49 protein-coding genes, 1 tRNA gene and 1 pseudogene (1 of these 51 cut by a window edge) are annotated in these 57,671 nt (G+C 64.4%); 24 read left to right on the forward strand and 27 right to left on the reverse strand.

The annotated features are described in order from the left end of the window. Nucleotides 1-26 precede the first annotated feature (26 nt). The gene (locus tag G5S35_RS09290; RefSeq protein WP_065061151.1) at nt 27-929 is read left to right on the forward strand and encodes a LysR substrate-binding domain-containing protein; all 903 of its coding nucleotides are present in this window, start codon (nt 27-29) and stop codon (nt 927-929) included. Between the two features lie 82 nt (nt 930-1,011). Here the strand turns inward: G5S35_RS09290 and G5S35_RS09295 are convergent, their stop codons facing one another. From G5S35_RS09295 to G5S35_RS09310, 4 genes are all read right to left on the reverse strand, one after another. After that, nucleotides 1,012-2,169, reverse strand: a complete 1,158-nt coding sequence (locus G5S35_RS09295; RefSeq protein WP_065061150.1) for an acyl-CoA dehydrogenase family protein — start codon at nt 2,167-2,169, stop codon at nt 1,012-1,014. Nucleotides 2,170-2,224: 55 nt separating this feature from the next. Further along, a complete protein-coding gene (locus tag G5S35_RS09300) occupies nt 2,225-3,754 on the reverse strand; it encodes a class I adenylate-forming enzyme family protein (protein WP_080180559.1) in 1,530 nt (509 codons plus the stop codon). A gap of 149 nt (nt 3,755-3,903) precedes the next feature. Next, nucleotides 3,904-5,265 carry an MFS transporter gene (locus G5S35_RS09305; protein WP_065061149.1) on the reverse strand — a complete coding sequence of 454 codons (1,362 nt, stop codon included), beginning with the start codon at nt 5,263-5,265 and terminating at the stop codon, nt 3,904-3,906. An 80-nt stretch (nt 5,266-5,345) separates the two neighbouring features. Beyond that, the gene (locus tag G5S35_RS09310; protein WP_183038236.1) at nt 5,346-7,709 is read right to left on the reverse strand and encodes a cytochrome P450/oxidoreductase; all 2,364 of its coding nucleotides are present in this window, start codon (nt 7,707-7,709) and stop codon (nt 5,346-5,348) included. Nucleotides 7,710-7,853: 144 nt separating this feature from the next. On the opposite strand from G5S35_RS09310, the gene G5S35_RS09315 reads away from it, so the two are divergent. Continuing rightward, nucleotides 7,854-8,801: an IclR family transcriptional regulator gene (locus G5S35_RS09315; protein ID WP_237181276.1), complete on the forward strand. Its 948-nt coding sequence runs from the start codon at nt 7,854-7,856 to the stop codon at nt 8,799-8,801. 77 nt (nt 8,802-8,878) lie between these two features. Here G5S35_RS09315 and G5S35_RS09320 read toward each other — a convergent pair whose 3' ends face one another. After that, nucleotides 8,879-10,222 carry a cytochrome-c peroxidase gene (locus G5S35_RS09320; RefSeq protein ID WP_183038237.1) on the reverse strand — a complete coding sequence of 448 codons (1,344 nt, stop codon included), beginning with the start codon at nt 10,220-10,222 and terminating at the stop codon, nt 8,879-8,881. A gap of 4 nt (nt 10,223-10,226) precedes the next feature. Then, complete coding sequence (locus tag G5S35_RS09325; RefSeq protein ID WP_074986381.1) at nt 10,227-11,522, reverse strand: alkaline phosphatase family protein; 1,296 nt, start codon at nt 11,520-11,522, stop codon at nt 10,227-10,229. 353 nt (nt 11,523-11,875) lie between these two features. Between G5S35_RS09325 and G5S35_RS09330 the strand changes: the two genes are divergently transcribed. Beyond that, nucleotides 11,876-13,339 carry an NYN domain-containing protein gene (locus G5S35_RS09330; protein ID WP_183038238.1) on the forward strand — a complete coding sequence of 488 codons (1,464 nt, stop codon included), beginning with the start codon at nt 11,876-11,878 and terminating at the stop codon, nt 13,337-13,339. Nucleotides 13,340-13,603: 264 nt separating this feature from the next. Here the strand turns inward: G5S35_RS09330 and G5S35_RS09335 are convergent. The 9 genes and pseudogenes from G5S35_RS09335 to G5S35_RS09375 all read right to left on the reverse strand — a co-directional run. Continuing rightward, nucleotides 13,604-13,837 (reverse strand): annotated as a pseudogene (locus G5S35_RS09335) (hypothetical protein); the annotation flags it as partial. A 105-nt stretch (nt 13,838-13,942) separates the two neighbouring features. Continuing rightward, the gene (locus G5S35_RS09340) at nt 13,943-14,776 is read right to left on the reverse strand and encodes a bestrophin-like domain (protein ID WP_065061145.1); all 834 of its coding nucleotides are present in this window, start codon (nt 14,774-14,776) and stop codon (nt 13,943-13,945) included. Continuing rightward, nucleotides 14,773-17,040 (reverse strand): cation:proton antiporter, encoded by a 2,268-nt coding sequence (locus G5S35_RS09345; RefSeq protein ID WP_110329307.1) that lies wholly within the window; start codon nt 17,038-17,040, stop codon nt 14,773-14,775. Before G5S35_RS09345 ends, G5S35_RS09340 begins: the two co-directional genes overlap by 4 nt. 70 nt (nt 17,041-17,110) lie before the next feature. After that, nucleotides 17,111-17,698 (reverse strand): LutC/YkgG family protein, encoded by a 588-nt coding sequence (locus tag G5S35_RS09350; RefSeq protein WP_110329308.1) that lies wholly within the window; start codon nt 17,696-17,698, stop codon nt 17,111-17,113. Next, on the reverse strand, nt 17,685-19,166 hold the full coding sequence (locus G5S35_RS09355) for a lactate utilization protein B (RefSeq protein ID WP_080180562.1): 1,482 nt from the start codon (nt 19,164-19,166) through the stop codon (nt 17,685-17,687). Before G5S35_RS09355 ends, G5S35_RS09350 begins: the two co-directional genes overlap by 14 nt. Next, nucleotides 19,163-19,906, reverse strand: coding sequence for a (Fe-S)-binding protein (locus G5S35_RS09360; protein WP_074986392.1), 744 nt, complete (start codon nt 19,904-19,906; stop codon nt 19,163-19,165). The genes G5S35_RS09355 and G5S35_RS09360 overlap by 4 nt, the downstream gene beginning before the upstream one ends. 158 nt (nt 19,907-20,064) lie before the next feature. Continuing rightward, a complete protein-coding gene (locus G5S35_RS09365; RefSeq protein WP_080180563.1) occupies nt 20,065-21,279 on the reverse strand; it encodes a porin in 1,215 nt (404 codons plus the stop codon). Between the two features lie 177 nt (nt 21,280-21,456). Then, the gene (locus G5S35_RS09370; protein ID WP_074986393.1) at nt 21,457-22,914 is read right to left on the reverse strand and encodes an APC family permease; all 1,458 of its coding nucleotides are present in this window, start codon (nt 22,912-22,914) and stop codon (nt 21,457-21,459) included. 334 nt (nt 22,915-23,248) lie between these two features. Further along, on the reverse strand, nt 23,249-24,253 hold the full coding sequence (locus tag G5S35_RS09375) for an AraC family transcriptional regulator (RefSeq protein WP_065061141.1): 1,005 nt from the start codon (nt 24,251-24,253) through the stop codon (nt 23,249-23,251). A 227-nt stretch (nt 24,254-24,480) separates the two neighbouring features. Here G5S35_RS09375 and G5S35_RS09380 point away from each other — a divergent pair, with 227 nt between their 5' ends. From G5S35_RS09380 to crcB, 5 genes are all read left to right on the forward strand, one after another. After that, entirely contained in the window at nt 24,481-26,460 is a 1,980-nt protein-coding gene (locus G5S35_RS09380) for a primary-amine oxidase (RefSeq protein ID WP_110329312.1), read from the forward strand. 37 nt (nt 26,461-26,497) lie between these two features. Further along, nucleotides 26,498-27,475 (forward strand): hypothetical protein, encoded by a 978-nt coding sequence (locus tag G5S35_RS09385; protein ID WP_183038239.1) that lies wholly within the window; start codon nt 26,498-26,500, stop codon nt 27,473-27,475. A 26-nt stretch (nt 27,476-27,501) separates the two neighbouring features. Then, nucleotides 27,502-28,980 carry a phenylacetaldehyde dehydrogenase StyD gene (styD, locus tag G5S35_RS09390; protein ID WP_183038240.1) on the forward strand — a complete coding sequence of 493 codons (1,479 nt, stop codon included), beginning with the start codon at nt 27,502-27,504 and terminating at the stop codon, nt 28,978-28,980. A gap of 181 nt (nt 28,981-29,161) precedes the next feature. After that, on the forward strand, nt 29,162-29,923 hold the full coding sequence (locus G5S35_RS09395) for an SDR family oxidoreductase (protein WP_065061137.1): 762 nt from the start codon (nt 29,162-29,164) through the stop codon (nt 29,921-29,923). Between the two features lie 170 nt (nt 29,924-30,093). Then, entirely contained in the window at nt 30,094-30,474 is a 381-nt protein-coding gene (gene crcB, locus G5S35_RS09400) for a fluoride efflux transporter CrcB (RefSeq protein WP_065061136.1), read from the forward strand. A gap of 112 nt (nt 30,475-30,586) precedes the next feature. On the opposite strand, the gene cfa is transcribed toward crcB, so the two are convergent. Continuing rightward, nucleotides 30,587-31,765, reverse strand: coding sequence for a cyclopropane fatty acyl phospholipid synthase (gene cfa / locus G5S35_RS09405; RefSeq protein ID WP_110329315.1), 1,179 nt, complete (start codon nt 31,763-31,765; stop codon nt 30,587-30,589). Between the two features lie 255 nt (nt 31,766-32,020). On the opposite strand from cfa, the gene G5S35_RS09410 reads away from it, so the two are divergent. Continuing rightward, complete coding sequence (locus G5S35_RS09410) at nt 32,021-32,437, forward strand: HIT family protein (protein ID WP_065061134.1); 417 nt, start codon at nt 32,021-32,023, stop codon at nt 32,435-32,437. A gap of 70 nt (nt 32,438-32,507) precedes the next feature. Here the strand turns inward: G5S35_RS09410 and G5S35_RS09415 are convergent, their stop codons facing one another. Then, on the reverse strand, nt 32,508-33,179 hold the full coding sequence (locus tag G5S35_RS09415) for a nitroreductase (RefSeq protein ID WP_074986400.1): 672 nt from the start codon (nt 33,177-33,179) through the stop codon (nt 32,508-32,510). A gap of 429 nt (nt 33,180-33,608) precedes the next feature. On the opposite strand from G5S35_RS09415, the gene G5S35_RS09420 reads away from it, so the two are divergent. Further along, nucleotides 33,609-33,699, forward strand: a tRNA-Ser gene (locus tag G5S35_RS09420). Between the two features lie 137 nt (nt 33,700-33,836). Next, the gene (locus G5S35_RS09425) at nt 33,837-34,346 is read left to right on the forward strand and encodes a hypothetical protein (protein ID WP_183038241.1); all 510 of its coding nucleotides are present in this window, start codon (nt 33,837-33,839) and stop codon (nt 34,344-34,346) included. Between the two features lie 40 nt (nt 34,347-34,386). On the opposite strand, the gene G5S35_RS09430 is transcribed toward G5S35_RS09425, so the two are convergent. The 3 genes from G5S35_RS09430 to acs all read right to left on the reverse strand — a co-directional run bounded on the left by G5S35_RS09430 (nt 34,387) and on the right by acs (nt 38,850). Beyond that, complete coding sequence (locus tag G5S35_RS09430; protein ID WP_065061390.1) at nt 34,387-36,405, reverse strand: sodium:solute symporter family protein; 2,019 nt, start codon at nt 36,403-36,405, stop codon at nt 34,387-34,389. Next, the gene (locus G5S35_RS09435) at nt 36,402-36,767 is read right to left on the reverse strand and encodes a DUF4212 domain-containing protein (RefSeq protein WP_065061389.1); all 366 of its coding nucleotides are present in this window, start codon (nt 36,765-36,767) and stop codon (nt 36,402-36,404) included. The genes G5S35_RS09430 and G5S35_RS09435 overlap by 4 nt, the downstream gene beginning before the upstream one ends. A gap of 100 nt (nt 36,768-36,867) precedes the next feature. Next, nucleotides 36,868-38,850, reverse strand: coding sequence for an acetate--CoA ligase (gene acs, locus G5S35_RS09440; RefSeq protein ID WP_074986402.1), 1,983 nt, complete (start codon nt 38,848-38,850; stop codon nt 36,868-36,870). 412 nt (nt 38,851-39,262) lie between these two features. Between acs and G5S35_RS09445 the strand changes: the two genes are divergently transcribed. The 9 genes from G5S35_RS09445 (at nt 39,263) to G5S35_RS09485 (ending at nt 47,206) form a co-directional block, all read left to right on the forward strand. Continuing rightward, nucleotides 39,263-40,156, forward strand: coding sequence for a DMT family transporter (locus G5S35_RS09445; RefSeq protein WP_110328372.1), 894 nt, complete (start codon nt 39,263-39,265; stop codon nt 40,154-40,156). 298 nt (nt 40,157-40,454) lie between these two features. Beyond that, nucleotides 40,455-41,060 carry a TIGR00645 family protein gene (locus G5S35_RS09450; protein ID WP_074986405.1) on the forward strand — a complete coding sequence of 202 codons (606 nt, stop codon included), beginning with the start codon at nt 40,455-40,457 and terminating at the stop codon, nt 41,058-41,060. Nucleotides 41,061-41,114: 54 nt separating this feature from the next. After that, complete coding sequence (locus tag G5S35_RS09455) at nt 41,115-42,638, forward strand: fumarate hydratase (RefSeq protein WP_065061385.1); 1,524 nt, start codon at nt 41,115-41,117, stop codon at nt 42,636-42,638. Nucleotides 42,639-42,846: 208 nt separating this feature from the next. Beyond that, nucleotides 42,847-43,326, forward strand: coding sequence for a bacterioferritin (gene bfr, locus G5S35_RS09460; protein WP_065061384.1), 480 nt, complete (start codon nt 42,847-42,849; stop codon nt 43,324-43,326). Between the two features lie 121 nt (nt 43,327-43,447). Continuing rightward, on the forward strand, nt 43,448-44,308 hold the full coding sequence (gene murI / locus G5S35_RS09465) for a glutamate racemase (RefSeq protein WP_065061383.1): 861 nt from the start codon (nt 43,448-43,450) through the stop codon (nt 44,306-44,308). Nucleotides 44,309-44,709: 401 nt separating this feature from the next. Then, nucleotides 44,710-44,961 carry a (2Fe-2S)-binding protein gene (locus G5S35_RS09470; RefSeq protein WP_065061382.1) on the forward strand — a complete coding sequence of 84 codons (252 nt, stop codon included), beginning with the start codon at nt 44,710-44,712 and terminating at the stop codon, nt 44,959-44,961. A gap of 265 nt (nt 44,962-45,226) precedes the next feature. Further along, nucleotides 45,227-45,961 carry an energy transducer TonB gene (locus tag G5S35_RS09475; RefSeq protein ID WP_065061381.1) on the forward strand — a complete coding sequence of 245 codons (735 nt, stop codon included), beginning with the start codon at nt 45,227-45,229 and terminating at the stop codon, nt 45,959-45,961. A 78-nt stretch (nt 45,962-46,039) separates the two neighbouring features. Next, nucleotides 46,040-46,768, forward strand: coding sequence for a MotA/TolQ/ExbB proton channel family protein (locus tag G5S35_RS09480; RefSeq protein WP_074986410.1), 729 nt, complete (start codon nt 46,040-46,042; stop codon nt 46,766-46,768). Nucleotides 46,769-46,786: 18 nt separating this feature from the next. After that, the gene (locus G5S35_RS09485) at nt 46,787-47,206 is read left to right on the forward strand and encodes an ExbD/TolR family protein (RefSeq protein ID WP_065061379.1); all 420 of its coding nucleotides are present in this window, start codon (nt 46,787-46,789) and stop codon (nt 47,204-47,206) included. Between the two features lie 452 nt (nt 47,207-47,658). Here G5S35_RS09485 and G5S35_RS09490 read toward each other — a convergent pair whose 3' ends face one another. Further along, nucleotides 47,659-48,717 (reverse strand): LysR family transcriptional regulator, encoded by a 1,059-nt coding sequence (locus tag G5S35_RS09490; protein WP_065061378.1) that lies wholly within the window; start codon nt 48,715-48,717, stop codon nt 47,659-47,661. Between the two features lie 122 nt (nt 48,718-48,839). Between G5S35_RS09490 and G5S35_RS09495 the strand changes: the two genes are divergently transcribed. From G5S35_RS09495 to hemP, 4 genes are all read left to right on the forward strand, one after another. Beyond that, entirely contained in the window at nt 48,840-49,721 is an 882-nt protein-coding gene (locus G5S35_RS09495; RefSeq protein WP_065061377.1) for a pirin family protein, read from the forward strand. 170 nt (nt 49,722-49,891) lie between these two features. Beyond that, a complete protein-coding gene (locus G5S35_RS09500) occupies nt 49,892-50,290 on the forward strand; it encodes an OsmC family protein (protein ID WP_065061376.1) in 399 nt (132 codons plus the stop codon). A 45-nt stretch (nt 50,291-50,335) separates the two neighbouring features. Beyond that, entirely contained in the window at nt 50,336-50,824 is a 489-nt protein-coding gene (locus G5S35_RS09505) for an SRPBCC family protein (protein ID WP_065061375.1), read from the forward strand. 194 nt (nt 50,825-51,018) lie between these two features. Beyond that, nucleotides 51,019-51,282, forward strand: coding sequence for a hemin uptake protein HemP (gene hemP / locus G5S35_RS09510; RefSeq protein ID WP_074986415.1), 264 nt, complete (start codon nt 51,019-51,021; stop codon nt 51,280-51,282). A gap of 471 nt (nt 51,283-51,753) precedes the next feature. On the opposite strand, the gene G5S35_RS09515 is transcribed toward hemP, so the two are convergent. The 6 genes from G5S35_RS09515 to uvrB form a co-directional block, all read right to left on the reverse strand. Beyond that, a complete protein-coding gene (locus tag G5S35_RS09515; RefSeq protein WP_065061373.1) occupies nt 51,754-52,161 on the reverse strand; it encodes a GlcG/HbpS family heme-binding protein in 408 nt (135 codons plus the stop codon). 140 nt (nt 52,162-52,301) lie between these two features. Further along, nucleotides 52,302-53,720, reverse strand: coding sequence for a 4Fe-4S binding protein (locus G5S35_RS09520; RefSeq protein WP_065061372.1), 1,419 nt, complete (start codon nt 53,718-53,720; stop codon nt 52,302-52,304). A gap of 10 nt (nt 53,721-53,730) precedes the next feature. Continuing rightward, nucleotides 53,731-54,576, reverse strand: a complete 846-nt coding sequence (locus G5S35_RS09525) for an FTR1 family iron permease (protein WP_065061414.1) — start codon at nt 54,574-54,576, stop codon at nt 53,731-53,733. An 82-nt stretch (nt 54,577-54,658) separates the two neighbouring features. Then, complete coding sequence (locus G5S35_RS09530) at nt 54,659-55,012, reverse strand: cupredoxin domain-containing protein (protein ID WP_065061371.1); 354 nt, start codon at nt 55,010-55,012, stop codon at nt 54,659-54,661. Nucleotides 55,013-55,129: 117 nt separating this feature from the next. Next, nucleotides 55,130-55,678: an iron transporter gene (locus G5S35_RS09535; RefSeq protein ID WP_065061370.1), complete on the reverse strand. Its 549-nt coding sequence runs from the start codon at nt 55,676-55,678 to the stop codon at nt 55,130-55,132. Nucleotides 55,679-56,037: 359 nt separating this feature from the next. After that, a protein-coding gene (gene uvrB, locus G5S35_RS09540) for an excinuclease ABC subunit UvrB (protein WP_074986421.1) crosses the window boundary here: on the reverse strand, nt 56,038-57,671 show its 3' portion. It continues 448 nt past the right edge of the window; 1,634 of the gene's 2,082 nt are visible here — the last part of the coding sequence; its start codon lies beyond the right edge, outside the window — the gene reads right to left on this strand; it ends in the stop codon at nt 56,038-56,040.

Here is a 57,671-nt window from a genome sequence, read left to right on the forward strand (position 1 = left end):
CGCACAGTCACCACCCAGGCGGAGCAATGCATTTCGATCTAGTCGACCTGAAGCTCTTTACGCACGTCGCGGAAGCCAGCAGCCTCACGCGCGGCGCAGAACGCGCGCATCTGTCGCTGCCGGCGGCCAGCACGCGCATCAAGAATCTCGAAGAACAGGTCGGCGTCAAGCTGCTGTCGCGCACGAGTCAGGGCGTGACGCTCACCGCGCCCGGCGAAACGCTGCTCGCGCATGCGCGGCGCGTGCTCAAGCAACTCGAACAATTGAGCGGCGATCTGCAGGAATATTCACAGGGCGTGAAAGGCCACGTGCGCGTTTTCGCCAACACCACGGCAATGAGCGAGTTTCTGCCCGCGGTGCTGCGCACTTACCTGATCAATCATCCCGATGTCTACGTGGATATTCACGAACGTTTGAGCCCGGATATCGTGCGCGCGGTGCAGGACGGCACCATCGATATCGGCATCGTGGCGGGCGAAATCCGCACCGAGGGATTGCAGGCGATGCCGTATCGGCGCGATCGGCTCGTGCTCGTGACCGCGCTTTCGCATCCGCTCGCGCAGGCCAGCGAAACGGCATTTGCGAGCACGCTCGATTACGATTTCGTGGGTCCGCCCGACGAAAGCGCGATCTTCGCGTTTTTGAAGCGCGCCTCGTCGGATTTGCAGCGCACCATTCGCTGGCGCATTCAAGTGGGCAATTTCGAAGCCGCTTGCCGCATGATCGAAGCGAATATCGGCATTGGCGTCTTGCCCGAAGGCAGCGCGCGCCGCCATGCGCAAACCATGGCGCTCAAGATCGTGCCCCTCACCGACGAATGGGCCGTGCGCAAACTGCAAATCTGTGTGAACGATCGCGATGCGTTGCCGCTGTTCGCACGCAAACTCGTCGATCTGCTCGTGGCCGATGGCATCGGCCGGCTCGAATAATTCACGCTTTAAAAAAAAGAACGGCGGCGCATTGAAATTGCGCCGCCGTTTCTTTTCATTCAAATCAAAGCGATTCAATCTATTAACGCGCACCCGCCTCGCGCATCATATTGCGCGCGATGACGATCTGCTGAATCTGGCTCGTGCCTTCATAAATACGGAACAGGCGCACGTCGCGATAGAAACGCTCGATGCCGTATTCCGCCATATAACCCGCACCGCCAAAAATCTGCACCGCGCGATCGGCCACGCGCCCACACATTTCCGACGCGAAGAGTTTCGCGCAGGCCGCCTCGGTACTCACGTTCTTGCCTTCGTCGCGACGGCGCGCGGCGTCGAGCACCATGCAGCGCGCGGCGTAAAGCTCGGCCTGGCTATCGGCCAGCATGGCCTGCACAAGCTGGAATTCGCCGATCGCCTGACCGAACTGCTCGCGCTCCATCGCATAGCGCAGCGCGTCGTCGAGCATGCGCTGCGCCACCGCCACGCAGATCGCGGCAATATGAATGCGGCCCTTGTCGAGCACTTTCATCGCCGTCTTGAAGCCCACGCCTTCCTTGCCGCCGATGATGTTTTGCGCGGGCACTTTCACGTCTTCGAAAATCACGTCGCAAGTATGTGCACCCTTCTGGCCCATCTTGCGATCGCGGCGGCCGAAGCTGATGCCCGGCGTTTTTGCATCGACGATAAACGCCGTAATGCCGCCCGCGCGCGGTTCGTCGGGATTGGTGCGCGCCATCAGCGTGAACATGCCCGCTTGCGGCGCGTTCGTGATGAAACGCTTGGTGCCGTTCACCACGTAATAATCGCCGCGGCGTTCGGCGCGCGTCTTGAGCGACGCCGCATCCGAACCCGAGCCCGGTTCGGTGAGCGCGAAACTCGCGATCACTTCGCCGGTGGCGAGCTTCGGCAGCCACGTGGCCTTCTGCTCCTCGGTGCCGTCGATCACGATACCCTGCGAGCCGATACCCACCGTCGTACCGATGATCGAGCGGAACGCGGGCGAGGTCTTGCCGAGTTCGAACATCACCAGCACTTCCTCTTCCATCGTGAGGTCAAGGCCGCCGTAGACTTCCGGAATCGTCAGGCCGAACAGGCCCATCGTTTTCATGTCGTTGACGATATCGGCGGGAATTTCATCGGTTTCCGCCACGCGTTCCTCGTTCGGCACGAGACGCTCGCGCACGAAGCGCGCGACGTTATCGAGCAGAACGTTCATCGTTTCCTGGTCGCGAATCATTATTGTCGGTCCTGAGTTGGCGTACTTGAATGGATTGGACAGAACAGGCGCGCGTTCAGCGACGCCGCGCCGCAAGCTCGCGCAAGGGCTGCTTTTGCAGCTTGCCGCTCGCCGTGGTGGGAATCATGTCGATGGGCACGATCTGCGCGGGCCGCTTGTATGGCGAAAGCCGCTCGCCGATATAGCGTTGCAGCGCGTCGATATCGAGCGTCGCGCCCTCTTTCGGTTCGACGAAGGCCACGACTTCCTCGTTGCCCTCGGCGTCGGTGCGGCCCACGACCGCGCACAAACGCACCGCGTCATAGGTGTTGATCACCGATTCGACTTCGATCGGATACACGTTGAAGCCCGAGCGGATGATGAGATCCTTCGATCTGCCGACGATAAAGAGCGCGCCGTCGGCTTCGAGTCGGCCGAGGTCGCCGGTCTTGAGCCAGCCGTCGGCGTCGATCGCTTCTTCGGTCAAACGCGGTTCGCGATAGTAGCCGCGCATCACGCCCGGTCCGCGCACCCACAGTTCACCCGCTTCGCCGCGCGCGACTTCGTGGCCATCGGGGCCCACCACGCGCAGTTCCGCGCCCTCGACGATCTGCCCCGACGACACGTCCTTGCGCGGCCGGTCCATGCGTGTGATGAACAGCGAGCCCGCATATTCCGTCATGCCGTAGCCGTGATGCAGCGGCATGCCGAACAGCGTTTCGACCTGCTGTTTCAGCGTGGGGTCGAGCGGTCCGCCGCCCGTGTAAAGATAGCGCAGACGCGGCGCGTTCACGGCGCCGCCGTGTTCGCGCACGTAAGCGACGATGCGCGTGAACATCGTCGGCACGCCTTGAAGGATGGAGATTTCGGCGGCCGTGAGCGCACGCACGACTTCTTCCGCAGAAAAGCGCGCGGCCAGATGCAGGCTCGCGCCCGCCTCGAAGGTGGCGAGCAGCAGCGTGGCGAGGCCGAAGATGTGCGACATCGGCATGACCGCATAGGCGCAGTCGGCGGGACTCATCTCACGCGAGGTCGCGGACACGCGCGCGAAATGCAGCAGCCCGCGATGCGTGGCCATCACACCCTTGGGCTGGCCCGTCGTGCCCGAGGTGTAGATCAGCAGCGCGACTTCATGCGCGAGCGCCTCGGGCTCGCGCGTGGCGGCGGGATCGGCGTCGGCCATCATGAGCGGGCCGAGGCCTTCGGGCGCGATTTCCTTCGCGCGATGACGCACGCCATGACGCAGCGCGTCGGGCGACGCGGCGTGCGTGAACAGCACGAGACGCGGCCCGCAGTGCGCGCGGATGGTTTCGATTTCGCGCTCGGACAGCCGCGCGTTGACGATGGCCGGCCACGCACCGATCTCCGAGAGCGCGAACAGCAGCGCGATCACGGCGGAACAGTTTTCGGCGACCACCATCACGCGGTCGCCCGTGCCCACGCCCTGTTCGCGCAGGAAGCGTTGCGCCGCCTCCACGTTCTGCCAGAGCTGGCCGAAGCCGGTTTCCCGGCCCTCTTCGCGTATCGCCGTGGCATCGGGCGTTGTTTGCGCCCAGTGCCGCGCGATGTCGCTGATCTTGCGCGCCGCTCGCCTCTCCACCGTCACCTCCTCTCTATGCCTTGTTTTCTGCGCGCGGCGTTATCTCGCACCGCGTCGCGACAGGCACCAGTTTGGTGGAGCAGCGCACGACCAACAATTCGTTTTCGAAGAAGCCGGCATTCGTCAGGCCGGAAGTCGGCATTCGCCCGGAGTGGCTACGGAGAAACCCGTATTTCGGTGCGCGTTTGTGCGGCGTTCGCGCGATGGATCGCCATGATGCCGAGGAGCGAGATGCACGCCGGCACGGCCGCCGCCACGAACAGCGCCGACGACGACCAGTTCAGATGCAGCAGCGCGCCGCCGAGCACCGGGCCGACCACGGACCCGATGCGTCCCACGCCGAGGCTCCAGCCGATGCCTGTCGAGCGCAGCGACGTCGGATAGTAGGTCGCGGCGAGCGCGTTGAGCGCGGGCTGCCCGCCGATGATCGAGAAGCCCGTGAGGAAAATCGCCACGAACATCGCGACCACCGAAACCATCACCGCCGGATTGCCGATGGCCGCCGTCGACACGATGGCGATCAGGAACGTGCTGGCCAGCACGCGCGTAAACCCCGCCATGTCGATGATGCGCCCGAGCAGCAGCGTGCCGATCACGCCGCCGCCCCACAGCGCGGTGCCCGCGAGCACGGCGGTCTGGGTCGAATAGCCGGCGTCGCGGATCACGGTCGGCAGCCAGTTCGAGAGGAAATACATATCGAGCAGATTCGCGAAGTTCACGATCCACAGCAGCACCGTCACGCGTGCGCGGCCTTCCTTGAACAGCTCGACGAACGGCAGGCCGCGCGAGCGCGTTTCGGCACTCGTGAGCACGACGTCATCAGGCAACGCGAGCGTGGGCGCGATACGCGCAAGTTGCCGGCGCACGCGCGCCGCGCCGCGTGCGCTGCCCTGCTGGCGAAACAGCAGGAACTGGATCGATTCCGGCAACGCGAGCCACATCAGCACGCCCATCGCAAGCGGAATGGCGCCGCCGACGAAGAACACCGCGCGCCAGCCAAACGCCGGAATCAGCACAGCGGTGATGAGGCCGCCCACCACGCCGCCGAGCGTGAAACCGCAGGACACGATCATCATCAGCGTGACGCGGATCCGGCGCGGGCTGTATTCGCCCGCGAGCGCCATCGCGTTCGGCATGATGCAGCCGAGACCGAGACCGGCGAGAAAACGCCAGACGATCAGTTGCTCGATCGTCTGCGCAAAACCGGTGGCGATCATGCACGCCGAGAAAAACAGCGTCGCGCCGATCAGCACGGGACGGCGGCCGATCTTGTCGGCGAGCGCACTGAACGTGAGCGAACCGATGAGCATGCCGAACAACCCCGCACCGAACACCGGCGCAAGCGTTTCCCTCGCAATGCCCCATTCGCGGATCACGACCGGCGCAACGTAGCCCATTGCCTGGACGTCGAAGCCGTCCATCACGAGGCACAGCGCGCACAGCGCCACCACCAGCAATTGATACGGGCCGAACCGGCTCGCGTCGACGACGCCCGTCACCTCCACGGTCTTGCTCATCCTTGTGTCTCCAAACGATATCTTTTTAGTCTTGATGGTGTCTTGATGCGGTCTCGCTCGCGCGGCAGTCTTCGGCGACGCTAGAGTTCGAGCACGATGCGCTGTCCTTTCGCACGCGAACAGCAAGCCATCATGCGCGTCTGCGTGTCGCGTTCGGCGCGCGTAAGCACGACATCGCGATGATCGATCTCGCCCGCCAGCACGCGCACTTCGCACGATCCGCACAGGCCTTCTTCGCAGTCGCTCTGCACGTCGATATTCGCGCGGCGCAGTGCGTCCAGCACGGTCTGATCGGCGGCAACCGGCAGCACGAGTCCCGAATCCTTGAGTTCGACCTCGAAGGCATGTTCGTCAGCCGGATCGAGCTTGCCCACGCTCGCCGCGAAATGCTCCACGCGCAACGCGTCTTCGGGCCACGCCGCGCTCGCGGCTTCGAGCGCTTCCAGCATGCGCGCCGGACCGCACGCATAGACGCGCGTCAGCGCATCCACGCGCAGCGCGCCGAAGTCGTTGCGCGTGCCTTCCTCCGACACATGCACGCAAAGCCGCTCGCCATGCAACTGCGTGAGTTCGTCGATCAGCGCCATATTTGCGCGCGCACGGCCGCTGTAATGCAGTTCGTAGTCGATGCCGAGTTCGCGCGCGCGGCGCGCCATCGCACTGACCGGCGTGATGCCGATGCCGCCCGCGATGAAAATCGCGCGGCGTCCTTCTTCATCGAGCCGGAAATGATTGCGCGGGCCGCGAATCTTCAGACGCATGCCTTCGCGCAGCGTGTCGTGCACCCACACGGAACCGCCGCGACTTTCAGTTTCGCGCAGCACCGCGATCTCGAACGCGTGCGTGTCGGCCGGATCGCCGCACAGCGAGTACTGACGCGAGACGCCGCTCTCGCCGCATTCGACGTCGATATGCGCGCCCGGCGCCCAGCGCGGCAGCACGCCGCCATCGGGCGCGACCAGACGCAGGCGCACGATGTCCTGCGCCACGCGCTCCACGCGCTCGACCACCACCGGGCGGCTCAACGCATGCGCCGACGGCTCGCCGATACGCACCGGCACCTCGGCATCCAGCAGCGCGCGGTTCGCGCGTTCGGGATTCTGCTTCGGGTCCCACTCGACCCAGACATGCTCCGGACCCCGGAACGACGTGTTCGGCACATAAGAGAATTGCTGCTCGGCGAGCCGCATATGCGGCAGGCGGCGCGTGAACTCCTCGAGGAAAATCTGCATCTCCATGCGCGCGAGATTCTTGCCCATGCACTGATGCGAGCCATAGCCGAAGGTCACGTGATCGCTGGCGTTGTCGCGGCGAATATCGAACAGATCGGCGTCGGCGAAATGACGTTCGTCGTGATTCGCCGACGACGTCACGATCAACAACTTCGCGCCCGCCGCAATCTCGATGCCGCCAATCCGCACGTCTTTCGTGACGAGCCGACGCCACGCAGCCACCGAACCGTTGTGGCGCAAACACTCCTCCACCGCGTTCGGAATCAGGCTCGGGTCCTCGCAGATCTCGCGCCACGCGCGCGGATGCTGCAACAGCAGCTTCATCGCATTGGCCGTGGCGTTCGCGGTGGTTTCGTGGGCGGCCACGATACCCGCCATCATCATCGAATGCAGATACGAGTCGGTGACGACGTCCGGCTGTTCCTGCTGTTTGCGAATGCCGTATTGCATCCAGCCAGGACCGTCGGGCTGCTGGCGCATCTTGTCGAGCACCTTGCCCGCGAACTGCCAGAAGTTGCCCACCGCGTGCGCGACCGCGACCTGCTCCTCGGGACGCGGACGTCCCCACGTATTGACCGTATGCGCGATCGAATACTGGCGCAGCAGATCCATGTCCTCCTCGGGCACGCCGAGAAAATGCAGCGCCACCGTGAGCGGCACTTCCCAGAGCATCTGATCGACGAGATCGGCGCGGCCCGAGTCGATGAAACGATCGACGTACTCGCGCGTGAGACGGCGCACCATCGGCTCGTGATGCTTCAGATGCTCGGGCGTGAACGGCTCCATCAGCGCGCGGCGACGCGGCATGTGCGCCGGTTCGTCCTCGTTCACGAGCGTGCGGTTCATCGCGTAGCCATACGACGCCAGCACTGCATTCGCTTCCGGCCCTGTGGGCGTGATCTTTTCGAGCGCGATGGACGGCGAGAACGTGAGGTTGTCGCGGAAGATCGCCTTGATGTCGTCGTAGCGCGTGACGACCCAATAGCCGAGTTGCGGGCTGTAGAACACCGGCTCCTGCTCGCGCGCCCAGCGCACGTATTCGGGCGGGTCCTGCTGATAGCCGTCGCTGAAAGGGTCGAATGCGGCGGCGTGGGTGCTCACCGCATGATTCGCATGCATCGGACAGCGCGCGGCGTCCTGCGTATTCGGGACCGCCTGCGCGGCGTGGGGAAACGGGCATCGCCCGGACGTTTGTGAAGGTGTCTCGCTCATCGTCCTGCCTCCTGCTGGGTGCGTCGACGTTACGTCGATTTCGTTTTGCGTAACTCTAGTACGCATTGCGTAATTGCGAGATAGGGGTTAACCTCGGCCCACGCCGTCATCCGCGCGGAGCGGCCCTGACACTAGAATCGCCGTATGAAAAAAACCGCAACGTCCACGCCCGCGGCTTCCGCCACGACCGCCACGAACGCCAGGCATGCCGGGCCCGCCGCCGCACGACGCAAATCGTCACGCGCCGCGCCCGCCTCATCCGCCCCTGAAAACGCCGACGCGCCCGTCACGCCGGTGACTCGCGAGCGCCGCCAGCGCGTGCAGTCCGCGCAGACCGGCATGGCCGTGCTCAAGGGTCTCGCGCGCCTCGGCGGCCGCGCGAGTCTCTCGGGACTCGCCGCCTTCGTGAGCGAAAGTCCCGCGAAGGTGCATCGCTATCTGGTGAGTCTGATCGAAGAAGGACTGGTCGCGCAGGACAGCGCCACGCAGCAATATCAGCTCGGTCCCGAGGCGATGATGATCGGCGTGGCCGCGATGCGTCAGGCCGATCCCGTGCGCATCGCCGAGCCTGCACTCGTGCGGCTGCGCGAATCGCTCGAAGTGACGTCGTTCGTCGCGGTGATGGGCAACAAGGGGCCGACGATCATCCGCTTCGAGGAACCGGGCCTGCCCGTCACGGTGAACGTGCGTGTGGGCTCGGTGATGTCGCTGCTCTGGTCGTCGACGGGACGCGTGTTTCTGGGCCTGCTCGACGATACGCGCGTGCTCGCACAGGCGCAGGAAGAACTCGCGCACGCCGACGCCGATCTGCTCGGCCAGCTCGCGCAATTCGACGCGCGCGATCCGATCGGCGCGTTGCGCAGCGCCGTGCAACGCGCGCGCTGCGCGAGCGTGAAGGATACGAATCTCAAGGGGATCAGCGCGGTATCGGCACCGCTGTTCGATCACACCGGCAAGCTCTGCGCGGTGCTCACGGCGCTCGGCGCGACGGGCGGCTTCGACGCCACGCCCGATGGTCCGATCGGACGCGCGCTGCGCGACGAAGCGGCCGCCGCGAGCGCGTTGCTCGGGTATAGTGCGCCCGCAGTTTAAAACCGTTGTTTGATTAAATCGCGGCGCGCTCTTTTAATTACGCGCGCCGCGAATTTTATTGCCGCTTCATTGCCGCTTCATTGCCGTTTGATTGGCGCGCTCGTCGTGCTGATCTTCACGAATCTCGCGCTCGCCGTAGGCGGATTGGTCGGCAGGTAACCGTCGTCGAGCGTTTTGAGGAACGCAATCACATCGTCGATATCGCGCGCATTCCAGGCGGGCTTGCCGCCCGGCTTGCGCGTCAACGGCTCATCGACAGTATCGACATTCACGCGCTCCGCGGCGGGCAAATCGTCGAACTTCACGACATGGCCGTGGCGATCCTTCGGATACCACTTCTCCGGATTCGTATCGCGTTCCACGTAGAAACGCAGTGCGTCGCGCAGCGTATGAAAACGCCCGTTATGGAAAAACACTTCGCGCGTGGCGACGTTGCGCAGCGTCGGCGTTTTAAACAGACCGCAGTAATTCTTGTTGCTCGACACGTCGGTGCGCACCGGACCGCACAAACCTTTGTCGAAATACTTCGGATCGCGGTTCGCGCGCAGTTCCGGATTACGCGGCACGCCAAGCGCTTCGAACTGGTAATCGGTAAAGAGCGGATGCGCGCCGTTCGCGCCGACCTGATCGATATGGCACGACGCGCAATTGCCGCCGTTCGGATCGTCGAACAGCTTCTTGCCGCGCATTTCGCTCGCGGTGAATTCGGCTTTGCGCTCGAGCACCGCATCGAACTTGCTGGTGTACGAATGGAAGCCCGGCTCTTCGAGTTCGAAGCGCTCGACCGCCTGCATCGCCTGATGCACGGCCGCATCCTTCGAGACGAAAATCGTCTCGCCGAACAGTTGTTTGAACCGCGCGGCGTACGGCGCGCGCTCCAGCTTCGCGGCCACCTCCGCCGTATCGCGATTGGCCATCTCGTTCGGATTGAACAGCGGGAACAGCGCCTGATCGTGCAGCGTGTTGTAGCGGCCGTCCCACGCGAAGCCGCCGGCGGGCGGGCTGTCGGCATCGGTCAGACGCTCGAAGACGCTCGCGGCCTGCACGTGGGTCCACACCGGCGTGCGGTTGAGCACGTAGCCGAGCGTGGGCACCGCGCGCGTGCCCTGCGCATGCAGATCGGCGCCGCCGGGTTGCGCGGCGAGGCCGTTGGGCGGACCGTAGGCATGCGCGGGACTGTGGCAGCTCGCGCACGACATGCGGCCCGACGCGGACAGCGACGGGTCGTTGAAGATGAGCTTGCCGAGCGAGGCAACGTCGCTGAGCGCGGGCTGGGATTGCGCGGGCGAACCGGGTGACGAAGACTGCGCATGCGCCGCACCGATACCCGATGCGGCCAAAGCCGCCAGCGCGGTTGCGCCGGCGGCCAGCGCAGTCGCGACGGCGCGACGCGCCGCCTGACGTGCGTGGAAAACGGTCATCGGCTTAGAGGCTCGTGAAGATGTCCTTGCCGAAACCGACCAGCCCCGACTGCCCCGCATAACCAAGGTGGGTCAGACCGAAGATGTCCTCGATGCTCTTGAGCATCGAATAATGGTTGTACTGCACCGTCGACACCGTACCCGGCTTGATGAACTTCGAGAGCATGACCGCGCCCGTGCGGTCGCCGCCGTAGCTCGTCTTCGTGAGCACGAGATTGATGTTGCCGGTCACGCCCGACGGCACGGTCATGCCGAGCTTCGTCAGGTACGCGGCGGGCACCGTGCCCATCGTCGCCGACTGCGGGAAGGTGCCGAGATTCGGGCCTTCCTGCTGGCTGCAGCAGGTGTCCCCCGCGAAGGTGAAGTCCACCTCGCTCGAACTCGGCATGCTCACCGAGGCATAGCTGCTTTCGTCGAAGTTGATGATCAGCAGACCGTCCTGCTGATACGCCGGCGACGCCATGATGATGGGCACCCACTTTTGCAGGAACGCATCGGCGGACACGAGACCGCCCGTCGCGCCGTTCGCGCACGGCGAGTCGTGGCCGTCGTCACAGGTGCTCGGCGTGATCAGGTTGAAGTTCGCCGTGGTCGCGACCGTCTTGAGGTCGGTCGTCAGGTTGTTCAGATTCACCACGTTCTTCTCGCAGTCCGGCGAGTCGATGATCGAGTGGAAATACATGAACGGGTTGTGACGCGTGGCGTACGAGTCGCCCAGCGGCGTGGTGGCGTTCGGGGCTTCCTGGGTGTTCGTCAGGTCGGTGGTGTTCAGCGTCGGGTGGCCGCAGGTCGCCGCCTCGCGCGCCGGGTCGTTGCCCATGTCGCCTTCGTAGCCTTTCCACGTGAGGTTCGCGGCCGTGAGCTGGTCGGCGATGGTCTTCACGCTGGCCGGATACACGCAGCCCGTGCCGATAGCCTGACCGTCCGAGGTCATGCCCGTGAGGCTGAAGTCCTCGTAGGTCGTGCAGTCGTTATCGGTCTGCAGCGTCGGCGACTGACCGCTGATCATCGAAATATAGTTGTCGAGGCTGACGTGGCCCGTACCGTAATACTGCTGCACGAGCGCGCCCTGCGAAGTCAGCGTATTCGCCAGATACGGCGCCTTGGTGGTCGAGCTGAACGTCGTCGTGTAGTTCTCGTTTTCGAGCGTGATCACGAACACGTGACGAATCTGCTGGGTCGTGCCCGCGACGGTGGAATTCACCGACGAGCCACACGCGCTCACGAAAAGCGCAACGAATAGCGCGGCGAAGACGGTCGCGCAAAACGCGCCGAATTTGCCCTTGAAGCAAACAGCCATGGGAGTCCTCTGTTGTGTCGAGTCGTTATCGATTTTTTTGGTACCCATCCGACGCTGAGTGAATGGGCCGCGCAAGCTTAGGTAGCGTGTGTGACCAAACCATGAAAAAACCGGCCTTTCAGGCACGTTCGTGCAAAAACCACAGAAACGCAGCATGCTTGCGCGCGCAACGGACTCCATCGCGCGCGCGGCGTTTCACATATGAACTGCGAGGGGTTTCGTCGAGCGCGGATCGGCGGGCGATCGAGATCGAAATCGTCTTGATCGCGGGTGGCCGGTTGCCGGTTTTCAGCCCGCCTGGCCGCGAGGGGCTATCATGTACGTTCGTACCGTAGATGGAACAAACGAATCACATGGCCTCCCCTCAGGAAAACGTCAGCATGGCGGTGTTCTGCGACTTCGAGAACGTCGCGCTCGGCGTGCGCGACGCGAAGATCGACCGCTTCGATATCAAGCCGGTGCTCGAGCGCCTGCTGCTCAAGGGCAGCATCGTCGTGAAGAAGGCCTATTGCGACTGGGAACGCTACAAGGGCTTCAAGGCCTCGATGCACGAGGCGAGTTTCGAGCTGATCGAAATCCCGCACGTGCGCCAGTCGGGCAAGAATTCCGCCGATATCCGCCTCGTCGTGGACGCGCTTGATCTCTGCTATACGAAATCGCACGTCGACACCTTCGTGATCGTGAGCGGCGACTCCGACTTCTCGCCGCTCGTCTCGAAGCTGCGCGAGAACGCGAAGAAAGTGATTGGCGTGGGCGTGCGGCACTCCACGTCCGACCTGCTGGTCGCCAATTGCGACGAATTCATTTTCTACGACGATCTGGTGCGCGAACTCGTGCGCGAGCAGCAGTCGCGCGGCAAGGGCCGCGACGGCGGCGCGAATGCGAAGCGCCAGGGCGGCGACGAGCGTCAGGCGAAGCCGGAGACCGCCGAGGATCGCAGCGAGGAGCGCAAGGCCAAGGCCATCGCGCTCACCGTGGAAACGCTCGATGCGCTCGGTTACGAGCGCGGCGACAGCGGCAAGATCTGGGCCTCGGTGCTCAAGAGCGCGATCAAGCGCCGCCGTCCGGACTTCAACGAGGCGCGCTACGGCTTCCGCGCGTTCGGCAATCTGCTGGAGGAAGCGCAGGCGCGCGGCCTGCTCGAAGTGGGCCGCGACGAGAAGTCCGGCACCTACGTGACGCGCACGAGCCCGCCGGCGGTGGCGGGCACGCCTGCGGCGTCCACGAGCGCCACCACGGCCGCTACGACGCCCGCTGCCGAGGAAACGCCCGCACCGCGCAACGACGAATCGCGCTCGCGCCGCAAGGGTCGCCGCAATGGCCGCAACGCGCAGGCTCAGGGCGACGAGGCGCGCGAGTCGAATCATGCGAATGAATCGAACGACGCCGCGGTGGCATTCGAAGCGAGCGAGCGCGAAGACGTGCAGGTGTTCGAAGCCGACACGCAGCACGGCGACCTGTTCGCCGACACGCGCCGTCACGACGCGGCGATGCCGCTGTTCGAAGTGCCGCCTTTCGACGTCGATACGGCTGACGCGCCGCAAGCTCAGGCCGAAGCCGAGCCCGAAGCGCCCCGTCGCGCCCGCAAGACCGCTTCGCGCAAAAGCACGGCGCGCAAGAAGGCCGCGAAGCCTGCTGTTGAGGCTGTAGAAACCGCCGAGGCCGTGCACGACGTTACGCACGATGTCGCGCCGGAATCAGCGGCCGAGCCGGCCGAATCCGCGTCTGCGCAAGCCGCCGCGCCCAGCAAGAAGGCGCCGAAGAAAACCCCGGCGCGCCCGCGCCGTCCGCGCAAGACGGCCACGCCGGAAAGCTAGGCGGCCTCAGTCGCCGAACGGGTTCGCCGGGCGCTTGCGCGGCGGCTCGTTCGCTTCGTCATCGGGAGCCTGCGGCGCGCCGAACGGATCGCCGCCCGACTTCGCGGGCGTGGCATCGCCAAACGGATTCGCCTTCGCGGCGCGCGTCGTGTCGCCGAACGGATTGACGGGTGCATTCGATGCGCCCGCGCCGCCGAACGGATCGGCCGCTGCACGGCGCGGCGTTTCCTCTGCTTCAGTGGCGTCCGCAGCTTCGTCGCCTTCCGCGAGGTTGTACTCGTTCTGCACCTGCGCGAGCACGCCCGCGATGCTCGCCTCGAAACCCGCCGCATTGCCGAAGTGCTTCATCGTCCAGTTGCAGCCCGTGCGATCAGCGGCCTGGATCTGCGGACGCGGCACGACAATCTTCACGCCGTCCTCCACCACTTCCTGCAAGCGCTGAAGGCGGCGCTTCACCTCGTCCTGCAGTCGCGATGCGTTGAGTGTCTTGCGCAGCATCGGTGAGCTCCTGTTCCTGTTTGCCGGTTTCCCGATCACATCGATCCGATGCGATGCGCGAGTCTAGCGCAATGCCGCACGTCGCTGCGCGCGTTACCAGGGACGTTACTGCGCACGCGGCAGCAGCACGCCGGGATCGCGCGGCACGTTCATGTGCCGGAGCGCGTCGCGCATGGCATCGCTGGCGATAATGATCTGCCCCGTGAACGGCGTATCGAGATCGACGATCACATACACCGACGACGAGATCGACACCGCACCCAGCACGATCATCACGGCGGCCAGCGAGTTATGTGGCGCGACCAGTCCGAAGCTCAGAAAGATCAGCATGAGCCAAAGTGTGAGCATGGCGAAGAACGGCCGTGAGATCGTGCCGTGCGCCTCCTCGATCAGTCGCCAGCGCGTATCGCGCACGCGCGCGAACAGATCGCCCAGACGTGTCGCGAGCGCCGCCTGATAGCGGTCGTGCGGATCGAACAACGCAATCTGATGACCGACCGTGTTGAGCATCGCGCCGAGTTGCGTGCTTTCCAGCTCGCCGTCACGCGCGCCCTGGACGCGCGGATAATAATCGCCCGGCGGCGCGCCCTCCTGCGGCCACGTCGAGGCGATCGCCGCCGCCGTGTAGACACGCAGCGCGTGGCGCGTGGCGTCGGCGCCTTCGCCATAGTCGCGCAGCCGCGAGTCGAGCTGGATCAGGTCCGCCGCGTAAGCGCGCATGTCGTCGGTGGCGGTGTCATAGCTCGTTTTCGCCGATGCGGTGAGCAGGCTCAGCACCAGCGCCGCGAACGTCACGAGCATGCCGACAACGAGTTGCACGAGCTGCACGGTCTCGTGCTTGCGATGTTCCTCGGGCAGCAGAGGCTTGAGCAACACCCCCAGGCCGGTGCCGCCAAGCAGCAGCACGAAGACGAGCGCCGCGTAGCCGAGTTCGGTCATGGCGCGGCTCGCTGTTCGGGGGCGCTTTCATGCGCGCTTTCATGCGTGCCTTCATGCGCGCTTTCCTCGCGCGGCGCCTGCTCGACGGACTCGCTGCGTGCCGTCGCCGCGTCGCGCGACGCATCGGCTTCGTCGATCGAAATCGGCGCGGCGTCCTCGTGCGCGAGCGCCGCCTCCGAAGGCAGCAGCACGCCCGGATGCGCGCGCGGCACCGCGAGCTTCCACGCCACGTCCAGCTCGCGGCGAATCGAATCGTAGATCTCCTTCGAGATCGAGCGGTCCTCGTACATTGCCACCACGCGCGCGCGGCCTTCGCGCAGCGCGTACAGCAACATCATGCGGCGCTCCAGCACGTCGGCGCCATGTCCAAAGCAGGCGCGCACTTCATCGAGCCCACGCTCCACCGCTTCGATGCGCCCCTTCAGTATGGTGCCCAGCAGCTTCGCGAGCCGCGCGCCGAGCAGCGGCGTCAGGCTCGTTTCCGAGAACGCGTACAACTCGTGCAGCACGACGCGCCGGCACATCAAGAGTTCGAAACGGTCCGCGAGCGCATCCGAGTAGGGCTGCGTGATATGCACCCAGCGCGCGACGAAACGCGCGAGACGCAGGCCCGGCGTATCTTCGAGAATGCGTGCTGCCGCGCGCTGATAGCCGATGCGGCCCGACACGCGCGACTCCTCGATCATGGCGTCGGTGTTCTGCATCATCGCATCCAGATTGCGGACCGTGATGATGCCGCTGCCATAGCGCGGAATCAGATCGCGCTCTTTCGACGCCAGCGTGACGAGCCCGATCGCCAGACGCTCGCGCTCGGACAACGCCACTTCGATATCGAAAGCCGTCGTGCAGAGGTCGATGCTGCGGCGGAACGTGCTGCACGCTTCGTCGGCGATCACATCGGAAATGCGGAACGTGCGGGCCGCCGCATGCACTTCCTCGGAGACGCGGATCGACGAAAGCTGCACCGCTTGCTGCTGCAATGCGGTCTCTTGCGGCGAGAGCAGATCGAGTTTGAGCCGCTTGATCAGCAGTTTCAGCGACGAGCCGTTGACGATCAGGCTCACCAGCACGAAGCCGGTCGCGAGGATCGCCACGAAGCGGCGCGTGCTTTCCGGCAGCGCCTCGTTCTGCGCGAGGCCGAGTGCGAGCACCAGCGTGACCGCGCCGCGCAATCCGCCCCATGCGATCACGAGTTTGTAGGCGGCGCTCACGGGCTCGGTGAGTTTCAGCTTGCTCAACAGCGGCAGCATGCCGAACGCCACCACGAGGCGCGCGAGCAACGCGGCGATCACGACCACCACGAGCGCGAGCAGATCGCCCCAGTGCGCCGCGCTCAAGGTGGCGGGAATCTGCATGGCCGCGAGCAAAAAGATCGCCGCGCCCGCCATCGCCGCGACCTGTTCCCAGATCAGTTGCAGATGCTCCCAGTTACGCGGCGACAGACGCGTGCGCCCCAGCCCGCTGATAACGAGGCCGGCCGCCACCACCGCCACCACCCCCGACACGTGCAGCACCTGATCGGCGAGCAGATAGAGCGGATACGGCAGTGCGAAGCTCAGCGAGATTTCGGCCTTGCCCTCGCCGCCCAGATTCGGCAGCAGATACGCGACGGCGCGTCCGGCCAGCGCGCCCACCGCGAGGCCGCCAACGAGTTCGACGGCGAGCGTGCGCAGCGCGGCGCTCGCCGTTGCCGCGGCGGCGTCACCGGTGATGGCGGCAATCAGCACGCTCGCGATGGCGATCGCGGCCGCGTCGTTGAGCAGGCTCTCGCCTTCCACGAGGCGCACGAGGCGCGCGGGCGCGCCCACTTCGCGGAACACGGCGAGCACCGCCGAGGGATCGGTGGTGGCGACCATCGCGCCGAGCAACAGGCCGTCGGTGACCGGCCCGAGTCCCGTGAGGCCGATGCCGCCGCCGACCATCGCCGTCGCCACGAACACGGCGACGACCGCGAGCAGCAGGATGGGCGCGGCGTCGCCGAGCATCTCGCGCACGTTCACGCTGAGCGCGGCCTGGAACAGCAGCAGCGGCAGGAAGATCCAGAGATAGGCTTCGGGCGGCAGGCGCGGCTCGAGCGCGGGCGTGACGAAGCTCGACGCGAGTTGCGGCCACAGATCGCCGCTCGCCATATAGATGCCGCCCAGCGCGAAACCCCACGCCGCGAGCAGCACGGATTCGGACAGCGCGAATCGCAGACTCACGGCTTGCACCAGCGCGATACTCGCCAGCAGAAAACCGCTCAGTAGAAGAATGTGGATGACCATCGTCGCTCGCGTGACTGCCCGGCTTGCGAGATCGCCTCGATGTCGTGCGTGTCGAGCGCGCGCGGCACCGTCACGGCGCGGGCAACCACACGACGGTCAGCGATCTCACCCCTTGCGCGCCCTGAATGAGCACGCCCTCGATATCGGCGGTCGCGGACGGGCCCGTGACCAGCACCGCGTAACGCGCGTGACGGAAGTCGTCGCGCCAATACGCGTCCTGCAAACCCGCCACGACCGCAGCGGGATCGAGCAGCACATAAAGATGCTGCACGAGATAGCCGAGCGCGTTCACGCCGTATTCGCGCTCGCTCAGCCACACCGAACCCGTTTCCGCCACGCCGAAGCGCGCCCGCACCACGCCCACCTGCACGTCTTCGAGCGAGGCAGGCGGCGTATGTGCATCGATCGCGCGCGTGCCGGGCACTTCCGGCGCGCTGGACACGATGGACACGTCCGCGCCGAAGCGCGCCTGAATCTGCGCAAGCACCTCGCCGCCCGATGCAACTTGTGCGGTCTTTCCGCCCATCAGCGCCAGACTTGCGACGAAACGCTCGCGCACATCGCCCGGCGGCGCATCGAAGCCCGGCACTTCGGGCAGCGGTTCGGCGGCCGGTTGCGCCGCGCGCACGCGCGCCAGAAAAGTCTCACGACTGGCCATCGCCGCCTCCCTTGCCACGGTGTTTGCGATACCACGCATGAAACGTCGTGGATGGCGCCTGCGGCAGCGTGCGTTGGCGTCCCCAGATATTCAGCGGGTTATACAGCACGAAATTCGGCAGGCGTCGCAGCGCGCCATCGAGCGAACTCACGGCCGTGCGGTAGAGCTTCGGGCTCGCGAGCAGTTTGCCCGCCATTTTGAGCACTTCCTGCTTCACGAACGGCACCGCATGTTGAGCGGCGATCACTTCGCGCCATTGATAAATCTGTTCGTGAATATTGATTTTCACCGGGCACACATTGGTGCAACTGCCGTTGAGTGTGGACGCGAACGGCAGCGCGCTGAATCGTTTCAGATCGAAGGTGGGATTGATGATCGCGCCGATCGGTCCCGCGTAGGTGCTGCCATAAGACAGCCCGCCGCTGCGCCGATACACCGGACACGTATTCATGCACGCGCCACAGCGAATGCATTTGAGCGAATACCAGAAGTCGGGCATCGCGAGCCGCGCGCTGCGGCCATTATCGACAAGCACGAAATGCAGTTCTGCGCCTTCGCGCGGCGCACGGAAATGCGAGGTGTATTGCGTGATCGGCGAGCCGAGCGCGCTGCGCGAAAGCATGCGGATAAACACACCGAGATCGGACAGACGCGGAATCAACTTCTCGATGCCCATCGACACAATATGAATGGGCGGCACATTGGCCGAGAGATCGGCGTTGCCTTCATTCGTGCACACCACCACCGTGCCGGTTTCCGCCACCGCGAAATTGCAGCCCGTCATGCCCGCCGTGCGATCGCGCACGAACCACGGACGCGTATTCATGCGCTGACTTTCGGCCAGATAATGAATATCGTTGTTGTGCGGATCGGTGCCGATCGTACGGCCGAAGACCTGGGCCACGTCGTCGCGCAATTTGTGCACGGCCGGCACGACGATATGGCTCGGCGGCTGTTGATCGAGTTGCTGGATACGCTCGCCGAGATCGGTTTCCATCACCGCAATGCCGCGCTGCTCCAGATAAGGGCGCATCTCGCATTCGTCGGTGAGCATCGACTTGCTTTTCACGAGCGCCGTAATGCCGCGTTCGCTGAGAATGCGGAAAACCGTTTCGTTATGCTCGCCCGCCGTATCGGCGAAATGGACTTTTACGCCATTCGCTTCGGCCACGCGCGTGAACTGGTCGAGATAATCGGCCAGGTGCGAAAGCGTGTGCGCCTTGATCTGCGAAGCGAGCGTGCGCAACGTTTCCCATTCGGGAATTGCGTGCGCCTGGGCGTCGCGTTTCGTGCGCAGATCCCAGAGTCGTTTGTCGTGAAAGTCGACATGTTCGGGATGCGCGAGAAACGAGCCCGCGAGTTTCGCGTGCTCGACGCGCTTTCCAGAGTTCGCGTTGGCTTGACGCGGCGGTTCGAGCGGGCTCACGCTCGGATTCGGATTCGTCCTCGTGGGGGAACCGGCACTCATGCGCGCGCTCCGTTGAGCACCTGGGCGATGTGGATGAAACGCACGTCGGCCTTCATACGCTCCGCGCAGCCCTGCTGGTGCATGAGGCACGACATGTCGCCCGAGACGATGTACTGTGCGCCCGCGCTCACGTGATCGACGATCTTGTCCTGGCCCATGCGTACCGAGACCGCTTCTTCGGTCACCGCGAACGTGCCGCCAAAACCGCAGCATTCGTCGGGGCGTTTAGGCTGCACGAACTCGATGCCCTTGATGTGTTGCAGCAGTGCGAGCGGTTTCGAAAACGGCGCGCCGGCGATTTCGGACATCGACGCTTCGTGCAGATGACGCAGCGCGCTGCAGCTATTGTGCAAGCCCACACGCCAGGGGAATTCGGCCCACGGAAAATCGCGTGCGCCGAGCACGTCGTGCAAGAATTCGACCAGCTCGTAAGTGTTGGCGCGCACGCGGCGCACTTCGTCGGTCTGCTCGATGGCGGTGAGATGGTCGCGCACGTGGTTCACGCAGCTCGCCGACGGCCCGACGATATGATCGTAGCCCGCGAAGGCGCGCACGAACACGCGTTCCGCGCCCGCGGCGTCGGCCTGAGCGCCGCTGTTGGCCATCGGCTGGCCGCAGCAGGTCTGCTCCAGCGGATAGTCGACCTCGCAGCCGAACCGCTCCAGCAATTCGAGCGTGGCGATCCCCACCTCGGGGTAGAACGCGTCGATGAAACACGGGATGAACAGGGCAACTTTCATGCGAGGGCTCACGCGGAAAGCGGACCGGTTCATTTTAGCGCCGATCCGCCCGCCGGGCGCGCGAAGCGGCCAGGCGCCGCCCCGCTTGCCCCGCTTGTCCGGCCTGCCCCGCGCTTTTTTTGCGCGGTGCAACGCAACGCGCCCGTGCGCGCCCTCGCTCAGAAGTTGTGGCGAATCCCGGCGATCACTGCGAGTTGCTTGTCGGTGTCCGAATTCACGAGGTTCGGAATCTGCGCGAGATTGCGCGATGCGCCAGTCGATGCGTCGATCCCGATGCCCGCCCCCGACGACTTCTGGCCGATCGCCACCGCATAGAGCGCGGTCCGCTTGGAGAGGTTGTAGACTGCGCCGAGATTGATCTGATGCACGCGCGTCGACGAACTGTCGCCCGGATGGGCGTCGTTGAAAATATACGCAAAGCCGAATTGCAGCGCAGGCGAGTATTGCCACATCGTATTCAACTCCGCGATATCGAATGAGATATTCGCGCCTTGCGGTTGCGCGGCGCTGGCGAAGTACTGACTTTGCGACAGCCGCGTGTGCGTATAGCTCAGCGCCACCGTCACCGGACCGACGACGTACGAACCGCCCGCGCCCCAGATATCGATCTTCTGCGCATTCTGCAATTCGCAATACGAGGCGTCGGCATTCGCGCAACTGAAATCGCCGATATAGCCGCTCTCCCCGCCCAATGCCGCCTGCAAGGGATTGTGCAATTGCAGATAGCCCGCCGACAGCGACAGCGGACCGTGCGTGTAATTGGCCGCGAGCGACCAGCCGCGATTGCGCGAGAAGTCACCGGCGATGCCGCCGAGACTGAACAAGCCGTCCACGGTCAGGCCGCCGAAACTCGGGCTCAGATATTTGATCGAGTTATTGAAATTGAACGCTTCGTTGAGGTTATCGACATCGCCGAAATGCGAACCGTAAAGCGTTGCCCAGTTATTGCTCGATGCATACGCACCCAGGTAATCGGAGAACGGATCGTACTGACGCCCCAGCGTGAGCGTGCCGTAGTTCGCGTTCGCGACGCCCACCCACGCATTGCGATTGAACAGCGTGCCGCTTTGCAGCATCGCGCCGTTCTGCGTAAGCAGGCTGTTTTCCAGCGTGAAATTCACCGTCGTGCCGCCGCCGATGTCTTCACTGCCCGTGAGACCCCAGCGCGACGGCACGAGATTGCCGCCGCCCAGTTGCCAGTTCGAGTGGCCGTCGGTGCTGCCATCGGCGTGCGTGGTTTGCTGGTTCGTCGAATAGACGATGCCCGCATCCACGGTGCCGTACAGCGTGACGGAAGATTGCGCGTGTGCGCCGATCGCGAGGGTGCACGAAGCCAGCGCCAGCGCCGCGCGCTTGACGAAAAGATCTGCCATGTCGTTGTCTTTTTGAAGTGAGAGATCGCGCGGGCCGTCATGCGCCGGACGCGACCGGGCCACGGCGCGCGTCGTTCGCACGCGCCGCCCGCGTAGCTGCTGCCAGAGTTGACTGCTGGAGGTCGTGCTGAATGAAGCCTTCAGCGAGGCGCGGGGAACGCGCCCTCGCCCTGCCTGCTACTGCCCGAAGCGCGCGTAGATGTCGGGCCGCGCGCGCTTGAGCGCGAAGCCCAGCACGATGCCGAGCACGGCGACCGTGAGCACGATCCACGGAAACGCGCGCACGATGGCGCTATCGGAGCCCGAGAGCGCGTCCAGATTGCCGATCAGCACGAAGCCGATCCACAGCAGCCCGATGCCGCCCAGCACCGGCGCCGCGAGTGCGTGCCAGAAGCGCGTGTCCTTTTTCGTCGCGCGAAAATACGCGACCACCGCGAAACTCGTCACCGCCTGCAACATCACGATGCCGATCGTGCCCAACGCCGACGTGCAGCTAAAGACGATATTGAACGGGTCCGCGCCCACCATCACGAAGATGCCGATCGGCGCCAGCACCGAGAGCGTTTGCAGATAGCTCGCGAGATACGGCGAACCGTACTTCGGATGCAGGCGATCGAGTTTCGCAGGCAGCAGACCTTCGACCGACAGCGCGTGAATGTAGCGCACGATCGTGTTATGAAACGACAACAGGCTCGCGAAAATACTGGAGAGCAGCAACAGGCTCATCGCGGTCGTCATCGTGCCGCCGAGATATTTCGCCGACTGCATGAACCAAAAATCGCCAGGCTGTTTCGTCGCGACATCGGCCACGTCTTTCAAGCCGTATGCGCACACGATGGCCCACGTAACGAACGCGAAGAACACCAGAATCAACGACACCGACACATAGGTCGCGCGCGGCACCGTGATTTTCGGATCGCGACACTCCTTGCCGTAGATGGCCGTCGCCTCGAAACCGATGAACGACGCGAGCGCGAACATCACCGCAATGCCCATATGACCGCTGAAAACGTGCTTCGGCGCGAACGGTTCGAGCGTGAGTCCATCGGGGCCGCCGTGATGCGTCACGATGGCGAGCGAGAGCACGAGCAGAATGCCCATTTCGAGGCACATCAGCACGCCGAGCAGGCGGCTGTTGAGATCGATGCCGCGCAATCCCGTGATCTGCACGATGGCAAGACAAGCGAGCGAATACGCGTACCACGGCAGCGCGCTATGCAGCATCGGGCCGAGTACCACCGTGCAGAAAAATCCAAACAGGCCGTAGAGCGCGATCTGGATGCAGGTGTACGACAGCAGCGCGACGAGCGCGCCCGCCATGCCGAGCGGTCGCCCGAAACCCGCCGTGATGTAGGCGTAAAACGCACCGGCGCGCACGATGTGGCGGCTCATCGAGGCGAAGCCCACGCTGAACACGAGCAGCACCACGCCCGCGATCACGAACGCGCCCGGAATGCCCGCGCCATTGCCGAGGCTGATGGCCGGTGGCACCGCGCCGAGCATGCCGGTCAGTGGCGCGGCCGCCGAAATCACGAGAAACACGATCTGCCACAGGCCGAGGCGGCTGCGCTGCGGCGCCGAGGCGTCTGCGGCGTCATCGCCGACGAGGCCGGCGGTTGAAAACGGTTCGTTCATCGTTGCCTCTGCTGGTGTCTGGACTGTCATTCGCCATTCGACACGATGGGAACCGCGTGCCCTGGCGCTCGGGGAATCGAATCTCGCGGACGGCATTCGCGATGCCATTTCGTGAATCGATTGGAGCGCATGGTAGGCAGCTAAAAAATCCGGCGACCTGGCTTTCCGCGCCAAATTTTCGATAAAGTGCGCCAACACCCCTGCGGGTTTTTACTTAACGAGGCAAAAATTCCGAATTTGATTCGGATGACGAATCAATGAACGGAGCGGTCGAACGCCGCTCGCGCCGGCATAGCTTTCTATTTGTAAGCGCGCGGCGATTCGCGGACGGTCGCTATTTTTCCGGCCGCGCCCAGTTGCGCGTGGCGCGCCAGAGCACGGTGGCGTCGGCATAACCAACGGCGCGCGCGACCGCTGCGTTCGTCATGCCTTCCTGATCGCGCAGCACGGCCACGCTGCGTTGGCGCTCGTCGCGAATGATCTCGCGCACGGAGGTGCCCGCCTCCGCGAGATGGCGCTGCAAGGAGCGGTTCGAAAGTCCGAGGTCGCGTGCGATATCGGCCACCACGAGTTTCTCGCGCGCGAGTCGCCGCGTGACGAGATCGCGAACCTGATCGACGAGATTATGGGGCACGGTATCGCGCGAAATGAGGTCGGTGGCGTGACGCTCCATCAGGCGCGCAAGCTGGGTGTCGGCGCTTTTGAGCGGCGCGTCGAGATCGTGCGGATGCAGGACCACACCGCTCGCAGGCTGCTGAAAACGCACCGGCACGCGGAAAATCCGCATATAGGGTTTGATATCGGCGGGCGCGGCGTGCTCGAAATGGATCTCGACCGGCGTCCATTGCGCGCCGCGCACGAGGCGAATCATGTGGCACATCGCGCTCACGCTGTATTCGGCATCCTGACGACGCGGCCAGATGTTCGCATGCGCGATGCGATAGCTCCACATCGGCCATTCATTGTCGCTCACGAGGTCGACGAGCGTGGCGCTTTGCCATGAGGCCAACGCATCGGTGAATCTACGGATTGCGGAGCCGAGCGTCGGCGACGACATGAACACGAGCCCGGCCGGACCGAGTTCCGTGAGCTGCAATTCGTTGCCCAGACGCAGCCCGAGCCACGGCTCGTCGAGCACCTGCGCGGCGCGTTCGAACACCTCGACATAACGCCCCAGCGGCAGGATTTCATAAGGGTCCGACAACTGTCGGCGGCTCAAGCCGAACTCGTCGAGCAGCGCGTCGCAATTGGCGCCCGCGGCGTCGAGCGCGCGCACGATCGGACCCATCACGGCGCCGCGAATCATCGGATAACCGCTGTTCACCGGCACTCTTTTCATGTCTCGCTCCGTTCGCCTGACAGCTTCGTTCGCTCTGCGTATGGCGCACTCTATCGCCCCTTTGGCGCGTTCTGCAAGCGCGAAAAAAATACGGCGTTTCTACGATGGATGCACGACATCGCTCACGGCATCGCCACTCGAATCACCCTGCATTCAGCACTTCATACAGGGTTTCTCGCGATGCAGGCGGCGCTGTTCCGGCTCAACGACATCCTTACGAAATGCTTATGAACACGACCTCGAATTCGCATCCGCTCGACCCGCTGAGCCTCGCCGAAATGCAGCTCGCCTGTGACATCGTGAAAGCCGCCGAACAGCTCGACGAATTTGGCCGCTTTCCCGTGACCGAATTGCGCGATCCGCCCAAAGCGGAAGTGCTGGCCTGGCAGCAAGGCGATTATTTTTCGCGCCGCGCGTTTGTGATCGCCATCGATCGCACACGCGCGCAAACGATCGAATTCGTCGTCGATCTGCGTGAGAAGAAAGTGGAATCGCGCACGCCGCTCGCACTGCAAAGCGCGCCGTTCGGTCAGCCGCCCGTGATGATCGAAGACTTCATCAATGCCGAGCGCATCGTTAAGGAAGATCCGGCGTGGCGCGCAGCCGTGCTCAAGCGCGGCCTCACCGAAGACGATCTCGAACGCGTGCAGGTGGACCCGTTTTCGGCAGGCGCGTTCGATCGCCCCAACGAAGGCGGCCGTCGCCTCGTGCGCTGCGTGAGTTACTACCGCGAGCACGTGAGCGACAACGGCTATGCGCATCCGATCGAAGGCGTGGTCGCGGTAGTCGATCTGCTCGAACAGAAAGTCATCGAACTCGTCGACGACGGCCGCATCATTCCAATTCCGCGCGCAAAGCATAACTACGACACGCCGAGTCTCGGCGAGCCGCGCGACACGGTCAAACCGCTGTCGATCAGCCAGCCCGAAGGTCCGAGTTTCACCATCGACGGCTGGCAGGTGAAATGGCAAAACTGGAGCTTCCGCGTGGGCTTCACGCCGCGCGAAGGTCTCGTGCTGAATCAGATCACATGGGACGACGGCAAGCATGCGCCGCGCCCCATCATCTATCGCGCGAGCGTGACGGAGATGTGCGTGCCCTACTCCGATCCCACCACGAATCACTACTGGAAAAGCGCGTTCGACGCAGGCGAATACGGACTCGGCAAACTCGCGAATCAGCTCGAACTCGGTTGCGATTGTCTGGGCACGATCCGCTATTTCGACATTCCGTCCGCCGACGATTTCGGCAATAGCTTCACGATGAAAAACGCCGTCTGTCTGCACGAAGAAGATTACGGCACGCTCTGGAAGCATTATGAATTCCGCACCGGCGTATTCGAAATGCGCCGCTCGCGCCGCCTGGTGATTTCGTTCTTCGCAACGGTCGGCAATTACGATTACGGTTTTTACTGGTACTTCTATCAGGACGGCACGATTCAGCTCGAATGCAAACTCACGGGCATTATCCAGACCTCGGCAGTTGCCGACGGCGGCTCGTATCCGTGGGGCGGCATGGTCACCGAAAATCTCGGCGGCCCGACCCATCAGCACTTCTTCAATGCACGCCTGCACATGATGGTCGACGGCGAAAAGAACGCCGTGACCGAGCATGAATTCGTGCCGCGTCCGATGGGCGAAGGCAATCCGTACGGCAATGTATTCGACACCACGAAGCGCGTGCTGAAAACCGAGCAGGAAGCGGCGCGCAATGCGAACGGTCAGACCGGCCGCTTCTGGAAAGTCGTGAATCCGAACGTGAAAAACCGCGTGGGTGCGAATCCTGGCTACAAGCTGATCGTCAACGACTCGCCGCTAATGCTAGCCGATCCGAACTCGAAGGTACGCCAGCGTGGCGGCTTCGCGACGCGTCACGTATGGGTCACGCCGTACGACACCACGCAACGCTATGCGAGCGGCGACTATCCGAATCAGCATGCGGGCGGCGACGGTCTGCCGCGTTATATCGAGGCGAATCGCAACGTCGAAAACGAGGACATCGTGCTGTGGCACAGCTTCGGTCATACGCACGTTTGCAAGCCCGAGGATTTCCCGGTGATGCCGGTGGAATACGCGGGATTCATGCTCAAGCCGAATAACTTCTTCGACGGCAATCCGGCGATGGATCTGCCGGGCGGACGCGATCCGCATAGCGTGCAGGACGGCGCGCCGGACAGCGCCCCCACCTGCTGCGGCAGCAAGAAGTAAGCGGACCATGCAGCCACGCGCGCGCCGCCCCCCGGGCATGAACGTTCGCGACACGCTCGCCACTGCGCGCGCGTGGTGCGCCGTGACGGGCGGCGCGGCCGCGTTGGCGGCGGGCGTGATGGCGACGGCGATGCGCGCGGGCACGCAAACCGGCGCGCTCGCCGCCAGCGGGCTTGCGCTTGCGGCGATGGCGTGCTTGCCCGCGATGCTGGCGCGGCGATTCGCAGCGCGGCCCATTACGTCCATTACGCCCATCGCCACCGCGCTCGCGACAACGATGCTCGCGATGAGCGCGGCTTCGGCGCAGGCGAATTCCATATCGGTCGGTCAAGCGGCGATATTGATTTTGTTTGGCCTGTCACTGCTCATTCCGATGGTGAATTTCTCGCAATTTAAAAATTTACCAAGGATTCCAAATCATAAAATTAGACGCAGCGAGGTGAATAGCGCGTTGCGCAGCAACGCAGCCATGCTTGCCGCCGCGTTGCTTGCCGGTTTGTCGAGCGGCGTGCTCGCCCGCTTTCAATTCTTTTCGATCTGCGGGTCCGGACCGTTCTCGTTTTCGCACGCGGCTATGTCGCTCTGCCTCGTCGCGTTGCTCGGTTTGATCGCGGATCGCGCCGATCATCGGCACACGCTGCTCGCACTCTTTGTCGTGCGCGGCGCATTACTCGCCGCGCTCACGCTCGCGGCGTTTTCCGCCTGGACCGTTTTCGCCGCGCCCGCCTTCGCGCTGCTCGATGCGCTCACGCTGCCCGCGCTCATCCGCGCGTCACGCATGCAGCGCGCCGCGCACGCGGGTTGTCCGGGCGTGGTTCATCACGGCGGCATGCTCGCGGGCGCGGCGCTCGCCACGACGTCCTGGGGCTTCGGCCAGGGCTTCTACGCGCTTTACTTGCTCGGCGGCGCGCTCAATCTCGCCTGTGCGTATGCACTCGCCCATCGCCGCGTCGCCGGGACGCAATACGTCGCGTCGTCCGCGCTCGCCACGCGCGGCGCAATCGAACTTCGCTGAACCCATCATCGAATCAAGGAGACAAGATGGACCGCCAGGATTTCACACACACGATCCGCACGCAGATGTTCGTCGACGGACGCTTTGTCGAGAGCGGCAACGGCCGCCATTTCGCCGTGTTCAATCCGGCCACCGGCCATGAAATCGCGCAGGTTCCCGACGCCGGCGACGCCGACATCGACGCAGCCGTGAGCGCCGCGCGCCGCGCCTTCGAAGCCGATACGTGGCGACGCCTGCCGCCCGCCGCGCGCGAGCGTCTGCTGCTCAAGCTCGCCGATCTCATCGAGCAGAACGGCGACGAACTCGCCGCGCTCGAAACGCTCAATCAAGGCAAATTGCTGGGCTTTTCGAAAATGCTGGAAGTGGGCGGCAGCGTGCAATGGCTGCGTTACATGGCGGGCTGGGCGACCAAGATCGAAGGCAGCACGGTCGATCTCTCGCTCGCGTTTCCGCCGGGCGTGCGCTACAACGCCTCCACGCGTCGCGTGCCCGCAGGCGTGGTCGCCGCCATCGTGCCGTGGAATTTTCCGCTGCTGATGGCCGTGTGGAAGATCGCGCCCGCGCTCGCGTGCGGCTGCACCGTCGTGCTCAAACCCGCGGAGGAAACGCCGCTCACCGCGATCCGTCTCGCCGAACTCGCGCACGAAGCGGGCTTTCCGCCGGGCGTGTTCAACGTCGTCACCGGCCAGGGCGAGACGGCGGGCGCAGCACTCGTGCGCCATCCGCACGTCGACAAGGTCACGTTCACCGGCTCGACCGAAGTGGGCCGCATCATCGGCAAGCAATGCGCGAGCGATCTGAAGCGCGTTTCGCTCGAACTCGGCGGCAAGAGCCCCGTGATCGTGCTCGACGACTGCGATCCGCAACGCGCGATCGAAGGCGCGGCGGGCGCGATCTTCTTCAATCACGGCCAGGTCTGCACGGCGGGCTCGCGCCTCTACGTGCCGCGCGCGCGCTTCGACGAGATCGTCGGCGGCATTGCGGACGTCGCGCGCAACACGGTGCTCGGCTCCGGCTTCGAGGCGGCCACGCAGATGGGGCCGATGGTTTCGGCGCGTCATCGCGACAAGGTGACGGGCATGATCGCGCAGGGCCGCGCGGAAGGCGGCGAGATTCTCGCAGGCGGCGGCAACGCTCAGCGCGCGGGCTTTTTCGTCGAGCCGACCGTGATCGCGAACGCCGGCAATCGCGCGCTGACCATCGTGCGCGAAGAGGTCTTCGGCCCGGTGCTCGTGGCGATGCCCTACGACGACGTGGAAGAAGCGATCGACGCCGCCAACGCCTCGGAATACGGGTTGGGCGCAAGCGTGTGGACCAATCAGCTCGATCGCGCGATGCGCGTGGTCGATGCCGTGCAGGCGGGCACCGTTTGGGTGAATACGCACAACATGGTCGATCCCGCGCTGCCGTTCGGCGGGTTCAAGTCGTCGGGGATCGGACGCGAACATGGCCGCGCGATCATCGATGCGTACACCGAGACGAAATCGGTCTGCATCGCGTATTGAGCGTCTTCGCAGGCGCACGTGACGATATGAATTACGTTCGCTAACCTGCGTCCGCCCTCGATCGATTGTTAATCGAAATGGAATGATGAAACCCGCCGCCGCGCAATGACCGGCGGCGCGAATTCCCGCATGATCGACTCCATTCCCGCTGCGGCGGACATCCATCGAAAGGAGATCGAGCATGAGCAACGCAACCACGACCTCAAACAGCGGCACGCGCGGCGTGGCGATCGTGACCGGCGCGTCGCGCGGCATCGGCGCCGCCGTGGCCGAGCGGCTGGCGCGCGACGGCCACGCGGTCGTCGTCAACTATGCGTCGAGCGCGCGCGAGGCCGAAGCGCTGGTCGCCACCATCACGGCGGCGGGCGGTCGCGCCATCGCCGTGAAAGCCAATATCGCGAAGGCCGACGAAGTGCGCGCGCTGTTCGACACGACCATCGCGCAACTCGGCCAACCCACGGTGCTCGTCAACAATGCGGGCGTGATGAAGGTGGTCACGCTCGCCGATTCGACCGACGCGCTCTACGACGAGATGTTCGACATCAACGTGCGCGGCACGCTGAACACGATGCGCGAAGCCGCCACGAAACTCGCGAACGGCGGGCGCATCATCAACTTTTCGACGACGGCGCTCGCGCTGAATCTGCCGGGATACGGCATTTACAACGCCACCAAGAATGCGGTCGAAGCGCTCACGCGCGTGTTCGCGAAGGAATTGCGCGGGCGCGGCATCACGGTCAACGCCGTCGCGCCGGGACCGGTTGCCACCGCCCTCTTCCTTGAAGGCAAGACCGAGGAGCAGATCCGCCATTTCGCGAGCCTGCCGCCGCTCGAACGCCTCGGCCAGCCGGAGGACATCGCCTCGGTCGTGTCGTTCCTCGCCGGGCCGGACAGCGGTTGGGTCGACGGCCAGACGCTGCGCGCCAACGGCGGACTCGCGTGATGGTGTAAGCGCAGCATCGCATCAAGTCGCACATCGCGCCGCGCAGCGCCTGCTGCCCTGCGGCGCGATGCTACACTTTCGGGGTCCAGGCCGGAGCGCGCCGGCAGCCGGCACAGACCGTTCGCCGCCAGCCGTGTGCGCCTTTCATTGCGCTCACCACGACCCCTGACATGTATCTGTCCATACTCGCCGTCGGTATTGGCGGCGCGCTCGGTTCGCTGCTGCGCTGGGTGCTCGGCCTGCGGCTGAACGCGCTGTTTCCTTCGTTGCCGCTCGGCACGCTGGCGTCCAATGTGATCGCCGGTTACGTCATTGGCGTGGCGGTCGCCGCATTCATGCGTTTGCCCGAGGTCTCGCCGCAATGGCGTCTGTTCGTCATCACCGGCTGCATGGGCGGCCTCTCGACTTTTTCGACCTTCTCCGCCGAAGTGGTTTCGCACCTGCAAAACGGCCGCTTTGGCTGGGCGGCGGGCGAGATCGTCATTCACGTCTGCGCTTCCGTGCTGATGACGATACTCGGCATCGCAACGGTCGCGGCCGTCATGCGCTAAACGCGCGTGCAATAAAAAACCGCGTCGCGCATTCCATGAACGCGCACGCGGTTATGACTTATCAGGCGACGGCATTAAAAAAGGCCTTGTTTCAAGGCCTTTTTTCATTCGACTATTCCGCCGACGGCATTTCAGGCCGCACGTAACCGCCCACCCGACCATTTTTCGACAGCACGAATTGCCAGAGCTGAATATCGCGCGCACGGAACGCGCCCGCGCACGACAGCAGGTAGTAACGCCACATGCGATAGAAACGCTGGCCCATTTCGGCTTCGAAACGCGGCCACGCGGCTTCGAAATTCGCGTGCCATGCCATTAGCGTGCGGTCGTAATCGGCGCCGAAATTATGCAGATCTTCGGTGACGAACAAACCGCCCGATGCATCGGCGACCTGGCCGATGGTCGGCAATTCGCCGTTCGGGAAAATGTATTTGTCGATCCACGGATCGGGCGTGGTGTCGCGCCGGTTCTTGCCGATCGTGTGCAGCAGGAAGAGGCCTTCGCTGTCGAGACAACGATGCGCGACTTCCATATACGTGCGGTAGTTTTTCGGCCCGACGTGCTCGAACATGCCCACGCTGGCGATGCGATCGAACTTCTCGTCGAGCAGACGATAGTCCTGCAGGCGAAACTCGACCGGCAGCCCTTCGCAGCGCGCGGCGCCCAGCGCGGCCTGCTCCTTCGAAATGGTCACGCCCACGCATGCAACGCCGTAGTGCTCGGCGGCGAACTTCATGAGACTGCCCCAGCCGCAGCCGATGTCGAGCAGACGCATGCCCGGCTGCAAGCCAAGCTTGCGGCAAATCATGTCGAGCTTCGCTTCCTGCGCTTCTTCGAGCGTTTTCGCGCCGCCCGACCAGTAACCGCAGGTGTAGGTCATGCGCTTGTCGAGCATGGCCTCGTAAAACGCATTGCCGATATCGTAGTGCTGCTGACCGACCTTCCATGCGCGACGCACGGTCTGGCGGTTCATGAGGCGCGCCCGGAGCGCGTGGAAGACGAGGCGCGCGGGATCGATCTGATCATCCAGATGCGCCCGCAACACATGTGCGAAGAACTCGTCGAGTTGTTCGCAATCCCACTGGCCATCCATATAGGCTTCGCCGAGGCCCAGATTGCCGAGCGCCAGCACCCGCTCGGGCACCTGGTTGTCGTGGATGCGCATGTCCCAGGGGCGCGTGCCGTTCATCTTGACGTCGGCGCGCGCGAGGAGTTGGGATGCAAATCGCCAGGCCCCCGAACCGGTGGCCTCGCGGGCGGGTTGGGCTGCTTCGAGATCGGTCGTTGCCATACGTGCTCCGTCAAGACCGGCACTGGCGCCCTGCGCCTCGCTCCGGCCACATGCAAGAGGTTGCTATCAAGACTTCGTCGTCGCGCTCGCTGCGAGAACCTCTATGATGCACCCGCTTCAAAAAAAGTGCAGGGACACCGACACACCGCTTTCGTCACCCGGCCAGGCGATAATCGACCGCTGCGGCTGCGACAGCCGCCTGAAAGCCTCCAGCAATCACGCAGGAAAACCCAGGCAATAACCCGAGGACAACCCATGGCATACGACACCAACAACATCTTCGCGAAGCTGCTGCGCGGCGAAATTCCTTCCATCAAGCTGGCCGAAAACGACGCCGCCGTCGCGATCATGGACGTGATGCCGCAGTCGGAAGGCCACGTGCTGGTGTTGCCGAAGGAAGGCGCGGAAGAGATTTACGAACTGTCGCCCGAAGCGCTGAGCGCGGCGATGGCGATGGTGCACACGCTGGCCGCGGCGCTGCGCAAGGCACTCACGCCCGACGGCCTGATGATCGCGCAGTTCAACGGCGCGGCTGCCGGCCAGACCGTGCCGCATGTGCATTTCCATCTGATTCCGCGCCGCAACGGCGAGGAACTGCGCATGCACGCGCGCGACATGGCCGACAAGGCAGAACTGGAAGCCGTCGCCGCGCGCATTCGCGCGGCGCTGTAAAGCAATGCGTCACGATGTGACGCAACCAGCTTTCAAATAGCTTAAAACGCGGTTCGCGGCGGCGAGATCGTCAGATGCCGTCGAATTGCGCAAACGCTTCGAGTGGCACGCGCGCCGAACGCCACTGATTGATCGGCGCCGCGACATCCTCATAGCCGATCGCCATGCCGCTGAACAGCATGCGCTCGTCCGGCAGCACCAGAAATTCGCCGACCGTCTGTGCATAGCGCGCCCAGCATTCCTGCGGGCAGCTATGCAAGCCGGCTTCGCGCAACAGCAGCATGACCGTTTGCAGGAACATGCCGAGATCGGACCATTGCGGCGGTCCCATCTGCCGGTCGACGCTGCAAAAGAGCGCGAGCGGCGCGTCGAAGAACGCGAAATTGCGCGCGAACTGGCGCAGCCTGCCCGGCCGGTCGTCGCGCGCAATGCCGATGCTGCGATACAGATCCTCGCCGACCTGATAGCGCCGGTCGCGATACGGCGGCGTGAGTTCGCGCGGATACACATCGTATTCGCCGCGCTCGCCCTCGGGCGCCTCGGCGATGCGCGCGGCCATGATCGACTTGAACGCCGCGAGCCGCTCGCCGCCCACCACGTGGATGTGCCACGGTTGCAGATTGCCGCCCGACGGCGCGCGCGACGCGGTGGCGAGCACCGTGCGCATCAGTTGGGGATCGACGGGATCGGGCAAGAACTGACGCACCGACTTGCGGCTGTTGACGGCTTCACTGACCTTCACGCGCGGACTCCTCAAAGAATCGACGATGCATTATCGACGAAGCGCTGGGTGTCTGCAGAGCGCCTCTTCCGCGCGTGTGTGGGCTCAGCTTTAGAACTTGTGACGGATGCCGACGACGGCGGGCGTCAGTGACGTGTAGTAGCAGCCGACGCCCGCGTGCACGATCTGAATCATGATGCGGGCTCCGCCGTTTTGGTGCTTCGTTTTGCGGTGGCTGGCTGAGGTGGAGCGTGCAATCGGAGCAAAAAACGATACGGAATGAAGGCAGGGGGCGGAACGATGCAATTCTTCGATGCTTTGTAGTGGGCGGCGGCCGGAAGGCGGCGATTGTTTATGGGGTTTGGCGAGGGTTTGGCAAAGGCCCAATTTCGACGCTCCAGCAACGCCCTCCCCCCGGCGCCCAGACTCTGCTATAATTCGCGTCCCGCCGGAGAGATGGATGAGCGGTTTAAGTCGCACGCCTGGAAAGCGTGTATAGGTTAATAGCCTATCGGGGGTTCGAATCCCCCTCTCTCCGCCAGGACAGATTCTCAAAACCCCGTAAGTTCAAGGACTTGCGGGGTTTTTGTTTTTCGGGGCCTTGAATCTATCCACGGCGGATCCACGGCGGATCGACGGTGCATCCACGCACGAGAATGAAAAAGCCGGAATCCCTCGATGACCCACCACACCAGCGTGCGCCTCACACCCGTCAAGCCCGGCGACGTCCTGCTACTGCGCCCACGCAGCCTGACTTGCGGCAGCGTCGCGAATCTTGCCATTCAATCCGTCGCGCGATTCGCCCGACCGCGATTCACGCATGTCGCCGTCGTGCTGAGTGGCGGGCTCATCGCGGACGCAATGCCCAGGAAAGGGGTGACATTTCGCCAATGGGCAGACGTTCGCGACGCCTACAGTCTTGAACGCTCGATCGTCGCCCGACATCCGGCGCTCGCTGGCAATCCCGATGCGGTGGAAACCTTGCTCGCGCAAGCGACCTACGATTACAAGGTGCGCTACCGGCTGCATTCGCTCTTTGGACCGCGGCGGCTGGTCTCCGAGCGCTTCGGGTTAGTGTGCTCGCAGTTCGTCGGTCTGCTGCTGCATGAAGCGGAGGTGGCGGGCAAGCGACGCACGCTTGAAACGCTTTGCCGCGACCTGCATCCCATGCAAGCCGGCACGACCTGAAGCTGAAACGCTGCGCCACCCTTTCGGCGCGCACTCATTGTTAAGGATGCCGAATATAATCCACCAACGCGACCATATACTCATCCGGTTTCCGATCGAAAAGACTCACAACGATCGCCACCAGAAACCCCGCCGGCACCCCAAACACACCAGAAGAAATCGCATCGATACCAAACCAACGCGCCCCTTCGAACCCGGTAAGTTGCGTGAAAAACGGATACGTCGACACGATGTAATACACGCACACGACAAGCCCCGCGATCATCCCCGCCACGGCGCCGAGGCGCGTCGTGCGCTTCCAGAACACGCCGAGCACGAGCACCGGAAACAGACTCGACGCCGCCAGCGAAAACGCCGCGCCCACGAGAAACAGAATATTCCCCGCATTCAACGAAGCGACCCACGAAGCAAACAACGCCACGCCCAGCAGCAGAATCTTCGACATCGTCACGCGTCGTTGACTCGACGCATTCGGATCGACCATGTGGTAATACACATCGTGCGAGAGCACGTTGGAAATCGTGAGCAGCAAACCATCCGCGGTCGACAGCGCCGCCGCGAGCGCGCCCGAGGCTATCAGCCCCGACATCACATACGGCAGCCCCGCGATCTCCGGCGCCGCGAGCACGACCATATCGGCCTGCATTCGAATGTCGCCCCAATGCACGATGCCGTCGCCGTTCACGTCGCTCACGCTGATCATCGACGGCTCCACGCGCCGCCACTGCATCACCCAATGCGGCAGATCCGAAAAATGTTGCCCCACGAGATGCGAAAGAATCTCGTACTTCATCAGCACCGCCAGCACCGGCACGGTCAGATAAAACAGCGCGACGAAGAACAGCGTCCAGCCCACCGAGCGCCGCGCCGACGCCACCGAAGTCGTCGTGTTATAGCGCGTGAGAATGTGCGGCAAGCTCGCGGTCCCCAGCGAAAGACACAGCAGCAGCGAAAGAAAATTGCGCTGATGCACGCGCCGCGCCTCGTCGCTTTCCGCGGGAAACGCTTCGTGCATCGGCACGGGCGGCGTCGCGAGTGCAAGCAGATCGTCGCGCTCGCGCGTCCACGCCGCGCGCGCCGCCTCGACGTCGCGCGGGAAACGGGCGACTTCGCGTTCGAGCGAATCGATGTCGCGCAGCGGGCCGTTATGGCGGCGCAGATCGACCAGCGCCGCGACGAGACGCGTTTTCTCCTCGACGTACGAACCCGGCAGCGCATCGAGCCGCGACTGCCACAGCGCCGCGCGCCGCTCGTATTCGTCGCGCACGTTGGCCTCGGCGCTCGACGCGCGCACATCGCGTTCGAGCGCTTCCACGCGCTGCATCACGTTGCCGTAGTCGAGTTGCGGCACCCAGCCGAGACCGTCGCGATGCGCGATCAGCGAGACGGGAATCAGGATCGCCGCGATCAGGATGATGTATTGCGCGACCTGCGTCCAGGTAACCGCGCGCATGCCGCCGAGAAACGAGCACACGAGGATGCCCGCGAGTCCGCAGAAGATGCCGATGGCGAAGTCCACGCCGATGAAGCGCACCGCGATCAGGCCCACGCCCTGGATCTGCGCGACGAGATAGACGAACGAGCACAGGATCGTCGCGAGCACGGCGAGTGCGCGCACCAGGTTGCTCGAAAAACGCGTGCCGAGGAAATCGGCGATGGTGTAGCGCGCGAGCTTGCGCACGTACGGCGCGAGCAGGAAGGCGACGAGGCAGTAGCCGCCGGTCCAGCCCATCAGGTACGCGAGGCCGTCGTAGCCGGTCGCGTAGAGCGAGCCCGCGAGGCCGATGAACGACGCCGCCGAGAGCCAGTCGGCCGCCGTCGCCATGCCGTTGAAGACCGAGGGCACGCGCCGTCCCGCGACGTAGTATTCGACCAGATCCGAGGTGCGCGACAGCAGCCCGATCACGGCGTAGACGGCGATCGGCACGAACAGGAACACGTAGCCGATCCACATGCCCGGCCCCGTCGCGCGCTCGATGCGCCCCATCACGAAGACGAATGCGAGAAAGCCGAGCGTATAGAGCGCGTAGGAGCGGATGAGCCGATGCGCGAGCTTCATCGTTGCGGCGCCTGGCTGGCCTGACGGATCGCCATGTCGGCTTCGCGCGCGGCTTGAAGCACGCGGTCGGCGCGCTGCATCAGCACGATATACACGACCACGAGCGCCACGTAGATCAATATCGCCCCTTGCGCGCCGAGGTAGAACGGCAGGCTGAAGCCGGCGAAGCGCAGGCCGTCGAGCGCGTGCGCGAACAGCGGCGCGACGAACGAGACCGCGAAGCCGATCGTCATGAGCACGGCGATCAGCGCGAGATTGAAGCGCCAGTAGCGCCGATGCGCGTGCGCCATCGCCTCGCTCACCGCGGGCGGTTCAGGCAAGGGATTGACGGGGTTCGGAGGGGTGGTGTGTGGCGCGGCCATGCGCCTGTGTAGCAAAAAGGCGCATGACCGGCAATTGGGGGCAACCTCGGGAGGCGCGCGGCGGCCCTGTGACGCAGGCCGCCGCGCGCTCCGGCCGGGATTACAACGACTCGCCGAGCTGATCGAGAATCGCCGGGTTCTCCAGCGTGGACACGTCCTGCGTGATCGCCTCGCCCTTCGCGAGCGAGCGCAGCAGGCGGCGCATGATCTTGCCCGAGCGCGTCTTCGGCAGGTTTTCGCCGAAGCGGATGTCCTTGGGCTTGGCGATCGGCCCGATCTCCTTGCCCACCCACGCGCGCAGCTCGTTCGCGAGCTTCACGGCGGCGTCGCCTTGCGGACGGTCGGCCTTGAGCACCACGAACGCCACCACGGCTTCGCCGGTCGTGTCGTCCGGGCGGCCCACCACGGCGGCTTCGGCCACGAGCGGATTCGCCACCAGCGCCGACTCGATTTCCATCGTGCCCAGACGGTGGCCCGAGACGTTCAGCACGTCGTCGATGCGGCCCATGATCGTGAAGTAGCCGGTTTCCTTGTCGCGCACGCTGCCGTCGCCAGCGAGGTACAGGCGGCCGCCCAGTTCCTCCGGGAAATAGCCCGACTTGTAGCGCTCAGGCTGGCCCCAGACGTTGCGGATCATCGACGGCCAGGGGCGCTTGACGACCAGAATGCCGCCCTGCCCGTTCGGCACGTCCTGGCCGGTTTCGTCGACGATCGCGGCCATGATGCCCGGCAGCGGCAGCGTGCACGAACCCGGCACGAGCGGCGTGGCGCCCGGCAGCGGCGTGATCATGTGGCCGCCGGTTTCGGTCTGCCACCAGGTGTCGACGATCGGGCAGCGCTTGCCGCCCACGTTCTCGTAGTACCACATCCACGCTTCCGGATTGATCGGCTCGCCGACCGTGCCGAGGATGCGCAGCGACGACAGGTCATAGCTCTTCGGATGCACCCTGGCGTCGGCTTCCGCGGCCTTGATCAGCGAGCGGATGGCCGTGGGCGCCGTGTAGAACACGCTGACCTTGTGGCGCGCGATCATGTCCCAGAAGCGGCCCGCGTTCGGGTAGGTGGGCACGCCTTCGAACACGACCTGGGTCGCGCCGATCGTGAGCGGGCCGTAGGCGATATAGCTGTGGCCCGTGATCCAGCCGATGTCGGCGGTACACCAGAACACGTCGCTCGGCTTCCAGTCGAAGGTCCACTTCATCGACTGCGCGGCCCACAGCAGATAGCCGCCGGTGCTGTGCTGCACGCCCTTGGGCTTGCCCGTCGAGCCCGACGTATAGAGGATGAAAAGCGGGTGTTCCGCGCCGACGGGTTCCGGCGCGCAGACGTCGCTCTCGGCCGCGGAGACTTCGTGCATCCAGAGGTCGCGGCCTTCGTGCCACGCGACCTTGCCGCCCGTGCGCTGGTAGACGATCACGGTCTGCACCGCTTCGCAGCCGCCCATCGCGATGGCTTCGTCGGCGATATTCTTCAGCGGCAGCGCCTTGCCGCCGCGCATCTGCTCGTCGGCGGTGATGAGCGCGACCGCGCCCACGTCGACCATGCGTTCGTTGAGCGACTTCGACGAGAAGCCGCCGAACACCACCGAGTGCGTCGCACCGATGCGCGCGCAGGCCTGCATGGCCACCACGCCTTCGACCGACATCGGCATGTAGATGACCACGCGGTCGCCCTTCTTCACGCCGCGCTTTTTGAGCGCGTTCGCGAAGCGCGAGACGCGCGAGAGCAGATCTTGATACGTGATGTTGGTGACGGTGCCGTCGTCGGCTTCGAAGACGATGGCGACGCGCTCGCCGTTGCCCGCTTCCACGTGACGGTCGAGGCTGTTGTACGAGGCGTTGAGCTCGCCGTCCTCGAACCAGGTGTAGAACGGCGCCTTCGACTCGTCGAGCACCTTCGTGAAGGGCTTTTGCCAGGTCAGCGTTTCGCGCGCGAGGCGCGCCCAGAAACCCTCGTAATCGCGGTCGGCCTCGGCGCACAGCGCCTTGTAGGCTTCCATGCCGGACACCGTAGCGTCCGCCACCGTTTGCGCGGTCGGCGCAAACACACGATGTTCCTGAAGAACCGATTCAATCGCAGACATCGACAACCCCTTGGTGAAGATGAAACGTCAAACTCGTGGACGCGCGCGGCATCGTGGATGCCCGCGCGCGCCGTCTCCGTGTGCCGCCGCGCTGCCGCCCGGATTTGCGCGGGCGCGCGACGGCGCGTTGTTTACTTTGCCGCTCGATGGTGCGAAGCACATGTGCCTCGCGCCTGGCGGTCTGCACGGGTCCGCGCGCAAGACTCATGCGACAAAACCCATGCGGCAAGACCCATGCGCTCAAAGGTTAAGCGCGACAACTTACCCGCTACTTACGTGCGCTCGCGTGCGGCGCAGGGGTTTGCCCCAAGGCGGCACGCCCCGCGGCGCTCGAGCGCCTTCGCCGGTCACCCTGGCGAGGCATTAAGCGGGCATTTAGAATGCTAACTGATCTCAGCGCCCGGATTCCAGCTTGAACCGCTATTCATTTTTCCTCGTCGCCGCCATGCTGCTGGTGGGCAGCAACGTCGGCATCGGCAAGTCGATCGTCGCATTTTTGCCGGTCCCGCTGTTCGCGCTGCTGCGCTTCGTGATCGCGCTCGCGGTGCTCTGGCCCCTGCTGCGTCTCTCGCGCATGCGCCGCGTGAAGCGCGACGAATGGATCAATCTGTTCCTTCAGGCCCTCTTCGGTACATTCGGGTTTACGCTGCTGATGCTCGGCGGCGTGCATCGCACCAGCGCGGTGGCCGCGGGCGTCATCACGAGCACGATCCCGGCCGTGGTCGCGCTGTTCGCCTGGCTGTTCCTGCGCGAGCGTCCCGACGCGCGCGCCTTCGCGTCCATCGCGCTCGCGATCGCGGGCATCGCCGTGGTCAATCTCGCGCACACGGACGCCGGCTCGCACAATCCCGGCTCGCTCGCGGGCAATCTGATGGTGCTCGGCGCGGTGTGCTGCGAATCGCTCTACGTGATCCTCTCGCGCCGTCTCACGCAAACGCTCGCGCCGCTCGAAATCTGCGCGTACACGCATCTGTTCGGCTTTCTGCTGATGCTGCCCGTGGGGCTGGCCGGCGCGTTCTCGTTCGACTACGCGAGCGTGCCCGCCAGTGTCTGGGGCCTCGTGGTCTGGTACGGGCTGTCGGCGAGCGTGTTCTCATTCGTGCTCTGGATGATGGGCATCCGTCACGTGCCGGGCAGCATCGCGGGCGTGTTCACGGCCGTGCTGCCGGTGGCCGCCGCCGTCTACGGCATGGTCTTCCTCGGCGAGCGGCCGACGCCCGCGCACGGCGTCGCGCTCGCCTGCGTGGTCGCGGGCATCGCGCTCGCGAGCGTCAAGACGAAACGGCTGCCGCCCGTGGCGTCGTGAAGGCGCGTGAAGTCTCGTGCGGGCCGCGCCCGGCGGGCTTCAGCGCGCTGCGGCCCTGTTCTGACGTAAGAATTCTGAAAGTTTGTCTGCCCGCATCCCGGCGATGCGCGCCGCCGACGCGTTACAATAGCGCCCGCCCGGCCCCTGCGGCATTGCGGCGCAGCGCGCAAACGTGAAAAACGTGCCAGCGCGCGCGGCGCACGCCGTCGCGGCCCTGCCCGAATCGTCAGAATCGCCCGCTGCGGCCTGCTGCGGGTGATTCGTCCGGTTCCCACGATCATCGCGACCCACAACGCACATGTCCGCCGCTCGTCCCCAGCCGCCGTCCCGCCGCCGCATGCGTTTGCTGCCCAGCATCATCTTCATGAGCCGCTGGCTGCAGGTGCCGCTGTACCTCGGCCTGATCGTCGGGCAGACGGTCTATTGCGTGCTGTTCATCAAGGAAGTCTGGCATCTCGTCACGCACGCGATGTCGCTCGACGAAACCAGCATCATGCTCGCCGTGCTGGGCCTGATCGACGTGGTGATGATCTCGAATCTGCTCATCATGGTGATTGTCGGCGGCTACGAGACCTTCGTCTCGCGCATGGGCCTCGAAGGCCACCCCGACGAACCCGAATGGCTCGATCATGTGAACGCCGGCGTGCTCAAGGTGAAGCTCGCGATGGCGCTCATCAGCATTTCGTCGATTCATCTGCTGAAAACCTTCATCAATCCCGACGCCGTTTCCGAGCGCACCGTGATCTGGCAGGTGGCGATCCACATCGCCTTCCTGCTCTCGGCGCTCGTGATGGCGTGGATCGACCGCATCACGACGCACACGCATCCCGAGCATTACCACGACCTCGCCGCGCGCCATCCGGTGCCGGAGCGTGTCGTGCGCGACACGGCGACGCCGGAGTAATACCGGCGCGCCAGGCCACAATTCGAAACACCCCTGTCCCCACAGAAGCTAGCCATGACCGTCATCAAGCAGGAAGACCTGATCCAGAGCATCGCGGATTCGCTCCAGTACATCAGCTACTACCATCCGCAGGATTACATCGAAGCGCTCGGCCGCGCCTACGAGCTCGAAGAGAGCCCGGCAGCGAAGGACGCGATCGCGCAGATCCTCACCAACAGCCGCATGTGCGCCGAAGGCCGCCGTCCGATCTGCCAGGACACCGGCATCGTCACGATCTTCGTGAAGGTCGGCATGGACGTGCGCTGGGATGGCGCGACGATGGGCGTCACCGACATGATCAACGAAGGCGTGCGCCGCGGTTACCTGAACCCGGACAACGTCCTGCGCGCATCGATCGTGTCGCCGCCCGAAGGCGGCCGCAAGAACACGAAGGACAACACGCCGGCCGTGATCCACTACGAGATCGTGCCGGGCGACAAGGTCGACGTGCAGGTCGCGGCCAAGGGCGGCGGCTCGGAAAACAAGTCGAAGTTCGTCATGCTCAACCCGTCCGACTCGATCGTCGACTGGGTGCTCAAGACCGTGCCGACGATGGGCGCGGGCTGGTGCCCGCCGGGCATGCTCGGCATCGGCATCGGCGGCACCGCTGAAAAGGCGATGCTGATGGCGAAGGAATCGCTGATGGAGTCCATCGACATTCAGGACATCATCAAGCGCGGTCCGAAGGACTGGATCGAAGAACTGCGCGTCGAACTGCACGAGAAGGTCAACGCGCTCGGCATCGGCGCGCAGGGTCTGGGCGGTCTCGCCACCGTGCTCGACGTGAAAATTCACGCCGCGCCGACGCACGCGGCCTCGAAGCCGGTCGCGATGATCCCGAACTGCGCGGCCACGCGCCACGCGCACTTCGTGCTCGACGGCTCGGGTCCGGCAAAGCTGGAAGCGCCCTCGCTCGACGCCTGGCCGAAGGTCAACTGGGAGCCGAACACGGAAACCAGCAAGCGCGTCGACCTGAACACGCTTACGCCGGAAGAAGTCGCGTCGTGGAAGCCGGGCCAGACGCTGCTGCTGTCGGGCAAGATGCTCACGGGCCGCGACGCGGCGCACAAGCGCATCGCCGACATGCTCGCCAAGGGCGAAAAGCTGCCGGTCGATTTCAAGAACCGCGTGATCTACTACGTCGGCCCGGTCGATCCGGTGCGCGACGAAGTCGTCGGCCCGGCAGGTCCCACGACGGCCACGCGCATGGACAAGTTCACCGAACTGATGCTCTCGCAGACGGGCCTCATCTCGATGGTGGGCAAGGCCGAGCGCGGTCCGGTCGCGATCGAGGCGATCCAGAAGCACAAGGCCGCGTACCTGATGGCCGTGGGCGGCGCCGCCTACCTCGTGTCGAAGGCGATCCGCGGCTCGAAGGTCGTTGCGTTCGAGGACCTCGGCATGGAAGCTATTTATGAATTCGACGTGCTCGACATGCCGGTGACGGTCGCCGTCGATTCGTCGGGTACCTCGGTGCATAAGACCGGCCCGGCGGAATGGCAGGCGAAGATCGGGAAAATCCCCGTCGCGACCGCATGATGTGTATGATTCGGTTTCACACCGAAAACTGAAAACCGGGGCTTACGCCCCGGTTTTTGTTTTGGACGACGCAAAACGTAACGAGATTAATTCTCAGCACAAGCAAGTGTTTGATTTCAGCCGGGATTCGGCCTTGGCATTTGCGTATTGAGCGTTTATTGTTCGAACCAGTGTTTGAAAACCCACGCCCCACAAGGAAGGAAAGATCATGCAAGGCGATAAAAAAGTCATCGAGTATTTGAACGCGCAACTCAAGAATGAGCTCACCGCGATCAACCAGTATTTTCTGCATGCGCGCATGTACAAGCACTGGGGTCTCGAAAAACTCGGCAAGCATGAATACGACGAATCGATCGGCGAAATGAAGCACGCCGACTGGCTTATCGAGCGCATTTTCATGCTCGACGGCCTGCCCAATCTCCAGGATCTGCACAAGCTGCTGATCGGCGAAGAGACCAAGGAAATCCTCGAATGCGATCTGAAACTCGAACAGATTTCGCAGTCGACGTGTAAGGAAGCGATTGTCTATTGCGAATCGGTTCGCGATTTCATTTCGCGTGAAATCTTCACGAAGATTCTCGACGACACCGAAGAGCACATCGACTGGCTCGAAACGCAAATCGACCTGATCGACAAGGTCGGCCTGCAGAACTATCAGCAAACGATGATGGGTTCGGTAGAATCCTGATCGCCCGGGCTCACGCGGCGCATCCGCAGCGATTGCGGGTGCGGCCCCCGAGCGCGGCGCGGCTGCTCTGTCCAGTCGCGCCGTCCGCGAGCCCTGTTTCTTTTCCGGTTTCCCGACGCACTTGAACCTTCCGGCTTCCACTCGCGCCGCGCCCATCGGCATCTTCGATTCCGGTCTGGGCGGCCTCTCGGTGCTGCGCGCCGTGCGCGCGCTGCTGCCCGCCGAACGGCTCGTCTACGTGGCCGATTCGCGCTATGCGCCCTACGGCCAGCGCGACGACGACTTCATCGCCGACCGCACGCTCGCGATCGGCGAATGGCTGGTCGCACAGGGAGCCAAGGCGCTCGTGGTGGCCTGCAACACCGCCACGGCGCAGTCCATCGAATTCGTGCGCGCGCGCCTGCCGATTCCGCTCGTGGGCGTGGAGCCGGGCATCAAGCCTGCCGCGCAGTTGTCGCGTTCGCGCGTCGCCGGCGTGCTGGCCACGCCGGTCACCTTGCGCAGCGCGCGCTTCCAGGCGCTGGTCGAGCGCCATGCCGCCGACCTGCGCGTGCTGAGCCAGCCGGGCTATGGCCTGGTGGAAGCGGTCGAGTGCTGCGACGTCGACTCGCCCGAACTGCTGCAACTGTTGCGCGGCTACGTCGAGCCCATGCTCGACGCGGGCGCGGACACGCTCGTGCTCGGCTGCACGCACTACCCCTTTCTCGACGCGGCTATTCGCTCGATCGTCGGCGAACGCATGACGCTCGTCGATACGAGCGTGGCCATCGCGCGCCAGCTCGACCGCGTGCTCGACCAGCACGGTCTGCGCGCCGACGCGCACGCGCACGAGTCCGCGAGTCCCACCGCACGGTTTTGCTCGACGAACGACGGCACGCACCTGCGCAAGCTCGCGGCCGCGCTGCTCGGCATCGAGTCGCAGGTGGAATGCGTGAGCATTCCGTCGCGCCGCACGCGCGAACTGGAACCCGACGCGGCCTGAATCGCCTTGGCCGCCTCGGCCAACCTCAATCTCCCTATCAACGACAGGGTCGATGCCGGCATTTCGCCGCCCGCGCTGCGTCCGTCCAGAAAATTTTCGCGCAGATCGCGCCCCGTTTCCGGATGAACAATCATCGCTCGCGCTGATGGGTCCCTCATCGCGACGCTTTCCCCCCTCGCGCCGCGACGCCCACCAGGCACGGCTTTCCCGCCATCCGTCTGTCGCTTGACACGCATCGCACCCCGATTCGCCGGCCGCCGGGCAGATCGCACCCTTGATCCTGAGCAGCCATTTCTCTGCTAAGCCCTGAGTTTCGTTACAAAAATTCCCTGCGCATGCTTGCCAAACGATCCAAACATAATGATAATAATTCGCATTAACTCTTTCTATTGCGCTCCATCATGATTGTTTGCGTGTGCAAGTCCGTCTCCGACCGGACGATTCGTGCCTCGATTGCCGAAGGCATGGACTCTTTCGACGAGCTGCAATTCGAGCTTGGCGTCGCGACCTGCTGCGGCAAGTGCGAAGAATCCGTGCGCGACGTGATGGCGCAAAGCGGCGTCTGTGCAAGCCGCTGCGGCGTGACCCGCCCGCAGGTGGCCGTCGTTCCGCACGTGGTGCCGATGACGTTCTACGAGCGCAAGGCAGCCTGAACAGCTTGACGGGCGCGCGCCCGCAGCTCGCGCGCGCCTTGCTTCATCGCTCGATCATCGAGCGCTTACCGCCGACAGCAAGCCAGTTTCTTGACCAGCCAGCTAGCGCCTGTTTCCTTTTTCCCGGAGGATGCCCGCTATGGAATTGCTGATCGGATTCGTGACCACCGTGTGCATCTCGCTGTTGATTTTTCGCCCATAAAGCTGCCTGTAGCGACGCGTTGCCCAGCCTGCGCGCCGTCGTCATCCGGGCGGCAACGCTAATATGCAGGCTACCCAAACCACCGCCAGCGCGCTTTCGTATCCCGCCGTCCGCACGAACCGCCGGGTCGTGACCGCGAGCGCGATCGTCATCGCGCTTCACGCCGCGCTCATCGCCGTCGTGCTCATGAAACGCGACGCCGTCACGCCGGTCGCGCTCGAATCGCAAACGATCACCGCCGAGCTAATCAAGCCCGAACCGGTTGCCGCACCCGCCGCGATCCAGTCCACGCCCACCCCGCCGCCGCCCAAACCGGTGCCGGTCAAGCGCGAAAAGCCCAAGGTCCAGCCCAAGCCGAAGCCCACGCCCACTCCGCCGCTGCCGGTCGCCGACGCGCCCTCGCAGCACGTCGTGGAAACGCCCGCTCCGTCGCAGCCTGCGCCACCCGCGCCGACGCCGCCGGCTCCGGCCGCTCAGGCCGCGCCCGCGGTCGGCAAGCCGACCATGGCCCTGACGGCGCCGAAGAACGTGTCGCACCTGGAGTGCAACATCGTCAAGCCCGACTACCCGACGCTCTCGCGCCGCCGGGGCGAAACCGGCACGGCCTATGTCCACTTCGTGGTGGGCTTGACCGGAAAGATCGAGAATATCGAACTGAAGAAGAGCAGCGGCTACAGCCGTCTCGACGACGCCGCGATGGGCGCCATGCGCGACAGCTCGTGCAAGCCGTACCTGGAGGACGGCCAGCCCGTGCGCGCCGCCTACACGCAGCCTTTCGGTTTCACCCTCGACGATTGACGGCGCCCGGTGTATCGGCCGCGCCATCCGTCTGAATGAGAATCACAACGTTTAACGCATCGAATCAAGGAAAAAAGCATGCAGAGCTACGGTATCGCCCACGTTTGGGCGCAAGGGGATTTCGTCACACGCGGCATCGCGCTCGCGCTGTTGATCATGTCGGTGCTGTCGTGGTGCGTGATCGTCATCAAGGGCTGGAACGTCGCGCGCCTCAAGCGCCTCACGAAGAACGCCGAGCAGCAGTTCTGGCACTCGGACGACCTCGCCGACGGCGTGAAGAAGCTCGGCACCGGCACGCCGGAGGACAACCCGTTCCTCGCGCTGGCGCTCTCGGGCCAGGAAGCCGCCGATCACCATCACCAGACGCAACCGCATCTGCATGACCGCATGGACGTGTCGGACTGGGTCACGCGCTGCCTGAAGGACACGATGGACGAGTCGGTCGCGAAGATGCAAAGCGGCCTCGCGATCCTCGCCTCGATCGGCAGCACGGCGCCGTTCGTCGGCCTGTTCGGTACGGTGTGGGGCATCTATCACGCCCTGCTGACGATCGGCGCGACGGGCCAGACCTCGATCGACGCGGTCGCGGGTCCGGTCGGCGAAGCGCTGATCATGACGGCGTTCGGCCTGTTCGTGGCGATTCCGGCGGTGCTCGGCTACAACGCGCTCACGCGCGCCAACAAGACGATCGTCACGAAGCTCAACCGCTTCGCTCACGGCCTGCACGCTTTCTTCGTGACGGGCGCGCGCCTGTCGTCGACCACGGCGAAGAACGGCAACCTGCGCGTCGCCGCACGCAGCCACTAATTCGCGGAGGCAGCAAACATGGCGATGAGCCCCTTTGCCAGCGACGACGACGATGGCCTGATGAACGAGATCAACATGACGCCGCTCGTCGACGTCATGCTGGTTCTCCTGATCGTTTTCATGGTGACGATCCCCGTGATCCGTCACGCCGTGAAGATCGACCTCCCGCACGCGAGCAGCGTGAAGGAAGACACGAAGCCCGCGCAGATCAACGTATCGATCGAAGCGGACGGCACGGTGTTGTGGGACGGCAACGTCGTGAGCGACGACCAGCTCACGGCGAAGATTGCGGCCGCCGCGCAGCAGCAACCGCAGCCCGAACTGCATCTGAACGCCGATCGCAAGGTGCAATACGAAAAGGTTGCGCAGGTGATGTCGGCCGCGCAGAGCGGCGGTCTGACGAAGCTCGGTTTCGTGACCGATCCGGCGCATCACTGATGCGTTGATCTTCGCATCGTCGCAAGACGGAACGAAACCCGGAACGCGCGGCGCAGTTAGCCGCGCGTTTTTGTTTTCGGGCCTTGTTTTCAGGGCTCAAAAGTAAAAGGCCTTCATCGTCAGATGAAGGCCTTTTTTCGTGCGCACGCGGCGCATTCGGGCGGTGGCGACACTCCCCGACGTTCGATCGGTTCACATCGGCACATGCGACTGCCGTGGTCGACACGGACTGCGCGTTCAGCCCTGAAGGCCCACTATGATAGCGGCCATCGAATCCCGCTCAAGACCGGTGCTTGGCGAGACGGCTTCAATATATGCCTCTCGCCGCACGCCTTCAAGACTTCGCCCATTGAAAGTAACGATTGCCGGCCGCGCTTAAATGCCAAAAGGCAAAGACGTGACACGCGCGCGGAAGTTCGCAAAGCTTCGATCGCCTTGAAGCGTCGCGCGCCTCAAGCCGTTTCGATATTGCTCGGCGACTTCGTGCGCGGCAGGCCGCCGGTCGAGAGCGAACTGCTGGGTCCCTGAATGGCCTGCCCCGCCTGGTTCTGCGCGGCGAGCGCGGCGATCTCGCTGCGAAGCGGGCATTCCTGCTGAAGACTCTTGTCGGCGTCGAGCACTTCGACGAGGTAATCGACGAACGCGCGCACTGCGGGCACCATGCCCTGACGCGAGAGAAATACCGCATAAAGCTGCGGCACCGGCAGCGTCCAGCCCGGCATCACCGGCGAGAGCTTGCCCGAGCGCAGCGCGGCGCCGTACATCATCTCCGGCATCGCGGCGATGCCGAGGCCCTGCAACGCGGCTTCGCGGATCGTCGTGAGGTCGGCGCTGATGAGGCGCGGCTCGTGTTCGTGCGCGTGGCGCGTGCCGTCCGGCGCGATCAGATGAAACACGTGACGGCCGTCGCTGGTGGGCGTGTCGAGCGTCTCGAAGCGGGACAGATCGTCGGGCGTGAGCGGCGGCGCGTTCTGCGCGAGCAGGCTCGGTGCGCCCACCAGCATCTGCTCCGTGCGCCACAGCGGACGCACCACGATGTTGGCGTTCTGCGGCGGTTCCGAGCGCACGCGCAAGGCGATATCGACCGAATCCTCGAACAGATCGATCACGCGATTCGTCACGCGCATCACCACCCGCACCTCCGGATAGCGATGCATGAATTCGGGAATGATCTGCGAAAAGATGGTCTGCGACAGCGTGACCGGCACGCTCACGCGCACCGTGCCGCGCGGCGAGGAACGCAGCGACTGCACGACGTTCACGGCGGCCTGCGCTTCGGCGAGCATGGCGCGGCAGTGCTGATAGAACAGTTCGCCCGCCTCCGTCAGCGCGAGCTTGCGCGTGGAGCGCTGCAACAGACGCACGCCGAGCGACGACTCCAGCTCACTCACGCGCCGCGACAGGCGCGACTTCGATATGCCGAGCACCCGTTCGGCCGCCGAGAATCCGCCGTGCTCCACCACCTGCGAGAAATACATCAGGTCGTTCAGGTTGTGCGAATCGATTTTCATGTCGTCGTTCCAGCGATGGGACAATCCATTGCGATCAGGCGGTCAAACAGGCCAAATCGGCTACCTATAATAGCGGTTTGTTTCGCATATCGCGCAATTCCCATTTTTCCGAGGTGATATCCATGCCGGCCATCCGCTCGATCGAACGCGTCTTTCCCGCGGTTCGCACCACCGAGGGCGGGGGATTCATCGTCCACCGCCCGTTCCCCACCCGTCAGTTGATGGATTTCGACCCGTTTCTGCTGCTCGACGAAATGGGGCCCACCGACTACGCGCCCGGCGCCGCCAAGGGCGCGCCCGACCATCCGCATCGCGGCTTCGAGACGGTCACGTACATGCTCGCGGGCCGCTTCGGCCACAAGGATTCGTCGGGGCAGTCGGGCACGCTGAATCCGGGCGACGTCCAGTGGATGACGGCCGGTGCGGGCGTGATCCACAGCGAGATGCCCGACCCCGAGTTCACGCGCACGGGCGGCCGCATGCACGGCCTGCAGCTGTGGGTGAACCTGCCTGCGCGCGACAAGATGATCGCGCCGCGCTATCAGGAAATGCCGCACGCGAGCATTCCGCAAGGGCGCTCGGCGGACGGCAAGGCCACGGTCAAGGTGATCGCGGGTGAATCGCTCGGCGCGCAAGCCGCGATCGAAACGCGCACGCCGATCCTCTATCTGCACTTCACGCTCGCGCCCGGCGCGCGCGTCGAGCAGCCGGTGCCGCACGCCTGGAACGTGTTCGCCTACGGTCTCGCGGGCAAGGCGCTGTACGGCGACCACGCTGAGCCGATCGACGCGCAGCATATGGTGGCCTTCGCCGGCGACGGCGAGACCGTGACGATCGCCGCGCCCGCCGACGCCACGGAGCCGGTCGAAGTGCTGCTGATCGGCGGACTGCCGCTCAACGAGCCGGTGGTGCGCTACGGCCCGTTCGTGATGAACACCGAAGACGAGATCCGCCAGGCCGTGCTCGACTACCAGGCCGGCCGCATGGGACGCATCTCGCACTGAGGCCGGCCAGCCGGTGGCCGGTTACGGCGGTCGCCGACCCCTGCCACCGACGCTAACCCGCAGGCTCACGCGCTTTTTGTCACAATGAGGTTTCACTGGCCGCCCGTCGCCCGCCGTATCGCGGGCGCCGCGGCCGTTCTCCGTTCAACCGTTCCGTTAGCGAGAAGCGCATGACCGATTCCGTAGTCACCGCACACATCGGCTCGACCAACTATCAAGTCCAGTTCGACGACGGCACCCACACCTGGATCGCCGACGAACCGGCCTCGCTCGGCGGCGGCGACCGCGGGCCCTCGCCCTTTTCGCTGCTGCTGTCGAGCCTGGGCGCCTGCACGTCGATCACGCTGAAGATGTACGCGCAGCGCAAGGAATGGCCGCTCGAAGGCGTGCGCGTGAAACTGTCGATGGAAACCGGCAGCGCGGGCACCACGATCGACCGCCAGATCGCGCTCGAAGGCCATCTCACGGAGGAGCAGCGCGAGCGCCTCCTGCAGATCGCGAACGCGTGCCCGGTGCATAAAGTGCTCACGAATACGATCACGATCCGCTCGGGGCTCGTCGTCGCCTGAAGGCGGCGCGCCCGGCGCACGGACATAGACACACAGGACGTTGCCTTGAATTTCGAACACCTTATCCAGATCAACGACCCGCAGAACCCGCTCGTCCTGCCGATGACACGCGACCAGCTCTGGGAAGGCCTCGTGCTGCGCGCCGAGCAGCCGCAGCTGTTCGTGATCGGCCTCGACGGCTGCACGATCCTCGCGCAGGAAGCCAACACGATGGAGCGCGAGCTGCATTACGGCCAGGCCACGGTGCGCGACCGCGTGACGTTCACGCTCAACGAGAGCGTGCGCTACGACATCCTGCCGACCGCCGAACACGTCGGCGGCTCGCTCACGATGACGATCGAGGAACCGGAGGAGGCGCAGCTGTTCCTGCGCTTCGAGTACCGCACCACCCTGCCGGCCGCCGAAAACGAGGACGATCGCCAGACCTCGGAGATCGTGAAGTCGGCGTATCGCGAGTCGGATATCGACACCGTGCGGCTGATCCGACAGTACGTGCAGGGGATGCCCGGCGAGCAGGACGCGCCGCTGCATTGAGAATTTTGCCGATGCACGACGCGCGCGCGGAGGTTGCCGGGCGCGCGTCGACCTTGTTTTTCAAGCCTTATTTCACGCGCCACGCATAAAACTATCGGCGCACGAATCCGATGAATTTATCGCAGTTGAAAATGGGAACGATTATCATTTAGAATTCATCCATCGAATCGAGACACACACAAGACGTCACGTTCATGACTGAATTCAATCGCTCATCGACACTCAGCCTGCGCCGTAACGGTTCCGCGCTGACCGGCTCGCGACCCGCGAAACCCGTCACCGCCGCTGCCGCGCGCAAGAGTGCCGACACCGCCAGCACGGCAGCACCGGCCAGCAGCGAGCGAACGCTCGACAGCACGGCCCTGCTGCAAGGCCGAAGCCATGTGAGCATCCTGCACAACGGCGAGACGTATCAGCTGCGCGCCACGCGTTTGGGCAAGCTGATTCTCACCAAGTGAGGCAGGCAGATTTGTTGTAGTACCGAGTATTGTGGGGACCGCCTCCATCGAGAGGCGTTGGGCAGTAGCCAGCAACGACGGCTTGCACGCGAGATCTAGACCCCTTCGTGCAGACATCCTTCAAGCCAGCCGTCACAGCAAGCCAAGCCATTTTTTTGTTCTCACCTGTGATGACGGAGCGGCGCGCAAAGCGTGCCCGCCCGAGGCGAGCGCCGCGGCATGGTCCGCGGCGTTTGTCTTTTCTATGGGGTATTTTTTTATGCCGCCTGGGGATGGCAGCCAGCGCTCGCCTGCTTGTTCGACTGTGTTGCTCGATACAGCGGCGATGCGTGAGCCGCGATTATAACCACAGCTCCGCTTCGCCGCGCGTAAACCCTGGCGGTTTGCTCGGTTACTCAGGTCAATCGTCGAGACGACTGCCGGAAACATCGATCGGCAGCCCTAAGCGAATCCGGGCAAGACCCGGCAATCTCACTCGATCCCGAGCGCCGCAATGCCGGCGCGCGCGATCTCCGCGTCCTGATCGGACTTCACGCCCGACACGCCCACCGCGCCGATCACGTCGCCATTCACGACGATCGGCACCCCGCCCTCCAGCATCGCCGTGAGCGGTGCGCTCAGGAACGCGGTGCGGCCCTGGCGGATCGCCTCTTCGTAGAGCCGGCTTTCGCGGCGTCCGAGCGCCGCCGTGCGCGCCTTGCCGGGCGCCATCTCGGCGCTGATCGGCGGCGCGCCGTCGAGGCGGCGCAAGAACAGCAAATGCCCGCCATCGTCGACGACCGCGATCGTCACGTTCCACTCGTTCGCACGGGCGTGCGCGGCAGCCGCGTCGGCTACCTTCGTCACATCTTCTTCGGTCAGAACTGCTCGCGTTCGCATACGTCTCTCCGAAAAGTCAAAAACCGGGTGGCAAAGGCCAACCCGGTTTTCGAGATTAACATCCGACGGCGCGCGGCGACACGCTGATCCCGCATATAGCGGCCGCGCGCGATGAAGCGCTTAGTGAACGCGCGCCACGATCAACGCGTCCAGCCCCAGAACATCAGCCACCACGCGCTGTCGACCACCGCCAGCGCGAGCGCGAAGCCCACGAAAGCGAGTCCGCGCTGCCAGAAACGCGCGCTGTAACGGCCCGTCACGCGCCACGCGAGCCACGCGCTCCACAGATTCGTGACGACGAGAATGCCGATGCGCACCTCGGTCGCCCAGTCGAGCGGCACGTGCTCGGCGCGCAGCAGCGAGAGCGTCGTGGCCGAGAGGCCGAGGAACACGCCCGCGCCCGCGAGCGGAATCAGCGACTGCGCGAGGTGATGCAGACGGCGCATCTCGAAGCGGCCGAGCACCGCGCTCGACGCCGCGAGAATCGCGAACAGCACCGTGCCGTAGATCAGCCCCGTCGTCATGATGTAGCCGACGATCATGGTGCCGTCGAGCCACGAGAACACGTCGTTCTGCGCCGGATAGTGCGTGAGCAGGAACCACGGCGCGTTGGTGTCGAGCGGCCAGGTGATGTCGCGGTCGATCAGCCAGCCCGCGAGCCACTGCTTGATGTCGATGAACCACGGCGAACCGGTCCAGTGGAACGCGCCGATCGCGATGCCGAGCAGCCCGTACAGGATCAGCGCCGTGTCCCAGCCGCTGGCCTGGCTATCGCCGAGTTCGACCACTTCTTCCGCCGGCGAGCGCCACGTCAGCGCGATGGCGTCGCGGTGGCCGCTGCAGCGTCCGCACATGTGACACTGCGCGGCGCCCTTCATGTTGCGCAGGGGCACAAGCGGCGCGCAGTTCACGGGGATCACGCGATGTCCGCCGTGCTCGCCGTGCGTGTACGAGTTGCGCCACGCGTCTTCGTCGACCTTGAAGCGGAACGGCGCGAGGCGCGCCAGAAGCGCAAAAACCCCGTTCACGGGGCAGAGGTATTTGCACCAGACGCGTTTCTCGCGTCCGTACAGGAATCCGATGATCATCGCGCCGAGCGTCGATCCGCCCAGCACCAGCAACACCGCCTTCGGGTACTGGTAGACGCTCACCATCTGTCCGTAGATGGTGGTCAGGCCGAAGGCCACGAACGGCCAGCCGCCCCAGCGCATCCAGCGCGGAATCGCCCAGCCGCGCCCGAACTTGCTGGCGAACTCGGTGAGCGCGCCTTCGGGGCAGAGCACGCCGCACCAGACGCGCCCGAGCATCACCATCGAGAGCAGCACGAACGGCCACCAGATGCCCCAGAACACGAACTGCGCCGCGAGCGTGAGGTTGTTCCACAGGTGCGCCGTATCGTCGGGCAGCGGCATGACCGCGGGCACGAGAATCAGGAACGCATAGACCGCAACGACGACCCACTGCACGGCGCGGATAGCCGCACCGTGCCGTTGCATCCATTGGCCCGCCTGGGCCAGCTTGCCCCGCTTTTGCAGCGGCGGGGCCGATGCACAACTCATACTGCTTCCCTCATGCTGCTGTCCTTTTGGTCATGGCGGCGTGACGTCCGCTCGCGCGGCGCGCGAGGAACCCTACCACCAGCCAGTACACCGCGTAAGCGATCAGGTTCATCAGCGCCGGATGCGCACGATAACCCGTGAGCGTCGCGACGAGCGAACCGAAAGTGCTCGAATCGTCGAGGATCGCCGACGAATTCCACACCTGGTCGACGATGGTCGGCAGGATTTCCTTGTCGATCAGCTTGTCGACGCCCGTCTGAAACAGGCCCGCACCGAGGAACAGCAGCATGATCTCGGTGACGCGGAAGAAATAGCGCCACGAGAAGTACTTGCCGCCCAGCTGCAGAATATAGAACGTGAGGAACGCAAGGCCGAGGCCGAGCAGCACGGCGACGTACTGGCTCGCGTCGACGTGGCCCGACTGACCGAAACCGAGACCGTAGAGGAAGATCACCGTCTCGCTGCCTTCGCGCGCGATGGCCAGCGCGACCAGCACCGTGATGCCCCACCAGTTCGCATCGCGCGTGCTCTTCTCGAGCGACTCTTCCATCTCGCGCTTGAGCGTGCGGCCGTGCTGCTTCATCCACAGCACCATCTGCACGATCAGCACGCAGGCGACCAGCACCATGCCGGTCTGGAAGTAGTCCTGGGCGTCGCCCGAGAGCACTTCGGTGAAGCCCACGAGCGCCGCGCCCAGCGCGATCGCCGCGAGAATGCCCAGACCCACGCCGGCCCAGAGATACGGCAGACCACGGCGCGCGTCGGCGTCGCCGTTCTTCAGCCACGCATACAGAATGCCGACCACGAGCAGCGCTTCCACGCTCTCGCGCCAGACGATGAACAATACCTGACCCATTCCTTGGCTCCTGCCGCCGGCACACGCGCCGGCCGCGTTCTTCACTTCATGACGATGACGGCTTCTGGCCGATCGAATCGCATCACTTCGCGACGATCACACCCTGCGCCTGCTGATGGAAATCGTCGAAAAACTTGTACTCGCCCGGATCGAGCGGCGCGATCACGACGAACGAATCCGCGCCCGGCGCCAGCACTTTTTCCTTGCGCAACTGAACGCTCTCGAATTCGGCCGCGCCCTTGCCCGTGTTACGCACCTCGATCTTGATGCGCTTGCCCGCCGGCACTTCGATGCGCGCGGGGTTCAGCTTGCCGTCGGTCATTTCGAGCTTGAACGTCGGCAGATCCTCGGCGTGCGCCACCGTGGCCACGCCCGCCAGCGACGCTGCAAAAGACGCGCTGAGCGCGAGCGCCGCAAACTTGCGAATTCCGGTCATGAGTCTTACCTGCTCCTTCGTGTCCTGCGCGCAGCGACTGCGCGCGACTCGGGGTCCTGCTGAATGCTTCGCGACGCGGCCCGCGCGGCGACTGGCGCGCGCGGGCCGCATGCGGATTTAGTAACCGCCCTTCTTGCCGATGCCCGCGAACGGGAAATCGTATTCGATCGTGATGGGCTTGAACCACGGGCCCACGCCGGTTTCCTTGTCGACGTGACGGCCGAACGCCATGTGGCCCGTCTGCATCGGCGCTTCGACGATCAGCTTCAGGTGGTACTTGCCGGGACCGGCGAGCTTCACGTTGTCGCCGTAATGCGGGCCGTCGTTGGCGACCATCGGCATCAGGTCGCCCTTTTGCACGTAGCTCGAACCCGGCTTCGAGAGTTCGTAATGGACCTGCAGATACGGCATCCAGTCGCCTTCGGCAAAACCGGTCGGGTTGTTCTTGACCGCGTGGATGTCCGACTCGAGGTGGATGTCCGAGTCCGACGCCTTGCGCATCATGCCTTCCGGTTCCATGGTGATCGGCTGCAGATAGACCGCGCCGATTTCCATGCCGCCCTGGATGGCCTGCTTGCCGATCGGGTATTCGGCCGCCTGGGCCGAGAACGCCGCCGCTGCGGCCGCCATGACGACGGTGCCGCGCACGAAAGATTGGATCCGCATCGAAACTCCTGATTTTTTTATGAGTGATACCACCGAACCGACAACGCGCATCAACCTGAAAATGTTAATGCGAACAATTCTCAATAATGGCGGAGTTTAACACCGAAGCCAGTGCGGAACAATTTGTGGAAGCCAGAAAGCCCCATCGCAACAGGGTTTTAGCACCGTTACACACGTAAGCTTAACGGCGCCTTACGACTGGATCCGAATCTATTTTCGCGATACGGCGATCCGAAAGCCAATTGCAGGATTAAGCGAGGAAAACACTGAAACCGGCGCAAGCCAAAAAGAAAGCGCGCGATCAAAAACCCCGCGCGCGTTCGCCGGTTTTCCCTCGCGCCCGTCGCCAGGCGCCACGATCAGGCCGGATGGTCGCCCACATTCGCGCCGAACACGCGCTGGCGCAGCACGGCCAGTTGATCGCGCGTCTGCGCCGCCTTTTCGAATTCGAGGTTCTTCGCGTAGTCCATCATCTGCTTTTCGAGCTTCTTGATTTCCTTGGCGAGCTGCTTCTCGGACATATCCTCGAACTTCGCGCGCTCCTGCTCCTCGCGCAGCTCGGCGCGCGCTTCGTCCACGTTGTAGACGCCGTCGATGATGTCCTTGATGCGCTTGACCACGCCGCGCGGCACGATGCCGTGCTCCTCGTTGAAGGCCATCTGCTTCGCGCGGCGGCGTTCGGTTTCGTCGATCGCCTTGCGCATCGAGTCGGTGATGCGGTCGCCGTAGAGAATCGCCTTGCCGTTCACGTTACGCGCCGCGCGCCCGATCGTCTGGATCAGCGAGCGTTCGGCGCGCAGGAAACCTTCCTTGTCCGAATCGAGAATCGCCACCAGCGAGACCTCGGGAATATCGAGGCCCTCGCGCAGCAGGTTGATGCCGACCAGCACGTCGAACGTCCCCAGACGCAGATCGCGGATGATTTCCACGCGCTCGACCGTGTCGATGTCGCTATGCAGATAGCGCACCTTCACGCCGTGATCGGCGAGGAACTCCGTGAGCTGCTCGGCCATGCGCTTGGTCAGCGTGGTGACCAGCACGCGCTCGCCCACCGCCACGCGCTCGTTGATCTCGCCGAGCACGTCGTCGACCTGGGTGGACGCCGGCCGCACCTCGATCACCGGATCGACGAGGCCCGTGGGCCGCACCACCTGCTCGGCGATCTGGCCCGTGACGCGCTTCTCGTAGTCGGCGGGCGTTGCCGACACGAAGATCACCTGGCGCATCTTGCGCTCGAACTCGTTGAACTTGAGCGGCCGGTTATCGAGCGCCGAGGGCAGACGGAAACCGTAATCGACGAGATTTTCCTTGCGCGCGCGGTCGCCGTTGTACATGCCGTTGAGCTGGCCGATCAGCACGTGCGATTCGTCGAGGAACATCATCGCGTCGGGCGGCAGATAGTCGACCAGCGTCGGCGGCGGCTCGCCGGGCATCGCGCCCGAAAAGTGCCGCGAATAGTTCTCGATGCCCTTGCAAAAGCCCAGTTCCTGAAGCATTTCGAGGTCGAAGCGCGTGCGCTGTTCGAGGCGCTGCGCCTCCACGAGCTTGCCTTCGGTGTGGAAGAACTCCAGCCGGTCGCGCAACTCGGTCTTGATGGTCTCGACGGCGCGCAGCACAGTCTCGCGCGGCGTCACATAGTGCGACGACGGATACACCGTGAAGCGCGGAATCTTCTGGCGCACGCGGCCCGTGAGCGGATCGAACAGTTGCAGCGTTTCCACTTCGTCGTCGAAAAGCTCGACGCGCACGGCCATTTCGGCGTGCTCGGCGGGGAAGATGTCGATGGTGTCGCCGCGCACGCGGAAGGTGCCGCGCTGGAAATCCTGCTCGTTGCGGCTGTACTGCATGGCGATCAGGCGCGCGATGACGTCGCGCTGGCCGAGCTTGTCGCCCTGGCGCAGCGTGAGAATCATCTGGTGATACTCGGACGGATTGCCGATACCGTAGATCGCCGACACGGTCGCGACGATCACCACGTCGCGGCGCTCCATCA

Origin of the sequence: Paraburkholderia tropica (assembly GCF_014171495.1) — a bacterium.
GTDB classification, from domain to species: Bacteria; Pseudomonadota; Gammaproteobacteria; order Burkholderiales; family Burkholderiaceae; genus Paraburkholderia; species Paraburkholderia tropica.

Coding starts and splice junctions, on each gene's coding strand:
- bfr (WP_065061384.1), top strand. CDS start 42,847: ATGCAAGGCGATAAAAAAGTCATCGAGTATTTGAACGCGCAACTCAAG.
- G5S35_RS09360 (WP_074986392.1), bottom strand. CDS start 19,906: ATGAAAGTTGCCCTGTTCATCCCGTGTTTCATCGACGCGTTCTACCCC.
- G5S35_RS09530 (WP_065061371.1), bottom strand. CDS start 55,012: ATGACCGGAATTCGCAAGTTTGCGGCGCTCGCGCTCAGCGCGTCTTTT.
- G5S35_RS09450 (WP_074986405.1), top strand. CDS start 40,455: ATGTCCGCCGCTCGTCCCCAGCCGCCGTCCCGCCGCCGCATGCGTTTG.
- G5S35_RS09475 (WP_065061381.1), top strand. CDS start 45,227: ATGCAGGCTACCCAAACCACCGCCAGCGCGCTTTCGTATCCCGCCGTC.
- G5S35_RS09430 (WP_065061390.1), bottom strand. CDS start 36,405: ATGAAGCTCGCGCATCGGCTCATCCGCTCCTACGCGCTCTATACGCTC.
- G5S35_RS09350 (WP_110329308.1), bottom strand. CDS start 17,698: ATGGCCAGTCGTGAGACTTTTCTGGCGCGCGTGCGCGCGGCGCAACCG.
- acs (WP_074986402.1), bottom strand. CDS start 38,850: ATGTCTGCGATTGAATCGGTTCTTCAGGAACATCGTGTGTTTGCGCCG.
- G5S35_RS09520 (WP_065061372.1), bottom strand. CDS start 53,720: ATGAGTTGTGCATCGGCCCCGCCGCTGCAAAAGCGGGGCAAGCTGGCC.
- G5S35_RS09330 (WP_183038238.1), top strand. CDS start 11,876: ATGGCCTCCCCTCAGGAAAACGTCAGCATGGCGGTGTTCTGCGACTTC.
- crcB (WP_065061136.1), top strand. CDS start 30,094: ATGTATCTGTCCATACTCGCCGTCGGTATTGGCGGCGCGCTCGGTTCG.
- G5S35_RS09305 (WP_065061149.1), bottom strand. CDS start 5,265: ATGAGCAAGACCGTGGAGGTGACGGGCGTCGTCGACGCGAGCCGGTTC.
- G5S35_RS09315 (WP_237181276.1), top strand. CDS start 7,854: ATGAAAAAAACCGCAACGTCCACGCCCGCGGCTTCCGCCACGACCGCC.
- G5S35_RS09310 (WP_183038236.1), bottom strand. CDS start 7,709: ATGAGCGAGACACCTTCACAAACGTCCGGGCGATGCCCGTTTCCCCAC.
- G5S35_RS09485 (WP_065061379.1), top strand. CDS start 46,787: ATGGCGATGAGCCCCTTTGCCAGCGACGACGACGATGGCCTGATGAAC.
- hemP (WP_074986415.1), top strand. CDS start 51,019: ATGACTGAATTCAATCGCTCATCGACACTCAGCCTGCGCCGTAACGGT.
- G5S35_RS09355 (WP_080180562.1), bottom strand. CDS start 19,166: ATGAGTGCCGGTTCCCCCACGAGGACGAATCCGAATCCGAGCGTGAGC.
- G5S35_RS09425 (WP_183038241.1), top strand. CDS start 33,837: ATGACCCACCACACCAGCGTGCGCCTCACACCCGTCAAGCCCGGCGAC.
- G5S35_RS09435 (WP_065061389.1), bottom strand. CDS start 36,767: ATGGCCGCGCCACACACCACCCCTCCGAACCCCGTCAATCCCTTGCCT.
- cfa (WP_110329315.1), bottom strand. CDS start 31,765: ATGGCAACGACCGATCTCGAAGCAGCCCAACCCGCCCGCGAGGCCACC.
- G5S35_RS09370 (WP_074986393.1), bottom strand. CDS start 22,914: ATGAACGAACCGTTTTCAACCGCCGGCCTCGTCGGCGATGACGCCGCA.
- G5S35_RS09290 (WP_065061151.1), top strand. CDS start 27: ATGCATTTCGATCTAGTCGACCTGAAGCTCTTTACGCACGTCGCGGAA.
- G5S35_RS09495 (WP_065061377.1), top strand. CDS start 48,840: ATGCCGGCCATCCGCTCGATCGAACGCGTCTTTCCCGCGGTTCGCACC.
- G5S35_RS09480 (WP_074986410.1), top strand. CDS start 46,040: ATGCAGAGCTACGGTATCGCCCACGTTTGGGCGCAAGGGGATTTCGTC.
- G5S35_RS09490 (WP_065061378.1), bottom strand. CDS start 48,717: ATGAAAATCGATTCGCACAACCTGAACGACCTGATGTATTTCTCGCAG.
- G5S35_RS09525 (WP_065061414.1), bottom strand. CDS start 54,576: ATGGGTCAGGTATTGTTCATCGTCTGGCGCGAGAGCGTGGAAGCGCTG.
- G5S35_RS09380 (WP_110329312.1), top strand. CDS start 24,481: ATGAACACGACCTCGAATTCGCATCCGCTCGACCCGCTGAGCCTCGCC.
- G5S35_RS09365 (WP_080180563.1), bottom strand. CDS start 21,279: ATGGCAGATCTTTTCGTCAAGCGCGCGGCGCTGGCGCTGGCTTCGTGC.
- G5S35_RS09500 (WP_065061376.1), top strand. CDS start 49,892: ATGACCGATTCCGTAGTCACCGCACACATCGGCTCGACCAACTATCAA.
- G5S35_RS09345 (WP_110329307.1), bottom strand. CDS start 17,040: ATGGTCATCCACATTCTTCTACTGAGCGGTTTTCTGCTGGCGAGTATC.
- G5S35_RS09410 (WP_065061134.1), top strand. CDS start 32,021: ATGGCATACGACACCAACAACATCTTCGCGAAGCTGCTGCGCGGCGAA.
- G5S35_RS09375 (WP_065061141.1), bottom strand. CDS start 24,253: ATGAAAAGAGTGCCGGTGAACAGCGGTTATCCGATGATTCGCGGCGCC.
- G5S35_RS09515 (WP_065061373.1), bottom strand. CDS start 52,161: ATGCGAACGCGAGCAGTTCTGACCGAAGAAGATGTGACGAAGGTAGCC.
- G5S35_RS09535 (WP_065061370.1), bottom strand. CDS start 55,678: ATGCGGATCCAATCTTTCGTGCGCGGCACCGTCGTCATGGCGGCCGCA.
- G5S35_RS09340 (WP_065061145.1), bottom strand. CDS start 14,776: ATGACCGAACTCGGCTACGCGGCGCTCGTCTTCGTGCTGCTGCTTGGC.
- G5S35_RS09325 (WP_074986381.1), bottom strand. CDS start 11,522: ATGGCTGTTTGCTTCAAGGGCAAATTCGGCGCGTTTTGCGCGACCGTC.
- G5S35_RS09470 (WP_065061382.1), top strand. CDS start 44,710: ATGATTGTTTGCGTGTGCAAGTCCGTCTCCGACCGGACGATTCGTGCC.
- G5S35_RS09320 (WP_183038237.1), bottom strand. CDS start 10,222: ATGACCGTTTTCCACGCACGTCAGGCGGCGCGTCGCGCCGTCGCGACT.
- G5S35_RS09395 (WP_065061137.1), top strand. CDS start 29,162: ATGAGCAACGCAACCACGACCTCAAACAGCGGCACGCGCGGCGTGGCG.
- styD (WP_183038240.1), top strand. CDS start 27,502: ATGGACCGCCAGGATTTCACACACACGATCCGCACGCAGATGTTCGTC.
- G5S35_RS09295 (WP_065061150.1), bottom strand. CDS start 2,169: ATGATTCGCGACCAGGAAACGATGAACGTTCTGCTCGATAACGTCGCG.
- G5S35_RS09385 (WP_183038239.1), top strand. CDS start 26,498: ATGAACGTTCGCGACACGCTCGCCACTGCGCGCGCGTGGTGCGCCGTG.
- G5S35_RS09455 (WP_065061385.1), top strand. CDS start 41,115: ATGACCGTCATCAAGCAGGAAGACCTGATCCAGAGCATCGCGGATTCG.